Origin of the sequence: Streptococcus entericus DSM 14446 (assembly GCF_000380025.1) — a bacterium.
Classification (GTDB): domain Bacteria; phylum Bacillota; class Bacilli; order Lactobacillales; family Streptococcaceae; genus Streptococcus; species Streptococcus entericus.
Genome location: NZ_KB904156.1, coordinates 1 through 57671, shown reverse-complemented (window position 1 = coordinate 57671; position 57671 = coordinate 1). Strand labels below are relative to the sequence as shown.

The 57671-nt window shown below is 46.7% G+C and carries 42 protein-coding genes (1 of these 42 running past the window's edge); 12 read left to right on the top strand and 30 right to left on the bottom strand.

The annotated features are described in order from the left end of the window. Positions 1 to 596, top strand: partial view of a mechanosensitive ion channel family protein gene (locus tag A3GW_RS0101730; protein ID WP_018367598.1) — the 3' portion only. Its footprint begins 220 nt before the window's first position; the window shows 596 of its 816 coding nt (coding positions 221-816); its start codon lies beyond the left edge, outside the window; it ends in the stop codon at positions 594 to 596. Positions 597 to 662: 66 nt separating this feature from the next. Here the strand turns inward: A3GW_RS0101730 and A3GW_RS0101725 are convergent, their stop codons facing one another. The 16 genes from A3GW_RS0101725 to rpsL form a co-directional block, all read right to left on the bottom strand. Beyond that, the gene (locus tag A3GW_RS0101725) at positions 663 to 1475 is read right to left on the bottom strand and encodes a Cof-type HAD-IIB family hydrolase (protein WP_018367597.1); all 813 of its coding nucleotides are present in this window, start codon (positions 1473 to 1475) and stop codon (positions 663 to 665) included. A gap of 3 nt (positions 1476 to 1478) precedes the next feature. Then, positions 1479 to 2042 carry a TIGR01440 family protein gene (locus A3GW_RS0101720; RefSeq protein WP_018367596.1) on the bottom strand — a complete coding sequence of 188 codons (564 nt, stop codon included), beginning with the start codon at positions 2040 to 2042 and terminating at the stop codon, positions 1479 to 1481. Between the two features lie 873 nt (positions 2043 to 2915). Then, positions 2916 to 4337 carry a Fe-S cluster assembly protein SufB gene (gene sufB, locus A3GW_RS0101715; protein WP_018367595.1) on the bottom strand — a complete coding sequence of 474 codons (1422 nt, stop codon included), beginning with the start codon at positions 4335 to 4337 and terminating at the stop codon, positions 2916 to 2918. Positions 4338 to 4399: 62 nt separating this feature from the next. After that, complete coding sequence (locus A3GW_RS0101710; protein WP_018367594.1) at positions 4400 to 5047, bottom strand: nitroreductase; 648 nt, start codon at positions 5045 to 5047, stop codon at positions 4400 to 4402. 1 nt (position 5048) lies between these two features. Next, positions 5049 to 5480, bottom strand: coding sequence for a Fe-S cluster assembly sulfur transfer protein SufU (sufU, locus tag A3GW_RS0101705; RefSeq protein ID WP_018367593.1), 432 nt, complete (start codon positions 5478 to 5480; stop codon positions 5049 to 5051). Beyond that, positions 5467 to 6681: an aminotransferase class V-fold PLP-dependent enzyme gene (locus A3GW_RS0101700; protein WP_018367592.1), complete on the bottom strand. Its 1215-nt coding sequence runs from the start codon at positions 6679 to 6681 to the stop codon at positions 5467 to 5469. Before A3GW_RS0101700 ends, sufU begins: the two co-directional genes overlap by 14 nt. Continuing rightward, positions 6682 to 7944 carry a Fe-S cluster assembly protein SufD gene (gene sufD / locus A3GW_RS0101695; RefSeq protein ID WP_018367591.1) on the bottom strand — a complete coding sequence of 421 codons (1263 nt, stop codon included), beginning with the start codon at positions 7942 to 7944 and terminating at the stop codon, positions 6682 to 6684. After that, complete coding sequence (gene sufC, locus A3GW_RS0101690) at positions 7945 to 8715, bottom strand: Fe-S cluster assembly ATPase SufC (RefSeq protein ID WP_018367590.1); 771 nt, start codon at positions 8713 to 8715, stop codon at positions 7945 to 7947. Positions 8716 to 8817: 102 nt separating this feature from the next. Next, on the bottom strand, positions 8818 to 9753 hold the full coding sequence (locus A3GW_RS0101685) for a manganese-dependent inorganic pyrophosphatase (RefSeq protein WP_018367589.1): 936 nt from the start codon (positions 9751 to 9753) through the stop codon (positions 8818 to 8820). A gap of 148 nt (positions 9754 to 9901) precedes the next feature. After that, positions 9902 to 11227: a branched-chain amino acid transport system II carrier protein gene (gene brnQ / locus A3GW_RS0101680; RefSeq protein WP_018367588.1), complete on the bottom strand. Its 1326-nt coding sequence runs from the start codon at positions 11225 to 11227 to the stop codon at positions 9902 to 9904. Positions 11228 to 11536: 309 nt separating this feature from the next. Then, on the bottom strand, positions 11537 to 12130 hold the full coding sequence (locus A3GW_RS0101675; RefSeq protein WP_018367587.1) for a glycoside hydrolase family 73 protein: 594 nt from the start codon (positions 12128 to 12130) through the stop codon (positions 11537 to 11539). Beyond that, complete coding sequence (locus A3GW_RS0101670; protein WP_018367586.1) at positions 12127 to 12882, bottom strand: M15 family metallopeptidase; 756 nt, start codon at positions 12880 to 12882, stop codon at positions 12127 to 12129. Before A3GW_RS0101670 ends, A3GW_RS0101675 begins: the two co-directional genes overlap by 4 nt. Further along, positions 12869 to 13570, bottom strand: coding sequence for a histidine phosphatase family protein (locus tag A3GW_RS0101665; RefSeq protein ID WP_018367585.1), 702 nt, complete (start codon positions 13568 to 13570; stop codon positions 12869 to 12871). Before A3GW_RS0101665 ends, A3GW_RS0101670 begins: the two co-directional genes overlap by 14 nt. 375 nt (positions 13571 to 13945) lie before the next feature. Then, entirely contained in the window at positions 13946 to 16024 is a 2079-nt protein-coding gene (gene fusA, locus A3GW_RS0101660) for an elongation factor G (protein ID WP_018367584.1), read from the bottom strand. 352 nt (positions 16025 to 16376) lie between these two features. Further along, the gene (rpsG, locus tag A3GW_RS0101655) at positions 16377 to 16847 is read right to left on the bottom strand and encodes a 30S ribosomal protein S7 (protein ID WP_018367583.1); all 471 of its coding nucleotides are present in this window, start codon (positions 16845 to 16847) and stop codon (positions 16377 to 16379) included. 17 nt (positions 16848 to 16864) lie between these two features. Beyond that, positions 16865 to 17278 (bottom strand): 30S ribosomal protein S12, encoded by a 414-nt coding sequence (gene rpsL / locus A3GW_RS0101650; RefSeq protein WP_018367582.1) that lies wholly within the window; start codon positions 17276 to 17278, stop codon positions 16865 to 16867. 262 nt (positions 17279 to 17540) lie between these two features. On the opposite strand from rpsL, the gene A3GW_RS0101640 reads away from it, so the two are divergent. Continuing rightward, positions 17541 to 18617, top strand: a complete 1077-nt coding sequence (locus A3GW_RS0101640) for a M24 family metallopeptidase (RefSeq protein ID WP_018367580.1) — start codon at positions 17541 to 17543, stop codon at positions 18615 to 18617. A 55-nt stretch (positions 18618 to 18672) separates the two neighbouring features. Here the strand turns inward: A3GW_RS0101640 and A3GW_RS0101635 are convergent, their stop codons facing one another. The 6 genes from A3GW_RS0101635 to tmk all read right to left on the bottom strand — a co-directional run bounded on the left by A3GW_RS0101635 (position 18673) and on the right by tmk (position 23785). Further along, positions 18673 to 19692: a winged helix-turn-helix domain-containing protein gene (locus A3GW_RS0101635; protein ID WP_018367579.1), complete on the bottom strand. Its 1020-nt coding sequence runs from the start codon at positions 19690 to 19692 to the stop codon at positions 18673 to 18675. Next, positions 19689 to 20942: an MFS transporter gene (locus A3GW_RS0101630; RefSeq protein WP_018367578.1), complete on the bottom strand. Its 1254-nt coding sequence runs from the start codon at positions 20940 to 20942 to the stop codon at positions 19689 to 19691. Before A3GW_RS0101630 ends, A3GW_RS0101635 begins: the two co-directional genes overlap by 4 nt. Positions 20943 to 21064: 122 nt before the next feature. After that, entirely contained in the window at positions 21065 to 21934 is an 870-nt protein-coding gene (rsmI, locus tag A3GW_RS0101625) for a 16S rRNA (cytidine(1402)-2'-O)-methyltransferase (RefSeq protein ID WP_018367577.1), read from the bottom strand. Beyond that, positions 21931 to 22260, bottom strand: coding sequence for an initiation control protein YabA (locus tag A3GW_RS0101620; protein ID WP_018367576.1), 330 nt, complete (start codon positions 22258 to 22260; stop codon positions 21931 to 21933). The genes rsmI and A3GW_RS0101620 overlap by 4 nt, the downstream gene beginning before the upstream one ends. Next, the gene (locus A3GW_RS0101615; RefSeq protein WP_018367575.1) at positions 22257 to 23156 is read right to left on the bottom strand and encodes a DNA polymerase III subunit delta'; all 900 of its coding nucleotides are present in this window, start codon (positions 23154 to 23156) and stop codon (positions 22257 to 22259) included. Before A3GW_RS0101615 ends, A3GW_RS0101620 begins: the two co-directional genes overlap by 4 nt. Beyond that, positions 23153 to 23785: a dTMP kinase gene (tmk, locus tag A3GW_RS0101610; protein WP_018367574.1), complete on the bottom strand. Its 633-nt coding sequence runs from the start codon at positions 23783 to 23785 to the stop codon at positions 23153 to 23155. The genes A3GW_RS0101615 and tmk overlap by 4 nt, the downstream gene beginning before the upstream one ends. A gap of 292 nt (positions 23786 to 24077) precedes the next feature. Between tmk and A3GW_RS0101605 the strand changes: the two genes are divergently transcribed. After that, entirely contained in the window at positions 24078 to 24938 is an 861-nt protein-coding gene (locus A3GW_RS0101605; RefSeq protein WP_026216539.1) for a glycoside hydrolase family 25 protein, read from the top strand. Between the two features lie 97 nt (positions 24939 to 25035). On the opposite strand, the gene A3GW_RS11180 is transcribed toward A3GW_RS0101605, so the two are convergent. The 3 genes from A3GW_RS11180 to A3GW_RS0101590 all read right to left on the bottom strand — a co-directional run bounded on the left by A3GW_RS11180 (position 25036) and on the right by A3GW_RS0101590 (position 37851). Continuing rightward, complete coding sequence (locus A3GW_RS11180) at positions 25036 to 35862, bottom strand: beta-N-acetylglucosaminidase domain-containing protein (protein ID WP_018367572.1); 10827 nt, start codon at positions 35860 to 35862, stop codon at positions 25036 to 25038. A gap of 331 nt (positions 35863 to 36193) precedes the next feature. Continuing rightward, positions 36194 to 37120, bottom strand: coding sequence for a serine hydrolase domain-containing protein (locus A3GW_RS0101595; RefSeq protein WP_018367571.1), 927 nt, complete (start codon positions 37118 to 37120; stop codon positions 36194 to 36196). Continuing rightward, a complete protein-coding gene (locus A3GW_RS0101590; protein ID WP_018367570.1) occupies positions 37117 to 37851 on the bottom strand; it encodes a CppA N-terminal domain-containing protein in 735 nt (244 codons plus the stop codon). The genes A3GW_RS0101595 and A3GW_RS0101590 overlap by 4 nt, the downstream gene beginning before the upstream one ends. A 176-nt stretch (positions 37852 to 38027) precedes the next feature. On the opposite strand from A3GW_RS0101590, the gene A3GW_RS0101585 reads away from it, so the two are divergent. Beyond that, entirely contained in the window at positions 38028 to 40307 is a 2280-nt protein-coding gene (locus A3GW_RS0101585; protein ID WP_018367569.1) for a Xaa-Pro dipeptidyl-peptidase, read from the top strand. 46 nt (positions 40308 to 40353) lie between these two features. Beyond that, on the top strand, positions 40354 to 40653 hold the full coding sequence (locus tag A3GW_RS0101580; RefSeq protein ID WP_018367568.1) for a YbaB/EbfC family nucleoid-associated protein: 300 nt from the start codon (positions 40354 to 40356) through the stop codon (positions 40651 to 40653). Positions 40654 to 40742: 89 nt separating this feature from the next. On the opposite strand, the gene A3GW_RS0101575 is transcribed toward A3GW_RS0101580, so the two are convergent. Both A3GW_RS0101575 and A3GW_RS0101570 read right to left on the bottom strand, forming a co-directional pair. Then, positions 40743 to 41339 carry a 3'-5' exonuclease gene (locus A3GW_RS0101575; RefSeq protein ID WP_018367567.1) on the bottom strand — a complete coding sequence of 199 codons (597 nt, stop codon included), beginning with the start codon at positions 41337 to 41339 and terminating at the stop codon, positions 40743 to 40745. 51 nt (positions 41340 to 41390) lie between these two features. Continuing rightward, positions 41391 to 41924 carry a DUF536 domain-containing protein gene (locus A3GW_RS0101570; RefSeq protein ID WP_018367566.1) on the bottom strand — a complete coding sequence of 178 codons (534 nt, stop codon included), beginning with the start codon at positions 41922 to 41924 and terminating at the stop codon, positions 41391 to 41393. 126 nt (positions 41925 to 42050) lie between these two features. Here A3GW_RS0101570 and polA point away from each other — a divergent pair, with 126 nt between their 5' ends. From polA to A3GW_RS0101535, 7 genes are all read left to right on the top strand, one after another. After that, entirely contained in the window at positions 42051 to 44681 is a 2631-nt protein-coding gene (gene polA / locus A3GW_RS0101565; RefSeq protein ID WP_018367565.1) for a DNA polymerase I, read from the top strand. Positions 44682 to 44711: 30 nt separating this feature from the next. Further along, positions 44712 to 45131 (top strand): ASCH domain-containing protein, encoded by a 420-nt coding sequence (locus tag A3GW_RS0101560; RefSeq protein WP_018367564.1) that lies wholly within the window; start codon positions 44712 to 44714, stop codon positions 45129 to 45131. 154 nt (positions 45132 to 45285) lie between these two features. Next, positions 45286 to 47844 carry a dynamin family protein gene (locus A3GW_RS10605; protein ID WP_018367563.1) on the top strand — a complete coding sequence of 853 codons (2559 nt, stop codon included), beginning with the start codon at positions 45286 to 45288 and terminating at the stop codon, positions 47842 to 47844. Position 47845: 1 nt separating this feature from the next. Continuing rightward, positions 47846 to 51190 (top strand): ATP-binding protein, encoded by a 3345-nt coding sequence (locus tag A3GW_RS0101550; protein WP_018367562.1) that lies wholly within the window; start codon positions 47846 to 47848, stop codon positions 51188 to 51190. Between the two features lie 3 nt (positions 51191 to 51193). Next, the gene (locus A3GW_RS0101545) at positions 51194 to 51811 is read left to right on the top strand and encodes an HNH/ENDO VII family nuclease (RefSeq protein WP_018367561.1); all 618 of its coding nucleotides are present in this window, start codon (positions 51194 to 51196) and stop codon (positions 51809 to 51811) included. Then, entirely contained in the window at positions 51795 to 52205 is a 411-nt protein-coding gene (locus A3GW_RS0101540; protein WP_018367560.1) for an SMI1/KNR4 family protein, read from the top strand. Before A3GW_RS0101545 ends, A3GW_RS0101540 begins: the two co-directional genes overlap by 17 nt. A gap of 12 nt (positions 52206 to 52217) precedes the next feature. Continuing rightward, positions 52218 to 52646, top strand: a complete 429-nt coding sequence (locus A3GW_RS0101535) for a CoA-binding protein (protein ID WP_018367559.1) — start codon at positions 52218 to 52220, stop codon at positions 52644 to 52646. A gap of 333 nt (positions 52647 to 52979) precedes the next feature. Here A3GW_RS0101535 and A3GW_RS0101525 read toward each other — a convergent pair whose 3' ends face one another. The 3 genes from A3GW_RS0101525 to A3GW_RS10600 all read right to left on the bottom strand — a co-directional run bounded on the left by A3GW_RS0101525 (position 52980) and on the right by A3GW_RS10600 (position 57364). Next, positions 52980 to 54725: an ABC transporter ATP-binding protein gene (locus A3GW_RS0101525; RefSeq protein ID WP_018367557.1), complete on the bottom strand. Its 1746-nt coding sequence runs from the start codon at positions 54723 to 54725 to the stop codon at positions 52980 to 52982. Positions 54726 to 54998: 273 nt separating this feature from the next. Continuing rightward, entirely contained in the window at positions 54999 to 56729 is a 1731-nt protein-coding gene (locus tag A3GW_RS0101520) for an ABC transporter ATP-binding protein (protein WP_018367556.1), read from the bottom strand. Positions 56730 to 56959: 230 nt separating this feature from the next. Beyond that, positions 56960 to 57364: a VanZ family protein gene (locus tag A3GW_RS10600; protein WP_018367555.1), complete on the bottom strand. Its 405-nt coding sequence runs from the start codon at positions 57362 to 57364 to the stop codon at positions 56960 to 56962. Between the last annotated feature and the right edge of the window lie 307 nt (positions 57365 to 57671).

Here is a 57671-nt window from a genome sequence, read left to right as displayed (position 1 = left end):
CTGACTACACCATTTTCTTTTTAACAGGTTATGGGATTCTGGCTGTTATCGGTGTGCCTGTGTCCAGCCTTATTGCTGGCGCTGGTATCGCTGGTTTAGCCATTGGACTGGGGGCACAGGGCTTTTTAACAGATTTAATCAATGGTGCCTTTATCTTAATTGAACGCCAATACGATGTGGGCGATCAGGTGGTTATCCAAAATATCGCAGGTAAAGTCACTAACCTAGGCATCCGAACCACTCAGCTCAAAAGCAGTGACGGTACCATTCATATCATCCCAAACCGTCACATTACCTACGTTTCAAACTACTCACGGGGCAATCGCCGTGTCCAGATTGACCTGCCACTGCCTTTTGATACTAATTTTGATCACGTTAACAGCTTGTTAACAGAGGTCGGCAATCAAGCCGCTGCTGACCACCCACATGTTCTGGACAGCCCCACCTATCTAGGCGCTCGAAAAGCCCTAGACCAGTCGACCATTTACCGTGTTGAACTGCTGGTTGAAAACGGCAAGCAAGAAAGTGTCTACTACACCTTCTATCAACTATTTCAAAAAACCTTGCAGGAAGCTGGCATCACAGCAAAACGTTAGAAAACTAAAACAATCGGTAGCTCACCCAGGCTACCGATTCTTATTTTTCTGTTTTTCACTCGAGCATCACGATCTTAGCAAATGACGCTCAATAGCTTCCACACAGCCACCCTCATCGTTTGTTGCCACAACATGGTTAGCCAGAGCCTTGATACTGGGTTTGGCATTGCCCATCGCCAACCCCAGACCTGCTTCTTGCAACATGGTACGGTCATTATCACTATCGCCAACACCGATAACCTCCGCCATCCCAAGACCCAATCGCTGACAGAGCAGCTGTAAGCCTGCCCCCTTATCTGCGCCTTGGGCGGTCAACTCAAGACCTGTTCGTTCGGCTTTTACAAGGGTAATAGCCGAGCTAGCCAGCTGATCCGCATAGACTTCTCTCAACTCGGGTGTTTTAAAGTAGATGTTGATTTTCTCACAGGCTTTCTCTGCTAAGAGCTGGTTTAAATCAGATACAAAGACTGCCGTATCCAGATAGAGCTGTCTAAACTGCTCCATATAAAAGGCCTCTATCCGATTAAATTGACTGGACTGCACATAACCTTGCCCGTCAGCCATCACCACGACAAAAACATCTTCTCTATCCAATAAATCACAGACAGTCGCAACAACCTCAACTGATAAGGATTTTTTTGCCAAAACTGTCTCCGTAGAAAAATCATAAATCAAACCACCGCTAGCAAGCACACCATAACGAACCATCGGCAGAACTGGCAAATAGTCCTGTAACTCTGATGCCGACCGTCCTGTCGCAAGTACCACTGTTTTGCCAGCCTCATCCGCCCGACCAAGCGCTGCAACTGTTTCCGGATCAATCGTATGGTCACTCCGCAATAAGGTACCATCCATGTCAAAAGCAATTAGTTGATACATCACTCACGCCTTTCTCATCGCATCCGTCACATAACTAGCTCGAGCACCGCCGATTAGCTTAGGACGACTTGCAAGAGCCGTCACATGAGCACCACCTAGCTCACGCCGACTGGGGCGCAGGGGCACTTGCACGTGTTTAACATGCATCCCAATCGCCGTGTCACCGATATCCAGACCCGCAAAAGCCTTGATAAACTCAACCACAACTGGATCAGTCATGTACTTGAACGCTGCCACCTGCCCTGAGCCACCAGCCTGCAAGGTCGGCAAGACCGACACCTCATCAAGATCTAGCTTTTCGGACAACTCACGCTCAACAACCAAGGCACGGTTCAAATGCTCACAGCCCTGAACTGCCAAATAAACCCCACGACGAGTCAAGCTCTCTAACACTGTTTTGACAATAACCTCTCCAATCTCCTGACTGGAATTTTTGCCGATAACACCACCATTCACCTCGCTAGACGATAAACCAAGGACAAAAACCTGCCCTCGCTTAATGCCACTGCGCTCAATAATCTCCTCTGTAATCTCTCGCGTCTCAACCGCTAAACGTTCTAAATCCATAGTCACCTCACTTAACCTTATTATATCACAAAACCCGCTCAACTGGAGCAGGTTCGTTTTTTGGACAATAGCAGATCTTTAGAGATTATTGCCCTATTTTTTATACAAGGTTGAAAAGTTTTAGCATGAGTTATAAAACAAACCCTTCTACCGCCTCATAAACGGTCTAAAACCAACAATAAGCAATCGTAGGCTCAATTTCTTTAACAATCTATACCTAATCTCGCTTTTCCCTACCTATCACCTCAGTCGACAGAACGGTGGTGTTGAGAGTGGGACAAAAATCGGTCATTCGTCAGAATTCGATGAGTCATCCCACCTCCGCACAGCTCAAACAGCCTAAAGATGGCTGTTTGAGGTGACAGATTGAGCGAGCAAAGCTTGCTACATTCGTTAGGGCTGTGAAAGCTGATAAAATCAGCGAATTAGAGCCCACTCACCCAATGCGCCTTGCTTGAAAATTAAAAATCACTTGAGAGGTTAGGACTTTTGTCCCAGCCTCAACTGGTCACCAGTAACTACTCACTTCTGTCGGAAGACTGTCGGTGTAAACGAGCCCTATGGCTCGTGTAGCACAAGGCATCATGGTCTATTATGAGAATTTCTATGACATTCCTTATTGAAAAACCTGAAACTCTTCGAGTTTCAGCGAGTACAGTAGAAAGCCTAACGGCTTTCCTCATCTGCCACCTCGGTTGGAGTGGTCTTGGGTTGCCTGATAGCTTTTCCTATCCTCAACTTCAGTTGGCGGAATATTTGGTAACAATAGCCCGCCCCTTGAGGAGAAAATGCTATCGCATTTTTTTATCTCCAACTTCTGCCGGAAGAATGTCGGTGTAAACAAGCCTTATGGCTCGTTTGCCACTCGGCATTCTATCCGACAGAACCCTCCATCTCATATGCAATCAGTCTGTTGAGTTCAACGGCGTATTCCATCGGTAGTTCCTTGGTAAAGGGTTCGACAAAGCCCATGACAATCATCTCGGTGGCCTCTTGTTCAGACAAGCCTCGGCTCATGAGGTAGTAGAGCTGCTCTTCGGAAATCTTAGACACCTTGGCTTCGTGCTCCAGAGCAACTTGGGAGTTGTGGATTTCATTGAAGGGAATCGTATCCGACTTAGACAAATCATCCATGATAATGGTATCACATTCGATGTGGCTGACTGATTTTTTAGAATTTTTGTTAAAGGTCACCTGACCGCGGTAGTTGACTGCACCGCCGCCTTTGGCGATGGATTTGGAAACGATTGACGAGCTGGTATGAGGGGCATTGTGAATCATCTTAGCTCCTGTATCCTGCACCTGTCCCTTATTGGCAAAGGCAATGGACAGCATAGTGCCACGCGCTCCCTCACCCTCAAGGTAGACAGACGGGTACTTCATGGTCGTCTTAGCGCCCAGATTGCCATCAATCCACTCCACCGTAGCATTTTTTTCGGCACGCGCCCGCTTGGTCACCAGATTGTAGACATTGTCCGACCAGTTTTGGATGGTGGTGTAGCGCATGTAGGCCCCCTCGTGGGCAATAATTTCCACGATGGCAGCATGGAGGCTATTGGTCGAATAGGTCGGCGCCGTACAGCCCTCGACATAGTGAACACTGGCTCCCTCATCAACGATAATCAGCGTCCGCTCAAACTGCCCTGTTCCTTCATTGTTAATCCGAAAATAGGTCTGCAAGGGAATATCACACTTGACCCCTTTAGGCACATAGATAAAGGTGCCTCCTGACCAAACTGCCGCATTAAGGGCAGCTAGCTTGTTATCTGTTGGCGGAACGAGCTTGCCAAAATATCTTTTGAAAAGGTCAGGGTACTCTTTAAGAGCGGTATCGGTATCGGTGAAGACGATCCCCAGTTTTTCAAACTCTTCTTTCATGTTGTGGTAGACCACCTCGGATTCGTACTGGGCAGCCGCACCAGCCAAGTAGGCCCGCTCAGCTTCTGGAATCCCAATCCGCTCAAAGGTCTCCTTAATCTTGTCTGGCACATCGTCCCAAGAACGCGCTGGCTTGTCCGAAGCTTTCTGATAATAAATGATGTCATCAAAATCCAGCTCCGATAAATCCGCCCCCCAGTCCTGCATGGGCATCTTCTGAAAGGCTTGATAGGCTTTGAGGCGGTAGTCCAGCATCCAATCTGGCTCCCCCTTGACCTGCGACAGCTCACGAATAACCGCCTCGCTCAGTCCCTTGCCGGTCGAAGCCACCAAATCAATGCCCTCATCGTGAAAGCCAAACTTGTATTCCCCAAGGTCAATGGGCTTGGGTTCGATAATTTCAGTTGTTTCTGACATAAGTGTCCTTTCTATGTCATGTGGTGTATCAGGTTAATGTCGCTCTATTTCAAGCTAACCACTTAATCTAAAATGGTTAACAAATCGTCCAGAGATCGACGACTAGCCCTGAATTGATTGACAGGGTGGTCGTCTTCATAGCCAACGGCCATGCCAATCGCCACCTCGTAATGCGGGTCAAGAGACAGGCGGTCTGCCAAAGCTGCTGGAAATTTGGTGAACTCATAGGCCACCATGGTCGCTAAGCCTTGGTTATTGGCTGATAGACTGAGGGTCTGTAAAAATGCCCCCAAATCTAAAACCGACCACAGTGGTGATGCTTTTGGTAGGCCAATATAAACAATGGCTGGTGCGTGAAACAAGTCACGGTTGAGCTGCCAAAAGCTCTCATCATCAACCGCCGAATAGGCAGCCTGTTCCTCCGACCACTGAGCCATATTGGCTTGTTGGTCTGGCTGGAAGCCTGTCCGTGAGAGGACTGGAAAAACAGGAGAAGACTTGACCCCTTGGGCAAGCAGACGCTTGTGGTCATCTCTAATGGCCTGCAAGGTCGCTCCAGTCGCCACATAGACCTTCCAGGGTTGTGAATTGACCCAGGAAGCGGTCTGGCTGGCCTCTTTGACCATAATCTCAAGTTGTTCCGTCGTCACTTCTCGCTCTGAAAATGAGCGGGTCGAGTGGCGGTCAGCAATCAGTTGACTAAATTCCATCTTATTCTCCTTCTGCTAAGGCATCTTTCAAAGCATTCCAGGCCAGGGTGGCACACTTGATCCGCTGAGGGAACTTAGACACCCCTGAGAGGAATTGGGCGTCTCCCAGCTCTTTTTGTCTAGGGTCACTGGCTCCCTGTACCATCTGGGAGAAGAGCTCTGCCATGGCGAGGGCGTCTGTGACGCTGAGCCCCAACACACTATCCGCCATCATGGAGGCAGACGCTAATGAAATGCTACAACCATCTCCATCCCAGCCAATGGCTGCGATACGGTCATCCACCAGCTCAAGGCTGAGAGAAAGGACGTCGCCACAGGTTGGGTTATGGAGGGTGTGGGGAGCCTGTTCAGGGAGAAGCCCTCGGTGGTGAGGGGTTTTTGTGTGATCTGTGACCACCGCCTTGTAGAGGCTGTCTAGCTTAGAAAGTGCCATCAAAATACTCCTTGGTTGCTTGCAGGGCTAAGAGCAGTTTGTCGCAGTCCGCCAGCGTGTTATAGAGATAAAAACTGGCACGCACCGTTGCGCTCACACCTAGGTAACGATTGAGGGGCTGGGCACAGTGGTGACCCGCACGCACGGCTACCCCCTCATAATCCAGCGCTGTCGCAACATCATGAGGGTGAAGCCCCTCTAGGTTAAAGGATACCAGCCCAGACTGCGGCCGCCCATAGATGGTCACACCGTCCATTCTCTTTAGTCCCTCTAGCGTATAGTCGAGAAGCTCTTGGCAATGGCGGTGCACCGCATCTCGCCCTAGCTGAGTCAGATAGTCGATAGCCGCCACAAGACCGATAGCCCCAGCCACATTGGGCGTTCCTGCCTCAAACCGCCAAGGACTGTCCTTCCAGGTCGCGCTCTGCTCATAAACAAAATCAATCATCTCCCCACCGAAGGTCATGGGCTCAAATTGATTGAGCAAGTCTGCCTTACCATACAGAACTCCAATCCCCATAGGAGCCAACATCTTATGCCCCGAAAAAGCGAGGAAGTCACAGCTCAGCGCCTGCACATCCAGGGGCAGATGGGGAGCAGACTGGGCAGCATCCACCACCAAGTAAGCCCCCACATCATGCACCAGCTGGGCGATGTCTGCGATGGGATTGATCACCCCTAGCACATTTGACACATGGCAGAGACTGACAAACTTGGTCTTGGGCGATAATTTTGCCCGCAAGTCTGCCATGTCTAAGCCACCATCTGCCAGCCCCACATAAACCAGCTTTGCTCCTGTCCGTTGGCAAACCTGCTGCCATGGAATGAGGTTGGCATGGTGCTCCATAATGGAAATAATGACTTCATCACCTGCGGTCAAAACCTGACCAGCCAGCCCAGCCACTAGGTTGAGACTATCTGTCGTTCCTTTGGTAAAGATGATGTCTCGGCTAGAGGTCGCATTGAGAAAGCGCGCAACGGTCTCACGCGCCGTCTCATAGGCAGTCGTGGCGCGATTGCCCAGAGTATGCACGCCACGGTGGACATTGGCATTATCTGCTTCGTAGTAGGCTTGAATCGCCTCGACGACCTGCCGCGGTTTCTGGCTGGTCGCCGCACTGTCCAAATAGACCAGCGGCTCATCGTTGACCAGCTGGTCGAGGATGGGGAAGTCTTGGTTGAGAGTGTGATTATCCAGCATTTACCATTTCTCCAACTTGTCATCAATGGTCTGAATCATCTCATCCCGCACGTCCTTGACAGGGATTTCGGTGATGACGGCACCTAGGAAGCCTCGGATAACCAGCCGTTCAGCAGTTGCTCGGTCAAGCCCTCGGCTCATGAGGTAATACATGTCCTCTGGGTCAACCTGTCCGATAGAGGCAGCGTGCCCTGCGGTCACTTCATTTTCATCAATGAGGAGAATAGGATTGGCATCGCTCCGTGCTTGGTCACTCAGCATGAGCACGCGGCTCTCCTGCTGGGCGTCTGCCCCCTTAGCTCCCTTGATGATATGACCGATGCCGTTAAAGGTCAAAGTTCCTCGCTCCAAAATCACCCCATGCTGGAGGATATGACCAACCGAGTGTGCCCCATAATTGGTCACACTGGTATCTACCCCCTGCACCTGACGACCACTGGAAAGCGCCACGACCTTGAGATTGGCATGGCTGCCCCGACCATGGAGCCGACTATCAAAATCGCAGACCACATTGCCACCATTCATCACACCCATGGCCCAGTCAACCGTCGCATCCTCATGATGGTAAACTTGACGACTGACATAACCCGTCAAATCACTCCCAAGATGGTCAATAGCAGCATACTTGATCTGACTACCGCTACCAGCTATGATTTCCACGCTGACATTAGCAGACGCTGCCTCTGTCCCCTTGCCCAGACTTTCCAACCGCTCCAGATAGGAGAACTTGCTATTTTTACCGGCGATAACGAGGATTTTTTTGACAAATGGCTGAGCAGACGCCCGGTCTTCCAGCAGGGAGATTTCGATAGGCTGGTCAATCTCGACCCCATCTGGCACATAGAGAATCGCTCCGCTGGTAAAATAAGCCGTGTTATAAGCTGCCAGACGATGGCTGTCATCTGGACAAGCCTGCCCTAGATAGGTCTCCAGAAGCTCAGGACGCTCCTCTAAGACCGTCGCAAGGTCTGTCAACACAACTCCCTTATCGATCAGCTCCGTAGGCAGTTGTTCTAGGACGGTTTGGCTGCCGACCTGTACCAGCTTAGGATTGTCCCCGATAGCGAGAAAATCAGGCACACTCGGTAGGTCCCAGCTCTGCCCGATAGTAGACGGCGTCAACTGCCAACGGTGAAACTTAACCCGCTCAATCACAGGAAGTTCCAGCTCTGCCATGTTCTCAACAGCTGCCAACCGACGCTCCAACAACCACTGGGGCTCCGCCTGACCCTGTGAAAAGGCTAAAATCGCTTCTTTGGTCATCTACACGTCCTCACTGTACTCTAAGCCCAGCTCCTCGGCAATCTTGGCATAGCCCTCTTGCTCCAGACGAGCCGCTAACTCTGCACCGCCTGAGAGGACGACCCGACCGTCCATCATGACATGGACCACATCAGGGGTGATGTAGTTGAGCAGGCGTTGGTAGTGGGTGATAATCATAGCACCGAAGCCCTCGCCCCGCATGGCATTGACCCCTTTTGAAACGACCTTGAGGGCATCAATATCCAATCCTGAGTCAATCTCATCTAGGAGGGCAAACTTAGGCTCCAGCATGAGAAGCTGGAGGATTTCATTGCGCTTCTTCTCACCTCCTGAGAAGCCTTCATTGAGGTAGCGCTCTGCCATCTCCTCTTTCATGCCCAAAAGCTCCATCTTCTCGTCCAGCTTGGTGATAAAGTCACGGACAGAGATTTTATCCTCGTCTTCCTTACCAGCGTTCATTGCCGCACGGATAAACTCGGCATTGGTGATACCAGGGATTTCAGACGGGTACTGCATGGCTAAAAAGAGCCCCAACCGTGCCCGTTCATCCACTTCCAACTCTAAGATATTGACCCCATCAAAGAGAACCTCTCCTTGGGTCACTTCAAAGTTGGGATTGCCCATGATGGCAGCAGATAGGGTCGATTTCCCTGTGCCGTTTGGCCCCATGATGGCAGCGACCTCTCCTGTTTTCAAGATCAAGTTGACCCCTTTTAGGATTTCCTTGTCCTCGATGGACACATGCAGGTTTTTGATTTCTAAGGTTGACATAAAAGTTCCTTTCTCACGGCTAACGCCGAGGGTTGTTTATAGTTATTATAACAGAAAAATCCTCGCTTATCAGATACGAGGATTTGGTATTTTTGACAAGGATTAGGCGTTAAAACTCTCTGTCAACTGCGGCACAACTTGTTTCTTACGAGAAACAGCCCCCGGTAAGAAAGCATGGTTATTTTCCAAGGTAAAGTTGAAAGCTGCTTCAACCCTATCCATGTTGCGACCAAGCGCCAAGATTTCTGAGTTAGAGTTGACAATATCGGTAATCATGAGGACAAAGTCAGAATAGCCATTATCAGCAGACGCTTTGGTGATTGCTGCTTCAATCTCTGCCTGACGGTCAAGGACTTCGGCAATGTCAACGGTGTTAACCTGAGCGACACGAACAGGGTTACCGTTGAGTTCAAAAGTCTTGGCATCGATGTCAATCAGCTCTTCGGCTGACTTGCTGGCTAGGTTTGTACCTGCTTTCAACAGAGCCAAGCCGTACTCCTCCAAATTCACCCCTGCCAGATCTGCTAATTCCGCAGCGACCTGTGGGTCGCTCGCGTGAGTGGTCGGAGACTTGAGCAAGAGCGTGTCCGAAATCAAACCTGACAGTAACAAGCCAGCAATCTCTTTTGGCACAGCGACACCAGCCTGTTTGAACTGGCGATAAACAATGGACGACGCTGAACCAACAGGTTCAAGGAGCATATAAAGCGGATTGGCAGTTTCAAAGTTAGCCACACGGTGGTGATCCACGACACCAGCTACCTCAACCTCGCGGATGTCACTGATGGACTGCTGAAACTCGTTGTGGTCCGTCAAAACAACCTTATCCGCTCCTTCTGCTTTGGCAGAAGTCACAACGCGCGGTGCTGTAACGCCAAAATAATCCAACGCAAAAGCCGTTTCTTCGTTAGGCTCGCCCAGAAGCACCGCCTCTGCATCACGCCCCCAAGCTTCTCGCTCCAAATAAGCCCAAGCGTAGCTTGAAGCCGTAGCGTCAGTATCAGGGTTTTGGTGACCAAAAACTAAAATCTTAGACATGTGAGTAACTCTCTTTCCTTTATTCACCTTATTATAGCAGATTGGGCTTGTTTTGGCAAAAGTTCCCCATAAGGAAATCACGTTTCAATTAAAAAACACCTTGATCAACTCCCCTAACATGAGGAGCTAACCAAGGTATGGTTTTAAACTATTCCTTTGTTGACAACAATAAGCCAACAATAAAGCCGAGAATGGATGGTAGTACCCAACCCATACCAATGCTTGAGAATGGCAACAAACCATGACCAAAACTAACTAAGCCTTTAACAATTGATAATTCTGCCCACGGAGATGCTGCTAAACCGTCTAAGATAGCAGGAAAGAGAGTAAAAATGGTCGTCCAGAGGTAAACAGCCTTTTTACCTTTGAACAGCTTATCTACTAAAGCTAGCAAAACAAGGACAATCGCCAACGGATAAAGAAACATAAGAACCGGAATAGAATAGGCGATAATATTTGTTAAACCAACATTGGCAAAAATAGCTGGGAAAATGGTAGCTACGGCTAAAAACGTTTTATAAGAGACGCTAGGGAACATCTCTGAAAAAGTCTCTGAGAAAGCTGTTAAGAGCCCAACTGCTGTCTTCAAACAACCAAAGAAGACGATTAAGGCAAGTAATAGGCTACCTGCTGTTCCCAAATAATAACCAGCGATTTGTGCGAGGGCGATGCCGCCATTTTCACTGATTGGAAACTGTCCAAGGCTAGTTGCCCCTGCATAAGCTAACAGGGCATAAATCAGAGCCATAAAGCCCAGGCTGATGGCACCTGCTTTAATCATGTCCTTAGCAATTTGTTTAGGCTGGGTGACGCCCAGTCCATTTAAAGCAGAGATAACCACAATGGCAAATGCTAAGGAAGCGAGGACATCAAGGGTGTTATAGCCTTCCAGAATCCCCTTGGTCAGCGCATTAGCTTGATAAGCCTCTTGAACAGCTGCCGCTCCGCTATTGCCCATAGGATTAAAAACAGCGAAAGCAAGAAGAATGCCTAAGACAAGGAGGAAGATGGGGTTAAGCACTTTACCAACATAAGTGAGCAGCTTGCTAGCATTCTGAGAAAGAAGCCAAGCCACCAAAAAGAAAAATGCAGAATAGAAAACCAAGGCTAGGGTTTGTTGCCCTTCTGGAATAAAAGGCACAACGCCAATTTGAAAAGAAGTCGTTGCTAAACGAGGGATGGCAAAGAAAGGACCAATAACGAGATAAAGCAAAATAGTAAAGAACTTGCCATAACCTTTACCAACTTTTGAAGCCAGTTCAAAGACACTCTTGCTCTCGGTTAAACCCATGGCAACGATGGCTAAAAACGGTAGTCCAATGGCTGAAACCAAAAAACCGATGGTCGCTGGCCAGAGGTTAGCCCCTGCTTCTTGCCCCATGTGAACAGGGAAAATCAAATTACCTGCACCGAAGATGATGCCAAACAGCATCGACCCGATATAAATATAATCTTTTTTCTGTAACGTTTTCATAGAAACTCCTTTATAATAATAACGTGATGATACAGCCTGCTAACGACAGATAGCTTTCCCTCCTTACCATCAAAAAACAGCTACCCGTAAGAATGGGTAGCTGCTTTTTTGTCGCCCCATTCTCACTCAACACGAATAGGACAGTGACAAAAATTGTACCGTCCTATCTTCTGACAACGACTACCAAAAGTTGTGTTGTTTGTGTCATGGGAAACTCCTTGATGTTTAGTAAGGTTATTTTACCTTAGTCAGATAAGTTTGTCAAGTTTTATTTTTCAGAAAATTTCTGTATATTAACTAATCCGCTTATTATTTTTGCTTGTCATATTGTTCCAGCTGGTGCTTTTCAATTAGAGCAATTAAACGTCCTGCATAATCACTACTTGTTGTATAACCTTCTTGATAAAAGATGGCACTGGCCTCTTTGTAGGTTTTTGCTGTGGCTAGCCTTGTGTATAGCATCTCATCGCCCAATTTGTTAGCCTTTAGCCGAGTCATGTAATCAGCCATGCTTTCAGACCATGTTGAATAAACCTGATAACTCCGCTCGACGTTCTGCTCTTTACCATCTTTGACCTCTGTTGTCCATAAAACAACACGGCGATTGCCTTCTGAGGCTGGTAAATGATAGAGATTATGGTACTTTACCCCTAGTAACGTACGACCAGAGTCTGTTTCTAAAAGGGCCTGAGCAATTAAAACCGACGGCATAACCCCATAGCTTTTTCCTAGTTTCTGGGCTTCAGGTGCTATTTTTTTGATAAAGATAGCAGAGCTATCTGAGGTTTTGACCAGCTGATTAGCTGATTTAGGAGCACCATTTAGCAAGAGTGGGATCAGGAGGCTGATGATCACACAGACCGTGATAAGCAGAGTGCCAAGAAAACTTAATCGTCGTTTCATCGATTTTTGCTCCTTAATAAATCAAGATATTCCTCCAGAGTCAGCTGATGCTCAGTCATGTATTTGGCGGAAGCGACACCCACATAGCGGTAATGCCAATTTTCCTCAGACACTCCAGTGATATGCTCCGCACCCTTTGTATATCTAAGAATAAAACCGTGTTCAGGAGCCATCGCTGCAATCTCCTTCGCCACATCAGAATAACGCATAATATCAATCGCTAAGCCCGTGTGATGTTCACTGTGACCTGCTGGCAAGACCGTTTGTGAAACAATTGTTGTCGCTTCCTCCTCACTTGTTCCCCCAGCTACCAGCTCAGCTACTCGTGTTTGAAAAAGCGCAGCTTGTTCTTCTACACTCCGATAACCAGAGTAAAGTCTCTGCAAGGGATCAGCATCTAGTGCATGGACAGCTGCCATAAACTGAGTCGTCGCCTCCACAATTCGCTGATCAACAGGAATTCCCTCAACATAACCAAGTTCTGGGACAACATTGTTAAAAGCATAATCCCGATTAACCAGGACTAATTCCCAATCATTAGGGCTAACGTCAGGTAAGGCATCGGTTTCTTCTTTATTACTGGATGAGGATGAGCTTGTTACTGCCATGGACGACGATGATGTTGACAATCGAGGAGATTCATCAGTTGTCACGCGAAAATCACGTGGCGACAGGAAAATGTAAAATCCTACCAAGGCGATCACAATAGCCAGCAACTGCAAGACGACTAGTATTCCCTTATTTCTTCTCATTTGCGAGTGCCTCTCTTCCCTTATAGCGATAAGATAAATCAGCGACTTGTTCAATGCTAAACTGTCCCTTTTCATAGCTTAAAACAGTCACACTGCCGTTATCAATCATCGTCTTTTCCCACCAAGGGTCAATCAGCCACAGGAGCGTGGCGATGGTCATCCCATGACAAACCACAAGCCCGTTGCCACCACCTTTTGTCTCCAAGCGCTCTGCGATGCTCACAAATCCCTGCCAAATACGGTCACGCAATACCTCCCAAGGCTCCGCCCAGCCAGCTGTATCAGCCTCCACCAAAGCCTCTGCAATTTCTTGATAGGTTAAATCTGTCAATTTCTTGTCAAGACCAACGACACTTGTTCTAGGCAGCACACCGTGGAAGAGCTCCTCATCGTACAGACCTTCCAAGCTACCAAAGCACCACTCACGTATACGACGATCTGCCGTATGCGGTAAGCTCTCCTGACCAAGCTCTTTTAAAACAATCGCTAAGGTCTCAAGAGTTCGACCGCTATCACTTGAAAAAGCTTCATCAAATGTCAACCCATCTACTGCGAATCCTTGACCCAGCTCTCGAATGCCTTCACGACCTAACGTTGTCAGAGGACTATCGCACCAACCTTGGGCACGCCCCAAGGTATTGAACATCGTCTTGCCATGACGAACAATATATAACCGTGTTTCTGTCATTGTTAACTCCTTTATGATATTATAACATAAAACCTAGCCAGACGTCACAACAAGATTCATTCAAAACAAGCACTCTCTTCTCATATTCTGACTAAAGTCTGCATTGACACCATCCAAGGTCAACATGAGAATCACTTATATTATCTTCCTCTGAATCCTCTTAATGACGTCGATTGAAAATCATGCTACTTCCTTACTTATTTTTCCTTGCCTATTATCATGTTGCACTGCCGTAACTTCTCAAGCACCCTGATTTTCAGCTGAGTGACTTTCTGAAATGTTTCGGTCATTACCCTGAGTTCAGGAATATTCACATAACACAAAAAGCACCAACCATGAGGTCGGTGCTATTATTTGATGTCTAATCTTTACTTATTATTCACCGCGGTGTTTTTTGATGATTTCTTCTTGTACAGACTTAGGCACATCTTCGTAGTGGTCAAAGACCATCATGAAGGTACCACGACCTTGAGTTGCTGAACGAAGAACTGTTGCATAACCAAACATTTCAGCCAATGGCACATAAGCACGAACGACTTGAACGTTACCACGAGCTTCCATACCATCAACGCGTCCGCGACGAGCTGTCACGTGACCCATAACATCACCAAGGTTGTCTTCTGGTGCGGTGATGGTGACGAGCATCATTGGCTCAAGGATAGCTGGTTGAGCTGATTTAGCTGCTTCTTTAAGGGCAAGAGATGCCGCAATCTTGAAGGCTGTTTCAGATGAGTCGACATCGTGGTATGACCCATCGTAAAGTTTAGCTTTCACGTCAACCATTGGGTAGCCGGCAAGGACACCATTAGCCATAGACTCGATGAGCCCTTTTTCAACGGCTGGGATAAATTCACGAGGAACCACACCACCGACGATAGCGTTCTCGAACTCGAAACCTTTACCTTCTTCGTTTGGTGTAAATTCGATCCAAACGTCACCGAACTGACCTTTACCACCAGACTGACGTTTGAAGAATCCACGTGCTTGAGTAGAAGCGCGGAAAGTTTCACGGTAAGATACCTGAGGCGCACCAACGTTTGCTTCTACTTTGAACTCACGACGCATACGGTCAACAAGGACGTCAAGGTGAAGCTCACCCATACCAGAGATAACGGTCTCACCAGTTTCTGGGTTAGTTTCAACGCGGAAGGTTGGGTCTTCTTCAGCCAATTTAGACAAAGCAACACCCATCTTATCTTGGTCAGCTTTAGACTTAGGCTCAACCATGAGTTGGATAACTGGTTCTGGAACATCGATTGACTCAAGAATGATTTTCGCTTTCTCGTCAGTCAATGAGTCACCAGTAGTGGTGTCTTTCAAACCAACGGCAGCAGCGATGTCACCAGAGTAAACTGTTTCAATTTCTTGACGGCTGTTAGCGTGCATCTGAAGGATACGTCCGATACGCTCACGCTTACCTTTAGATGTGTTCATCACGTATGAACCTGAGTTAAGAACACCAGAGTAGACACGGAAGAAGGTCAAACGACCTACGAATGGGTCTGTCATGATCTTGAAGGCAAGGGCCGCAAATGGCTCTTCATCAGATGATGGACGCTCTTCTTCAGCATCTGTATCTGGGTTGATCCCTTTAATCGCTGGGATGTCGATTGGGCTTGGCAGGTAGTCAAGTACCGCATCAAGCATCAACTGAACACCCTTGTTTTTGAATGCAGAACCACAAAGAACAGGGAAGAATTCAACGTTGATGGTTGCCTTACGGATACCAGCTTTCAATTCCTCTTCAGTGATTTCTTCACCTTCAAGGTACTTCATCATGAGCTCTTCGTCAGTTTCAGCAACAGCTTCAACCAACTTCTCACGCCACTCTTGCGCTTGCTCAAGGTATTCAGCTGGAATCTCTTCTTCACGAATATCTGTACCAAGGTCGTTGGTGTAGATTTCAGCTTTCATCTTGATCAAGTCGATGATGCCAGTGAAGTCATCTTCTGCACCGATTGGGAGTTGGATTGGGTGAGCATTTGCTTGCAAACGATCATGAAGGGTAGACACAGAGTAAAGGAAGTCCGCACCGATTTTGTCCATTTTGTTGGCAAATACGATACGAGGAACGCGGTACTCAGTCGCCTGACGCCATACGGTTTCAGTTTGTGGCTCAACACCTGATTGTGAGTCAAGAACGGTAACCGCACCGTCAAGTACGCGCAGGGAACGTTGTACTTCGATGGTGAAGTCAACGTGTCCTGGGGTGTCGATGATGTTAACACGAGTGTCTTTCCATTGAGCAGTTGTTGCCGCAGAGGTGATAGTGATACCACGCTCTTGCTCTTGCTCCATCCAGTCCATTTGTGACGCACCTTCGTGGGTCTCACCAAGCTTATGGATTTTACCAGTATAGTAAAGGATACGCTCAGTTGTTGTTGTCTTACCGGCATCGACGTGCGCCATGATACCGATGTTACGAGTTTTTGCTAACGAAAATTCGCGTGCCATGAGGTTATTTCTCCTATAAATTTTGATTTCGGTACTATTATACCATATTTTATAAAGAACGGATAGGCAGAGGCCTACCCGTTCGAGTTTTCTCTTTTTAGTTGGGCGTTGGTTCTGTCCAATGCAGATTGCTTTGGCAAACAAGTCACTGACAAAAAGATAAAATCTCCTAGAAGCCTAAGCTTCGTCGTCGCTTTTCCTAGTTTGTCTAAGGCTTGTTTAACGCTCTCACATCTTAGAGTTGAATACGGTCGGCATACTGTCAGTGAAAAATGATAATCTTCCTAGATTGCAAGCAATCATCGTCAGATTCCTATTTTTCACTTGTATGCTCGCCTTTAATATCCTAAGATTACCAACGGAAGTGTGCGAAGGCACGGTTGGCTTCAGCCATTTTGTGAGTGTCTTCACGTTTCTTCACAGATGCACCTGTGTTGTTTGCGGCGTCCATGATTTCTTTTGCCAAACGGTCGATCATGGTGTGTTCACCACGAGCGCGTGAAGCGTTAACCAACCAACGAAGACCAAGTGTTATACGACGCTCTGGACGCACTTCAACTGGAACTTGGTAGTTAGAACCACCGACACGACGAGCACGAACTTCAAGAACAGGCATGATGTTCTCCATCGCTGCCTCAAATACTTCGTTAGCGTCGTTGCCAGTTACTTCTTTGATTTGCTCGAAAGCACCGTAAACGATGCTAGCAGCCGTACCACGCTTACCGTCAAGCATCACGCGGTTGATCAAGCGAGTAACTAATGTTGAATTGTACAATGGATCTGCCAAAACTTCACGTTTTGGGGCACGGTTTTTACGACTCATTCTTAGATTCTCCCTTCTTAGCCTTTAGGACGTTTTGCACCGTATTTAGAACGGCCTTGTTTACGGTTAGCAACACCTGCTGTATCAAGTGCACCACGAACGATATGGTAACGCACACCCGGAAGGTCTTTTACACGTCCACCGCGGATAAGTACAACGCTGTGCTCTTGCAAGTTGTGGCCGATACCTGGGATGTAGGCAGTAACTTCGATGAGGTTGCTCAAACGTACACGAGCGAACTTACGAAGGGCTGAGTTAGGTTTTTTAGGTGTCATTGTTCCAACACGTGTTGCAACACCACGTTTTTGTGGAGAAGACACGTTAGTTGTCACTTTGCGGTGGCTGTTGTAACCAACGTTAAGCGCTGGTGATTTAGATTTTTCTACTTTAGATTGACGTGGTTTACGAACCAACTGGTTAATTGTAGGCATCTACATTCTCCTGTAAAATTTTTAGTTTTGGTTGGACAAAGCGATCGGTGACATCCTCTATCCTGCGTGTACTTTTGCAACATTTGTCAGCACGTCTCTGTACACTTTTGAGAGACCAAAAGTAAAAAGTACCGTCTAGTATCATACCACAAGTTTAGTCTCCTCGTCAAGTGATTTGAGATTTTATTTTCTAAATCTAGTTCGACTTGCTTTTTTGGCATTTTTTTGAAAAAATGGAAGAAAATAAACTAAAGGAGTGCCTATGACTAAAATTACTCAATTGCTTAAAAAACTTAACGAGGAACAGGTCTACGCTGCAGTCGTGTCTGATCCTGTCTCTATCAACTACCTCACCGGTTATTACAGCGACCCACATGAACGCTACATGTTCCTCTTTCTCTTTGCAGAAAAAGAGCCCGTGCTCTTTCTACCTGCTCTTGATGCCGCACGAGCAGAGGCGACAGTTTCTTTCCCAGTTGTTGGTTATGTTGACTCAGAAAATCCTTGGGAAAAAATCAAGGCTATTCTGCCAAAGACTGACTATCCTCAGGTAGCCATCGAGTTTGATAACCTCAATGTGACCAAACTGCGAGGCTTGGAGACTGTGTTTTCTAGCCAATTTGTCAATCTGACCCCGACCATCAACCGCCTGCGTTTGATCAAATCAGCTGATGAGATTGAAAAAATGCACGCTGCTGGGCTATTGGCCGATAAGGCCGTCCAAATCGGGTTTGACAATATCAGCCTGGACAAAACAGAGACCGATATCATCGCCACCATCGAGTATGAGATGAGGCGACTGGGCTATGGCATGAGTTTTGAGACCATGGTGTTGACAGGCGATAACGCGGCCAATCCGCACGGTATTCCTGCTGATAATCGGATCGAAAACAACGCCCTCCTGCTCTTTGACTTGGGCATCGCTGCCAACGGCTATATGAGTGACATGACACGGACAGTGGCTGTTGGTCAGCCTGACCAGTTCAAAAAGGACATTTACCAACTCTGTCTGGAGGCCCAGTTAGCCGCTCAAGACTTCATTAAGCCTGGTGTGACCGCTAGCGAAGTAGATGCAGCTGCTCGCTCTGTCATTGAAAAAGCAGGTTACGGTGAGTATTTCAACCACCGTCTGGGGCATGGCATTGGGATGGATGTGCACGAATTCCCATCCATCATGGCAGGTAATGACTTGGTCATTGAAGAAGGCATGTGTTTCTCGGTCGAGCCTGGTATCTATATTCCTGGTCAAGTCGGTGTCCGTATCGAGGACTGCGGTGTCGTGACCAAAACTGGATTTGAGGTCTTCACCCATACAAGCAAAGACTTGCTCTACTACTAATTAAACTAGATAAAAAACGATTGACGGCATTGGACTGGGTCAATCGTTTTTTTATCTAGTTTAGGTCAAAGTCCAATTTGACCCGTTCGAGCACTTCTTGTAGGAGAGGGCGATTGAAGGTATAGTGTCCTTTAGTCTGTCCTGAAATCAGCAAGAGGTTGGCATTGACCAGTTTTTGGACATGGAAGGTAACCGTGGCTGGACTGATGCCAAGACTGTCTGAGATGGCCTTACTCTTCTCGCCGTGTAGGCCGATTCTCTGTAAAATCTCATAGCGGACAGGGTCACTGAGGCTTTTGACTACCACATCAAGGATTTCCTTGTCCACTACTTGACGGTTACCGATAAAGGCAGCCACACGGGGAAAGAGCTGGAAATAGGCAGGACTATCTGGTCGGTGTTTATCATAGCCAATCATTTGCATAAACTGCAAAGGCGATGTCACAAAAACCTCACAGCTACTGCGTCCTGTTTCAGCTAGGACTCCCAGCACATCGTGTGATGTGTTCGCAAACAAGTCTGAGATGTCCAGCTGTTCAGAAAAAGAGCGAATCTCCTCCTCAAATTGGGCATAAAAGGGCTCATAGAGGGGACAAAGTTCCTGATAAAGAGCACTCATGCCCTGAACACATTCCTCTAGGTGCTGATAGGACTCGAGCAACTGCCAGCGATAAGCAGGATCATCTGAGAAATCCTCCAAGACAAGCAGTAACTCCTCCAAACTGAGGCTGTCTTGTTCCTCATCGGTTAAGAAAAGGGCGAACTCCTGCTCCAGCACTGCCTCTGGTATAGCCTCAATCAAACGGAGCAGCTCTGCCATGTCCAAGGGATCCTGTCCCTGTGCCAAGAGATAACGGTAGAGCCGCAGGAAAAAGTGCCGATGAAAATAACGGTCAATCCGCTCCTTGTAAGGGGCAAGGACTGCCTTTACCTCCTCCAAGGTGGCAAGGGCATCCGCCATGACTGCACGCTCCTGACTGGTCATGTCCACATGGCTATAATCCACATAAACGAGATTGGGTAGCCAGAGAAAATCAACCAGACGGCTGCGATGAAGATGCGTCAAAAACTTCATGATAACTCCTTTGTATTTAAGCGAAAACTAAAAATGATGTAACCAACAGACAGGACTAACATGACCAGCATCAGGTGCTGAGCCGGGAAGATGACCATAAGTCCAGCTAGAAGGACTTTCATCAGGATAACACCCAGCTGAAAATAGGTCGCCATACCTGAGAAAATCATCCCCATCTTGTCCTCAGGGAGACTGTTTTTTACCAAGGCTCCCATCTTAGGGTTGACAATCCCGATACCGAAGTTGGTCAAAAGCAACACAGCCAAAAACAAGTAGGTCTGGTGCCAGTAGAGGGTCAGAAAGATAGGCAGTAAAACAATGGTCCCATACCGTAAAAAACGGATTAAATCAATCGTCATACGACCTGACATGACCGCGATATTGCCCAGCAAACCACCGACCATCATCACCACACCAATAACAGACAGAGTCAGCGCAGGAGAGCCAAAACCGAAGGTCTTGTCCTCTGTCATCACCAAGAGAACAAAGGTTTCGATACTGGCAAAAACAGCATTAAATAAAGGAACAACAAGCATGGCAAATCGCACAGCAGGAATGCGATTCATCTCTGTCAAGGCCAGCTTTAAGCTAGACCTTAAATCTGCAACAAAGGACTCTTCCGACGGACGGTCAACAACAGTGATTGGGTCTTTGAGCAGAAGAGCATTTAGTGACTTACTCAAGAACAGCATGCCCACTGCACAGACGAGAAAGGTGACCGCATTGAGGTAGGCCAGGTTTTGGTAGGTCATGATAGCAACCAGAGCCGCGCCGCTAAATTTGAAAAGAATGGCCATGGTTTGAAAAACACTGGATGAAAAAGCCATGCCTTGCTCTCGCTCCTCAGGCGCCAGCACCCGCAAGCTGATGGGCTGATAGAGCCCGCCCTCAAACTGCCCTGACATGTCAGACAGAAAATTCAGCAAAGAGACAGCCACAACCACCCATAGGTTTGGCGAAAACCCCATGACAAGCCCGACCACCAGGTAAATGGCAAAGCGGAAAAACTGTGTTGTAATGATTAAGGGCACTTTTCTGGTCTGCTTATCCGCCAGGTAGCCCATGATAAAGGCAGATAAAATAGGCAAGGTCTCAGACATGGTCACGATAGCAATCGCCGTCTTAGGTTCTGGCAATAGCAAGACATAGTTCATTAGAGCCAGATAATAGACGCTGTCTCCAAAATTGGACAACAAGTCCAAGCCCAAAACGGATAGGTACAATTTATTGGATAGGATTTTTTTCGTCACACCCTCCTTTCAATTGTCGCTAAAAACTTTTTTTGCGATTATCTAAATTATAGCAGAAACGAAATTTTAGTCAATACTAAATTTTAATTTTGATAAAAACAAAAAACGAGGTTAACCTCGTTTTAGTTAGTAGCGTGGTAGAGTTTATAAACAGCCTGCCGATTGAGCTTGTGCCGCTTGGCCACATCCTTGATGGCAGCATTGGGTTTCTGACCTTGGGCAATAGATTGCGCAACCAAGTCTATAATGGTCTGATCTGTCAACTCATCGGGCTCATGCTGGCTTTCCTCGTAGCCAGCGACCAGTATCAGGCACTCCCCCTTGGCTGGATGTTCTGTCAGATAAGCGATCGCTTCAGACACCGTGCCCCGCTGGTACTCCTCATAAAGTTTGGTCAGTTCACGCACCACCACCACCTGCCGGTCACCGTAAACCGACAGCAAATTAGTCAAGGTAGCGACTAAACGGTGAGGAGACTCGTAAAAAATCTGGGTCTCTGGATAATGTTTCTTTTCCTCGAAAAAAGCAAGCTGCTGGCCTGATTTTCTCGGTAAAAACCCATAAAACACATGCGGTTGTGGCATCAGTCCACTGGCGATTAGGGCTGTCAAGCCCGCACTCGCGCCTGGTAAAGCAACAACTGGTACCTCCTGTGCCAGTGCTGCCTGCACCAAATCATGCCCTGGATCTGAAATGCTGGGCATCCCTGCATCTGATACCTGAGCAAGGGATTGACCTGACACCAAGAGGTCAATCAGAACAGGAACCTTCTCTACAGCATTGTGCTCATGAAAACTGGTCTGACGCGTTGTAATGCCAAAGTGCTTGAGCAAGAGACCTGTATTTCGCGTGTCCTCTGCCGCAATCAAATCAACATTCTTAAGCACCTCGACCGCCCGAAAGGTCATGTCCTCCAGATTGCCGATCGGGGTCGGCACCAAATACAAGGTGCCTGCTCCGCTATTATCCTTAAAACTTCGCTGTATTCTCATCGATCATCCCTGTACAATAATTCCATACAAATCAAGCAATCTTCTCTACTTCCACGGCTTTGTCCATAAAAGTCATTGCAGACATGGAAACCTTCATTGTAGAGTTGCTCCAGATGCTCCTTGCCTGTGTTATGGGTGTTTTTCTCAACAACTGGTGCTTGTCGCTGAGCGAGCAACTCCTGCAACTGCCGATTTTCCAGACGCAATCGGGCATTCTCCTCCAATACGGTCTGGACCTGTTTTTTTAGGCGCTCGCTAGTCCCTAAAACTGTCAGCAGTTCTTCTGAAAAGCCATCAAAAGCCTGCAAAAGTTCCTTGTTTGTCATTCTTCCTCCTCTAACGTCAACACCAGATAGTCCAAGGCGTTTTGGAAACTGACATTGGCCTGCCACATCCGCCTGACTTGGTAGAGTTTCTCCACAATCGCCGCTCCTTTGTTGGCTTGTTCGGACTGAGCGGCTTGGCTGGTCAGTAACCGAAAGCACCAATCCTGTTCGGTCTTATCACTCGCCTTATTAACCAAGCGACTGACCTGCAAGTAAGCCTCTTCTTTGCCTGCTAACAGCTGGTCTATCAAGCGTTGGCAAAGCCCTATCAAATCCAGCAGGCGTTTATTTGCTGCTAAGTCTGCGAGTTGATGCGGTGAGTTGGTTAGCTCCGCTAAAAGGCTTGCTTGGCTTTTTAACAGACCAGTCGCCTCAAACTGCCGCAACAGATAAGCTCTGTCTGTCGGGCAACGAAACAGTTGACAGCGACTTTTTATCGTTGGTAAAACCTTTTCTTCATCACTCGTCAACAGAAAAATATAGTAGTTGCTGGTTGGTTCTTCAATCTGTTTGAGGAGACTGTTGGCAGCGTTGGTGTGCATCTTATCAGCATCCTTGATGATGAAGACTTGGCAGTCACCTTCGTAACCTGATTGTGCAAAATCTCTTGCCAGCTCACGGATTTGTTCCGTTTTAATCAGCTGTCCCATCGGTTCAACCACCGTCACGTCCGTAAATTCGCCTGAGGCAATCAAGCGACAGGAACGGCATTTCCCACAGGGCAAGTTTTTAGCAGATAAGTCCTCACAAAAACGACTCTGTGCCAGATAAAGGGCCAGCTCAAAACTCCCAAATTCTCCTGAGAATAAATAGGCATGGCTCAGTCTACCCCTTGCTAAGAGCCCGTCAAACGAGGCTAGTAAGTTAGGTTGCAGTTCTGTTAAGACCTCTCTCATCTCTCTAAGAGCTCCTTAATGTGCCGATAAGTCTCTTCAATGACTTCTGGCAAGGGTTGACTAGCATCAATGGTTACGATGCGCTTTTCTTGCTCTGCTATGGTCTGGTAGCCCGCACGAACCCGCTGGTGCATGTCTAATCGCTCCAAGTCAAGGCGATTAACTTCTCGGTCACTATTTTGTTCGATACGTGCCAGACCAAGCTCAGAAGGCACATCAAAATAGAGGGTCAAATCAGGTACTAGACCATCTGTCGCAAAGTTGTTTAACCACCTCACAGCGTCAACTCCGAGTCCTCTCCCATAGCCTTGATAAGCGACTGAACTATCGATAAATCGATCCATCAATACCAGCTCCCCCTTATCTAGAGCGGGCAGAACCTTCTCCACCAGATGCTGTCGCCTAGCAGCGATATAAAGCAATAACTCAGTCTTGTCATCCATAGCTGTATGCTCAACATCCAGAATTAACTCTCGAATTTTCTCTGAAATCGCTACGCCTCCAGGTTCGCGTGTGACGGTGAGACCATCTGGACACAAATCTACCAACCGCGGCACTAGTGCGTTCAGAACGCTGGTTTTCCCTGCGCCATCTGGTCCTTCAAAACTAATCAACAACCCTCTTGTCATGACTATCCTCTTTTCTATAGTTTTATTTTATCATTTTTTAGTTAGAAAATATAGCCTAAGTATACGAGAAGAGGACAGCAGGTATTGTCACTGCTTTAACCTTTCTTTGCGAGCGTCTCACAGTACAGCATCGCCCAAATCTAAACCGAGAGTATCCGCTTTGTACTTATTAGCAAGAAAAATGTCAAAATCATGTTCTTAAAATAGCTATTTCGCTATGGATTGGTCACGGTAGCGCAAAAAAGCGAGATATTTTGATTTTTCAATGAAACTATGTTATAATTTGCTTTAAATGAGAAGAAAATTAAAACCCATCGTTGTGCTAATCTTTTTTAGCCTGATTACCCTAGTGATGGGAGTTGCCTACCTCAAAGAAAGACAGCTGGATAAACAGGTGCTTCAACAAGCTAGCCAAACCATTCCAACCGCTAGCCTACCTTCTATCAATCCTGCTCCTTCATCATCTGCTGAAGAAGACATCGTTGAATTAAAACCCATTATTGATGTTTCCGGCTGGCAACTACCCTCTGATATGGATTACGATACCGTTTCACAGCATGTTTCTGGTGTTATCGTCCGCGTTTATGGCGGGTCAAAAATTACCAAAAACAACAACGCATCACACACCACAGGTATTGATAAATCTTACAAAACCCATATCACTGAGTTTCAAAAACGTGGTATCCCTGTGGCTGTCTATGCCTACGCTCTAGGTACTAGCGAAAAGGAGATGCGTGAGGAAGCTCGCGAATTTTACAAAGCCGCTTCGCCTTATAAACCAACATTTTATTGGGTTGATATAGAGGAAGAAACCATGTCAAACATGGATCAAGGGGTCAAAGCATTTCGCGATGAACTTAAAAAACTTGGTGCTGAAAACGTTGGACTCTATATCGGTACTTATTTTATGACTGAGCAACAGATTTCAATTGACGGATTTGACGCTATCTGGATTCCAACATACGGCAGCAATACCGGTTATTACGACGCTGCCCCGCAAACGGATATTGATTACCATCTCCACCAGTATACCGACCGAGGTTGGATTGCTGGTTTCAATCATGATGTCGATATGAATCAAATTGCCCCTACCCAAGAGAACAAACTAGCTATTTTTAAAAAATTATTCGGCTCATTGCCGTCAACCAATTAAATAACCTGTAAAACTCCTGAATCAAGTCATTGATTTAGGTTTTTTATTAGCAACCAAAAAACTAGACTGGCTCATGGCCAATCTAGTTTTTATTAGCTTATCTAGCTCGTCTTCTTAGTCCAGCCAAGCCTAAGGCTGATAGGAGGGCTGTTGCGCCGACAGCGGCTAGAGCTGTGTGGGCATCTCCTGTTGCAGGGAGTCCCTTCTTACCTGCTATCACTGAGGCTGGTGCTGAAGCTGCAGGAGCTGTAGCTGAACGCCTTGTCGCTTTAATAAGCTTAGCAACTTCTGCCTTGATGGCTTCGAGTTCAGCTGCGGTTTCTGCGAATGCTACCTTGACAGCCAATTCGCCTTTTTGCTCGTCAGTCAAGTTAGATGCATCAATTGCTTTAAGCAAATCGGTCGCCAACTTAGCCTTGTCCACAGGTTTATTTGGTGTATTACCAGTGGTGTCTGGTGTGTTGCCACCTTGGTCAATGCCTGGGTTACCAGGATTTGGTGTGTCCCCACCTTGACCAGGGATTCCTGGAGTCGGAACATGGTCTGGATTTGGCGTTGGTGCTGGATCCGGATTTGGTGTCGGTTCTGGAATCGGTGTTGGTTCTGGATCTGGAACCGGTGTTGATTGTGGCTCATAAACAATACCATACTCACTGAAGTGCTCTGCGGTGAATTTGGCATAGCGCTTGCCATCACGAGTCACTGTTGTGAATGACAGGCTTTGGCTCTGGTCACTATTTGGTAGGTAAACCACTTGAGCGACGACTTTGCCGTCATCAATCGGCAAGTAAACGTCAACCGGAGCAGTTGGCTTGATGACATTACCATCCTTGTCAACCAGCTCGATGTCAAAGAGGTCGTAGTCGGTGCCCTTGAGGATGGCTGGGGTTTCAGGGTTATTGGTTTCTTTGTGGAAGACCACTCTCAAGCCTGCCACCTTGTCATCCGCTGATTGAACCTCTGCGATGATACCGGAGTCAGTATCCTGAATTTGACGAGATGGTTGCGTGGTGTCAGGTTTGGTTGTGTTGTCACCTGCATCGGCACCGGTGTTACCACCTGCGTTAGTATCGGTGCTACCGTCTTCGTTGGTACCAGCGTTGTCGCCTTGGCTGCCACCATTATTCTGGTCATCGCCTGGTGTTGTGTTTGAATTAGTTGAATCGCCTGATGTGCCTGGATTTTGACCTGTTTCGCCTGATTGATTGCCAGAGTCTGAATCGCCTAGGTCTGAGCTGGTGTTACCTTCTTGGTCTGCGCCAGTATCGGTGTTACCACCTTGATCAGCGCCGGTGTTGCCGCCTGCGTTGGTATCGGTGCTACCGTCTTCGTTGGTACCAGCGTTGTCGCCTTGGCTGCTACCATTATTCTGGTCATCGCCTGGTGTTGTGTTTGAATCAGTTGAATCGCCTGGTGTGCCTGGATTTTGACCTGTTTCGCCTGACGGATTGCCAGAGTCTGAATCATCATGGTCTGAGTTGGTGTTACCTTCTTGGTCTGCACCAGTATCCCCACCTTGCCCGGAGCTTGAATCATCGGACTGGTCATCTGAATCTGAGCCAACTTGGCTACCACCATTATCTTGGTCACCACCTGGGGTTGTGTTTGAATCAGTTGAATCGCCTGGTGTGCCTGAATCTTGGTCTGTATCGCCTGTCTGATTACCAGAGTCTGAACTGCCTTCGTTGGTATCGGTGTGGCTACCTTCATCAGTACCAGCATCGCCTGAAGGACTATCAGAATCTGAGCTGTCTTGGCTATCACCATTAGCCTGATCACCACTTGGGGTTTGGTTTGAATCAGTTGAATCACTTGGTGTGCCTGAATCTTGACCTGCATCACCTGACGGATTGCCTGAATCTGAGTTGCCTTGGTCCTTGTCTGTTTCTGGTGTTTCATCAGCTGGGTCTTGGGTGGACTGATCAATTTCTTGATAGTAGGTTGCCAATTCATAAACTTCAAGGGCTTGGTCGCCATGTTCTAGTTTGATGTCCAGCAGATGTTTGACACCTTCTGGGACAATCAGCGTTTTGAAGCTGCTGTCCAGCTGTCCAAGGACAATCCACTTGCTTGCCACATCACGGTCATGCTGCTCTGCTATTTCCTCAACCACGCGAGCCTTAACGGTAACCACCTGACCATCAGCGAGTGTTGACAAGATTGTCACATGGTTATGATGGGTGTTTTCAGACAAGTGATAAGTGAGTTCCCCAGCTTGACCTTGGGTGCGATAGCTGGTCAGGAGGCGTCCGTCAACAACATGCGTTGCCAAGGAGTCTTGAGTTTCTGCGCCACTTGTGACAACGGTTGGGTCATTAACAGTCTTGACAAATTCGCCGTCGTTAATCACCAGTTCAGTAAAGCCAACAAAGCGGTGGGTGTAATCTGCAGTGAAGAGAACCCGCAAGTACTTGGCAGTAACTGGAGTCGTCAGACTACCCTCGATATAGCGGTTACCTGGTTGTGTGCTATCGTGAGTCCAACCATCGGTCAGAGAATCATCCCGACGTGGGTTTTCCTGACCGTCACCAATAGTCACGACATCTGTCCAGGTTTGACCATCTGGGCTAATCTGAATCTTACCGTCGCGCAAGTAATTCTGAGTGCCATCTTGGATATAGGCACGAATTTTACGTACCGGACGCTCACTACCTAGGGTCAGAACGATATTGCCACCTGAACGTGGGTAGTCAGAAAACTCTACAAAATTATTGAGTTTGCCATCAAAGAGCTCCGCAAGATTGTTGCGGTTACGCACATCAGAGGAACCGTAGGTAGAGTGAATGCCCATGGTGGTTGACGTCAAGCTGTCTGGCAAGATTTCCTTGGTCTTAACCACCAAAGCTTGTGCAGTGACTGTTTGGTTACTACTTGTTTCGTTGACCAGACGAACATATCGGACCAAATCTTGTCTGTTAACCTGGTCATCTCGATACCATTCGACACCATTTGGTGAATAGAGGAGACTGAGTTGAGTATTACTTGCTCCTGTCAGAGCGATACTTTCCAGCTGATGCAATCTAGCCAACTTCAAGCCGATATAATCAGACGGTTTCAGTGTAGCGTCAGCCGGCAGAGCCAGGCGATAGCTGTCCTGACCAAGAACTGTTCGTGCGTCTGCAAGTTCAGCAACAGAGGTCTCTGTGTAATCGGCTACACCTTGGTTACTCTCCAGTTTGAACTCGGCAATCCGCCACCATTTATTCATGGCTTGAGCATTCTTAATCCGAACGGCCTTGGCAGTGACAGCTGTCGGAATGGTAATGGTCGTATCACCAGTAACATCCGCCAATTTATGCCAAGCTTGACCGTCTGGGCTATATTCCACGACACCCCGACTAATCTTATCACCTGTGCCTTGGACAATGATCACCTTAGATAGCGGTGTGGCTTGTTCGAGATTAAGCTGTACCCAGCTATCAGCAGGGGTATTGTCCTGACCGTTGCTGTTTGCAAACATGGCTTCTGTGGCAGGGTTGTTGTCTAGTGCTTGAGCTTGACTGGTGCTGTATTTGTAAATGAGGTTACTGCTGGTGGTAATGGTACCTGTCAGCTGATTGCTACGTTGCCCTTGTTCCAATGGACGGTTGACAGCAATCTCACGTACACCCAGCCAAGTGTTTTCTTTCGGTGCTGTTGCAATGATACGGACAGCCTTAGCCTTAATCGCCAAATCTGTAAAGGTCAGTTGGTTTTCATTGCCAACATAGGCAGGGCTATCCAGTTTCACCCAGGCATCTTGCTCGTTGAGGTATTGAACATCAGCTGCCGCAAAGGTATCTCGTGGATTGCTGGTTGCCCCCATAGCAAAGCCAAGACTGGTCAGCTCAATCGGACGATTGAAGGCTAATCCAACATAATCACCAACAGCAATGCTGTTTGGACTCTGACTGAGCACTTGAGTGGTCAAGTCACCGTCTGTCAACTTGCTCAAATCACCTTGAGCGAGGTGACGGTTGGTGATGAGGCTGGTCTGAATGACACTAGGGTCCAAGGCCTGTTCAATCTGACCTGCCACATGTTCAAGGAGATTGAGGATAAATGGACGGATGTGTTGGACACCCAGCTCAGCTGCCTCATAGTGGTTCACATACCAGAACGTATGGGTCTTAGACTGATTGTAGCGATCCAGACCTGCCTTGTAATTATCCCACAAGATCGCTTTGTCACCATTCAGGTGCTCGGTAGCAGTCAGCAGGCTATCCAGAGCAGTCATCTGATCAATGGTGTTATCCAACCAATGACTGATTTGGTCTTTCATCCGCTCATGACCAGATGCCTTGTAGGTCTCAGCGGCAGCTTTCAACTTGGCAAATTCCTGACGCAATTCGTCTCGGCTGGCTGTCAAATCCTGACCAGCTTTAAGCTGGGTAATGAAGTTAGCCAATTTCGGCGCCAATTCAATGGATTCTTCCAATTTGACCACACGACTGTCCATGTTTTGGTTGATCATATGCTTACCAAGTTCGCGGAAGGCACGAGAAGCCTCACTGTCTTTGAAGGTGCCAGTTTCAGCAAAGTTAAAGGCAATGTCATTAACCCGCTGAGCCTCAGCCTCAGATTTCCAGACCTTCCAAGTGTACTCAGCTGCGCTGAAGAGGGCAATCTTAGACGGCTCTGACTGTTGCATTGGGTTGAGCATGATGCCAGCAATTAGACTAGGTTCAACAGATGGGTGCAGGAATTTCTCACCACCACCCAAAATCAAGTGTTGCTTAGAATTATCCGTACATGGCCAGTTAATCCAGAGCTGGATTGGGCGGTAGGTGCCACCGTTAGCAGACAGGTTGGTCTTGAGGGTGTTGAGGAAATTACTAGATACCTCACCCCAAATCCGTCCACCGGTCAATACCATGTCACTGGTGGCTGGCAGACCAGCATTCAAGCCACGCAATTCAGCAGAAGTCCCATTGCCCCAGTAGTCCGCAGGAACAAAAATCATGTCCTTACGAAGACCAGTGTAAGTGGCTTGCTTCTCACCCAGCCAGTTGGTCAAATCATTCATGAGGCGGTTGTAGTTGTCCGCACTGGTTGCGCTAGCATCATCCGCCAGAATACCGAACTCGCGGACACCAACGTCCAAGAGCTGGGTGAACTTGGCTTTGATCACGTCAAAATCAGCCTGATAGTTGCTGTCAAAGCGAACCGCACGGTGCATGAATGGGTGAAGGGTCCAAACATAGCGGGTCTTGCTTTGGTTACCAGCCTTAGCCAATTCGCGAATTTCTTCCAATTTCTCTGCTGGATAGAGCTCACGCCAACGGCTGTTGTGGTAAGGGTCGTCCTTAGGTGCAAAGAAGTACTGGGTCATCTTGAGGTCGCCACCGTAGCGCATCAGTTCGGCACGGTCAGCATTTGACCATGGATTACCATAATAACCCTCGATGAAGCCACGGTTCTTAATGTCTGCATAATCCTGAACTGTCACATGGCGCAGAACAGGCTTCTCACTATCTTTGAGCATGTGCTTGAGTGTCGTCAAACCGTAGAAGACAGCATCTGTGTCCTTACCAACAACGGAGATACTATTACCCTTAATCACCAGACTGTGGGCGTCAATCTTGCCGTAAAGATCGGTCGCAATGCCTGCTGTCGCCTGGTGTTGACTAGCTAAGGTGTCTTGACCATGAATGCCCAAGAAGATGTTGGTGGCACTATCCACCGCTGCTTGGCTGGTGCTGTAAGAGATGTTATTGGCTTGCAGGGTCTCTTTGAGACGGTTGCGGGTGTAGATATCAACACCACTGCCAATGACCAGATTAACGGTGCCATCCAGACGCACTAAGCCATCACCATAAGTCACCTGTTGCGGTGTTGGGAAGACCGTATAGGTCTTGCTCAAGTAAGCAGGGTCTGTCAGTGCTTCTGTTGCATCGACAGCAGTTGGTGCTGTCCAGCTATCTGGCAATTCTTCTGTGCCATCGGTCACCACCTCAGTCACTTGACTTGGCAAGATGGTGAAGGACTTGGTCACGATACCCTCATAGCGCCCGAGACCAGTGACAGTTACGGTACCCTGCGTTGGGCGATCAGCCTGACCGATATTGTCAGCATATGCCAGAGTATAGTCGGTATTTTCCACCAAGACTTGACCAGCCACTGTTACTATCGGTTTAGGTGTCAAGGCTTGTCCAGTATGGGTGAGCGGCTGACTAGGCAAGGTCACATGACTATCTGCCAAGGCAATCTTGGCTGTAGGATCTACTACTTCGCGAGCACGCAACTCACTTGCTGACATGAAAACATTTGGACGATCACCTAGTGTGCTTGTCGCTTTTAGCTTCAAATAGCGCCCTTGAGTTGGTGTGAAGCTAGCTTCCTGCCAGTCATTAGTGTTGGCAAACCTTCCTACTGCAACACGACTCCAGTTTTGATTATCTGAACTGATATAAACTTCATAACCGTCTACTTTACCATTATTAGAGCTGTCCTGACGTTGCATATACGCAAGACCGTCTAATTGGCGTAAGCGACCAGTATCAAGCGTTACCCAAAGGTTATCGATAGTCGTTCCTGCCCATGCTGAATGCCAATGCGTGTTAAAGTTAAAATCATTAGCATTTGTTACGGCCTCAGATGGCTGGTTTTCAACAGATCCAGCTGTCAGAGTGACCTCACTACGAGGCACATAGCGCTTATCGTCAGGTGTCCGCGGGTTTTCAGGCACCAGCTGAATGCTATAAACAGCTGAGCGCGTCTTATCTTCTGACTCGGTAAAGATCTTCACCACACCATCTTGTTCAGGCAAAATGGTGATGCCGACATTGCGGTTGTTGTTCGTTGCAGTGACTGCACCTGTTGCAGGTACTCGCATGCTTGTGCTGATTTGATTGCCAGTGTAACGACGGTCACCCACACGAATGTCGGTCAGTCCTGCTTCACTGTGCTGGTTAAAGCTCTCTAAGGCGGTCATCAGCTGAACTTCTGCGATGCCGACAGACGATTTCTGCGCGCTTGGCATGGCTTCATCTGAGTTTTCGACAGTCATCTTGAACTCAACAGCAGAGACTGGCTGCGCGAGACGATAAGTCACCTTGGTCAAGCTAGTGCCTGCGACAGCTTCAGCGGTCTGACTAGCGATGGCAATCGTTTCATCTTCTGCACCAGAACCACGGTTCCATGCGAAGGTCGCTGATTTTGGCGTGCGCAGTGATAGGCGGTCTCTATGGTAATAGGCCACGACTTCTGCGATGGTTTGAGCCGTGTCATAAGTGAAACTCAAGGTTGCAGTCTTTTGACCGTTTTGAGCAGCTTGCCAGTTTGACCAAATCGTCGGGTTAGGGCCGCCTTGGTTGTTGGCTGACACATTGAGGTTGCCATCGTTGATGGCTGTTAGAGTGTCTGACCCCACAATGTTTTGGGTCAAGGTACGTGCACTAGGTGCAACGTTTTGGTCAATGGTAAGCGTTTTTTCTCCGACACGAACACTGGCAGTGATCGGCAATTTTTGCCCGAGCACATCTGCGGTACCGTTAATCATGACTGTGCCAGTCTGCGCAAACTGCGCTTCCTCTGGCATTTGCCAAGAAACTGGGAAAGTCGCTGACAAGAGGCTACCATCTGCCAAATAGGCTTGCGCAGTTTCCGGTAGTTTAGGACGTGCCCCTACCTCAGTAGCAGTACTGATGTTCTTGATGGCTGCGACTTGGTCGATAACCGCAACAACAAGCTCTGCCCTTGTTCCCAAATCGTTGATACGACCTGTTGCAGTAAAGGTTTCGCCTGCGGCGAGTTTTGGTGCAATAGCCGAGCGGTCAAAATGAAGATCTTTCTCAACTTCTCGACCGTCTTCGTAGCGGACAGTGGTTTTCTCTGGCAGCTTAAGCTCCGCGCCTTTTTTGATGTAGATGGTTTTTGTGAGCTTGTAACTGTCGACCTTATCTGCTTGCGACTGGCGTTTAGCAGCCACCTCAAAGGTCTGGGTGCTTGAGGCTAACCCGTCAGCTGTTGCAGTGACCTGTACCTGACCTGCCTTACCTGTCATTTTGAGGATAGCAACAACTTTACCACCGAAGGCTTGACGGTTATCATCTTGGTAGGACTGGTGATCAACAGGATTACCGTTATCCATAGCGACTAGCTCTGCCTCACCCGTCACTGTCACTTTGATGCGATTGCTTGCATTAACAACCAGATTGCCCTTGGCATCTTGCACATCAATGGTCACATAGGCCAGATTGTGATCATCAACAGTATCTTTCTTGTGGGTCACTGTTGCTTGTAGCTTGTGGGCCGCTCCAAAAGTGCTAACCTGACTGGTTCCTACTGTTTGCTCAATCACACGATCCTGCTCATCTAGCGCGATCGCTTTAATCGTTCCTGCTTCATATGGCACATGCCAAGTTAGGTAGAGGTTTTTATGCTCAACCTGCTGCTTATCTGATCCCTTATAAACCTGGTAGGTATGACCCGCAGATGTTGTTTCTTTACTAAATGCTTTTGTCCCAATAACACGCTCTACGCCCTCAGGACTGATGTGAACTAACTTCACTTTAGCAGCGTTGGAATAGACAACCACTTCAACACGATTCTGATTGTCCTTAGCGACAACTGACTCCTCCCAAGCCGGCAAGACATGCAAAGTCGTGTCCCCTTTTTGCCACTGGCTACGGTAGAAATAATAGGAGTCTTTCGGAAGACCGGCTGTATCAACGATACCAAAGTAGGAACTCTTTGGCGAGCCCCATGTGCCTTGAGCACCTGGGTTAGTCTTGTTCCAAGGGGTTGGCTCACCCAGATAGTCAAACCCTGTCCAAACAAACTCACCTGCCACAAAATCACGTGTGAGGACATCATACCAGGCCTCACTGGCGACATGCCCCCAGTTAACTTTGCTTTGATCATAAGAGGTTAGTTGCCGGTCCTGACGCTGGGTGTTGCCTTTAACATTATAGACCCCACGGCTGTTGACAGCCGAAGCTGTCTCTGACCCATAAATAATCCAGTCAGGATGGTCACGATGACCTTGGTCATACTGAGCACCGTTAGCATAGTTATAGCCGACAATGCCTTTCTTTTCAGTTAAAACATTGGCCATGCCAATAGCATTCTGATGACGATTTTTTAGCATGTTATCGCCAAAGGTAGCAGGACGAGTTGGGTCAATCTCAGCAACCCAGTCGCTCAGTCGTGCAATCACCTGTGGATAATTAGAGGTATTGGCAGAAAAACCCTCCATGACCTCGTTACCCGTTGACCACATGATGATGGATGGGTCGTTAATCCCGCTCTTAACCATCTGTTTGATGTGGTACTCCGCCCAAGTCTGGTCTGCACGAGCCCCGTTGAGGTCACGCACGCTGTCACCAATCACACGGTTAAAGTAACGGGCATAGTCATTGGTGTTCCCGTTTTTGGCATGTTCCCAAGTGTCAAACGCCTCATCAATCAAGAGCATACCCTTGCGGTTCGCGATGTCTTTCATGGCACGAGAAGCAGGGTTGTGGGTCACACGAACCGCATTAACGCCCATATCCTTGAGAATAGTGAACTGGCGTTCGATGGCATCGTAATAAGCACGCGCCCCTAGACCACCCTGGTCATGGTGCATGGATACCCCTTGCAATTTCAGGTTTTGCCCATTGAGTTTGAAGCCCGTATCCTTATCAAAAGCGGTATAACGGAAACCTGTCTCTTGCTCCCTCGACTGAATCACCTGACCGTCCTTTAGCACCTCCGTCCGAAGCACATAGAGATGAGGATTGTCCACCGACCAGAGTTTAGGCTTGACGATGGTTAGGCTGGTGTCGATAGCAGAGCTGCTACCAGCAGTAACAGACTTGGCAGGAACATCTGTGGAAACGGCCACTTGACGACCTCGACCACCATTGCTGTCGCGTTCAAAGAGGGTGCTTCGAACGGTCACCTGTGCCGCATCCTCACCCTGGTTAACAACAGTCGTACTGATATTAATACGGCTACCACTGTCCAAGTTGTGAGTGTCTTTCAAGTCTGGCGTGGTCACAACTACCCCATACTCCGCTAAGTGAACTGACGGAGCAAATTCTAAATGAACAGACCGATAAATCCCTGAACCTGAATACCAACGAGAACTTGGAATTGGGTTGGTCACTTTGACTGCCAGAACATTTTCCTCATCTTTTTTCAAATGTTCCGTCAAATCAAAACTAAATGGGCTATAGCCGTAAGTGTGCGTTCCTAGTGACGTGCCGTTGATGAAAACTTCCGTCTCCATGTAAGCCCCGTCAAATTGCAGGTTAACACGACCCTTAGCCGCCTCTTCTCCAATGGTAAAGGACTTGCGGTACCAGCCGATACCGCCAGGTTTATAACCACTTTCAGCCTCCCCAGATGGGGTGTAGTCCTGGATTAAGCTAAAGTCATGTGGCAAATCTAGCTTTTTCCAGCTCGAATCGTCAAAGCTCTTGCTAGAAGCTGCTGCACTATCTCCCAGATTGAATTTCCAATCCTTATCAAAATTCACCACTTTATCCGTGTCGTTGTAATGATTAACCTTATGCCATTCCTCAGGTGATTCTGTTTGCGTAATCGTTTCGGATGGCTTGTCGCTAGATGGTTCAGCAGAGCGAGTGGCCACATTAGCAACAGCAGGGCTTGAGGAAACTGTAGCACGAGACAAGTCCTCAGCAGGTGCTTTGTCAGTAGGTGCTTCAGCCACTTTTTCTGCATCTGACAAGCTCGACAAGCCTTGTTCTGCTACTTCGGACGGTTTACCTTCCTCGACAAGCGGTTTAACGGACTCTTCATTTACTACAGATTGTTCGTCCTCTTGCTTATCCGTCTGACCAGCGACTGGTGAAGCTGGTGTTTCCGCTAAAACTGTTTCTTGTGGCAACACCCCAGACAAAAATAGACCAACCACAACAGAGCCAACACCCAGGCTCGTCTTGCGGATGGAATAATGATAAAGCCGATTCAGATAATCTTTTCTATCTCGTTTCATACGTGATAGCAACCTCCTTTGATAAAATAATTTGCCTAAAAACACGACGTAAGTCGCAAACGTTTACAAATACAATATTAACAGAAACTAATTTTAAAATCAAGCGTTTACACAAAAAATAATAAAATCTTATCATGATAAAATTAGGATGTTTTCTTGTAAATGCCCCTAGCTAACACTCTCAACAATCAATCCTTATCTTTTCAATCCGCTCTAAACTTATCCACGTCTATAATGATAACAGCTAAAAAGACCAAGATTCCAGATGGATTCTTGGTCTTTGCCTTACTTTTCTTGTAAATCAGAGTATTCCCTGCTCATCTAACTGCTATCAACTGAGCGTTTGCTTGATAACATCACGCAGTTCTCGGCGTTTGGCAATCCATAACGGACGATCATCGTAGGCATAAGTTCGATTGGTCAGAAAAATCACCGCTTGCTGACGTCGTCGATTGATCATGATAAAGGGACCAGTGTAGCCCGTATGGTCGAGCCAGTCCCCATCAAGATTCCAGCCCAGAGAGCGCGGTTTATCTGGACTGCCATAGTTGGTTAATAAGTCCACTCCAAAATCTGCCATCAAATAATGCTCGCAAAAGCGCTCTAAATCAGCCACTGTCGAAAAAAGACCAGCTGATCCTGCATGAACACCCAAAACCTGAGCTTTAGGGTCATGAACCAGCCCATCTGCTCTGCCATTGACCGTCAAAACAGCCCCTAAACGAGGGCCAAAGCTGGTTTCTGCCATCCCAAGAGGTCGAAACACCCGCTCCTGAAACAACTCATCCAAACTTTTTCCAAACAAGTCTTCTAGCATAAAACCTAACAACAAGAAGTTGATGTCCGTGTACAAGAAACGCTTATCCGTGGTGACAGTAATGTGGTTGATGGCTGCCCGTAACTCCCTTGCGCTCAGTCGGTCGCGGTTTGGGATATAAGGGTCAATACCTGAGGTGTGAGTCAGGAGCTGCCTGATCGTAACCGTCTCGTCTGCTACTCCAGGGTAGTAACTTTTAAGTGGTTGGTCAAGCTCTAGTGTCCCATCTGCCAACAGCTGGATAAGAACCGTCCCCACACCGATTACCTTGGACACGCTAGCGAGATCATAGACTAAGCCAGCCTCAACAGGAGCCTCAGGGGCTACCTCACCGATGTACCACTCCTGCCATCGCCCTTTTTGGAAAATAGCCAAGCTAGCCCCCAGATAGAGATGTTCTGACCGCTGTTGGTTGATTTTATCAATAATCGCCTGCATCATTTGACAAACCACCAGTCCAGCCGACTTGGATCCGTCACGATGAGCACGGTTTCCTTTTTATTGAGCATCGTCTCTAGTCCCAAGTCTTTGCAAATGACTGCAAAAGAAGCAAGGTCGACAGTCTTATCAACGGAACATTCTACCATGCTGATGTCCCAGGTCTGGTCGTTATCAGCCTGCAAGTCAGCCCCCTGTGCTTCGTTCAGCTCGACAGACAAGGGCAGACGGTCGTAAAAAGGAAGGCTGACCGACCTGTCAGGAACATTCAATACCAGACGGTCTACGATGACATCCGATAAACCGTTGAAGCCAGAGTCCGCCAAAAGGTCTGGGTAAGGAACTGGATCAAGGGTTGTGACATCATCTTCCCCATGCAATAGCAGGCGGTCCCCTTCTGGGGACAGGGCAGAGAAGGCATAGCCTGTTTGACCTTTATACACCCTCTCCACAGGAATTTTTCGTGCTAATAGCTCTGCTATTTCTGCCGTATCAGCCTTAAGCACCAAGGTGTGCAGCTTTTTAGGGCCATTGACTGCTCGCGTCCGATAAGATGGCGATTCTTCCAAAGTCAGTCGTGTCTCTTTCGCCACATGTCCGCCTAAAAAAGCAAAGGCATTTTCCTCATGAAGCACTCGCAAACCAAGAATGTGCTCATAAAAATCCAGATTCCGCTGGCGATTGTTAACCCGAATATAGGGGGCAAGTAAAGCCATGTTTTCATTTTTTTTCATAGACTTATTTTAGACTAATTAGGCGATTTTGACAACTATTTCGACAGATGAGGCAAGTTGCGGTATAATAGAGGTATTTCAACTGCAATCACCTCATTAGAAAGGGCAAGCCTGCTGATGTTGGCTCAACATGCCGCTCATTAACAAGAGGTGATTAGAAAACAAAAGGAGTTTCCATGCGTTACAATCAATTTAGCTACATCCCTGTCAATGAAAATAACCAGCTGGCGGATTTTACCCAGCTCGGCTTTCCCCTATCTGCAACAAAAACAGGCAAGGACAACCTAGACACCTTTGTCCGCGCGACATTCTTTCACTACCCGGATACCGATTACCCTGTCAGCCTCTTAGCGGCCAATCAGGAGGCCGACCTCTTGACCTTCTTTCAGTCGGAACGCCCCTTGACCGAAGAGGTCTTCTACACGGTCGCTCTCCAGCTCTTAGGATTTGTGCCTGGAGTGGATTTTACCGATTGGACAGCATTTATTGACAAACTCGCCTTTCCGATTGCCTTTTCTGAGGGCAATTTGCTGGCGCAACTCCACCAGTTGTTGGCCACACGGATGAAGACTGGTTTGACCTTGATTGACCATTTGGTTAGCCAGGGCTTACTGCCACTGGATAATGACTACCATTTCTTCAACGGCAAAAGCCTTGCGACCTTTGATACCAATCATTTGGTGCGTGAGGTGGTCTATGTGGATAGCCAGCTGGACACTGACGGCGATGGGCAAACTGATCTCATCAAGGTCAACATCATCCGTCCCAAAACATCTCACCAACTGCCAACCATGATGACCGCCAGCCCCTATCACCAAGGCATCAACGGTCCAGCCAGCGACAAGAAACTCTACAAGATGACAGGCAATCTGACGGTCAAAGAAGCAGGTACGATTACCGTTGATCCACATGAACCGACTTTCCCATCTGAACAAACCAGCACCCTGCCTGAAAGTCCAGCGACAGAGACCTTTGCTCACATCGGCAGCTACACCCTCAACGACTACATGCTGGCTCGAGGCTTTGCCAACATCTACGTGTCAGGTATCGGCACAGCAGGTTCGACAGGCTTTATGACCTCTGGCGACTACCAGCTCATCAGCTCCTACAAGAGTGTTATTGACTGGCTAAATGGTCGCGCCGTCGCCTACACCAGCCACAAGCGTGAACAGCAGGTGCTAGCGACTTGGGCGACAGGTGAGGTCACAACGACGGGAATTTCCTATCTGGGCACCATGTCTACAGGACTTGCCACGACTGGCGTTGATGGGCTCAAGGTCATCATCGCTGAAGCCGGCATCAGCTCTTGGTACGAGTATTACCGTGAAAACGGCTTGGTGTGCAGCCCAGGCGGTTATCCGGGCGAAGACTTAGACAGCTTAACCGCCTTAACTCACTCCCGAAGCCTCTTGGCAGGAGATTTTGTTCATAGCCGAGCGGTATATGACAAACATCTCGAAGAGCAAGCTCAAGCGCTTGACCGCGAGACAGGCAACTACAACCAGTTCTGGGAAAATCGCAACTACCTCCCTCATGCTCACAAGGTCAAGGCGACAGTGGTCTACACCCACGGCCTCCAAGACTGGAATGTCAAACCGCGTCAGGTCTATAACATTCTAAATGCCCTACCAGATACTGTGGACAAGCACGTCGTCCTGCATCAAGGACAACACGTCTACCTCAACAACTGGCAGTCCATCGATTTTCGTGAGAGCATCAATGCCCTCCTGACCCAAAAACTGCTCAAACAGGATAACGGTTATCATCTCCCAGCCGTCATCTGGCAGGACAACGTCGCAGAGCAGACTTGGCAGGCCCTTGACCATTTTGGTCAAGACAAGACCATCCGTTTTGATCTTGGTCAAGGTGAGCAAGTCATCCAGAACCAGTATGAGCAAGAGACCTTTGAGCGCTACGACAAGGACTTCAAGACCTTCAAGGCCGATCTTTTTGCAGACAAGGCCAACGCCATCTGCATCGACTTGCCAGTCACTCAAGCTGTGCTCATCAACGGTCAAGCCCAGCTTCATCTGACCCTCAAATCGTCAGAAAACCGTGGGCTCCTGTCTGCTCAGCTATTGCACCAAGGAAAAGCCAAACGCCACACGGATACGCCTGTGCCACTGGGTGCTGCGACTATCGACAATGGACAGAACTTTCAGCGCGAGCCTGTTCGTGAGTTGCCGTGGGTGGAGACGGAACAGCGGGTAATCACTAAGGGCGTGCTCAACCTGCAGAACCGAGATGGGATTCTGACCGTGAGCGACCTGCCTGCGGACGAGTGGATTAGCCTGACCTTTGATTTACAACCGACCATCTTCCGTTTAACTGAGGGCGATACGCTTCGGCTCCTACTCTATACGACCGACTTTGAGCACACCGTTCGAGACAACAGCAACTATCAGTTAACGGTCGATTTGAGTCAGTCTAAACTTTATCTGCCTATTGACGCTTAATGTGGTATAATTTTTAAAACAGTGATATAGAAAGAGGACACTTAACATGATGAATATGCAAAATATCATGAAACAAGCACAAAAGATGCAAAAACAAATGGAAGCTAAACAGGCTGAGCTGGCTGGTACAACCTTTATTGGTAAGTCTGCTCAGGACTTAGTAACAGCGACCTTTACAGGGGATAAACAGTTGGTTAATTTGGAATTCAGCCCTGCTATTGTTGACCCAGAGGATATCGAGACCCTGTCCGACATGACTGCTCAGGCCATCAACGATGCACTTAACCAGATTGATGAAGCCACTAAGAAAACACTCGGTGCCTTTGCTGGTAAATTGCCGTTTTAGTTCAAACAAGACAACGCAAAAACGCCTAACATCTTGGGTTTATAACCCGATGTTAGGCGTTTTTTGAAAATTTTCGCTAAATATACTATCTATTCATCTAAAAATCCTGAAAAATCAAGACCCGAAAAGGGGTTATTGTTGATTGTTTCTTGCTTGTCTAGCAAAAGGCGATTATCGTCGAACTCTTTGAACTGCTCATAGATTTTGGCTGTCATGCGGGCATCCTCTAGACTATTATGACCACGCCCCTTGATGCCTAAAAAAGTCGCCACACTCTGCAAACTCAACCGAGAAATGCCGTTCAAATCTGTACTCCGCCGGTCAAAAGCCTCGTCATAGACGTCGACCACATACTGTCCTGTCACATCTAAACCATAAGCCTGCAAAATCGGCAGGTCACTTTTGTGAGCATTGTAGCCAATAAGTGCAGTGTCGCTAACAAAGGCAGCAAAGTCAGCCACCACCTGTTCAGCAGGCGGTGCTGTCTGAATCTTATCACTGGTGATGCCTGTCAATCCATTGATAAAGCTCTTGAGGGGCTGGTCAGTGTGCACATAGCTATCAAAATGAGCCTGTTCCTGCCCATCAACAAATTTCACTGCTGACACTTGCAAGAGATCGTAGTGACCGTCCTTACGCTCGATAAATTCCAAATCAAAAGCAATGTAAGTCTCTAACTGTTCCATGATTACCCTTTCTAATGGTGAGAAAAGAGCGGGTTGCCCTGCTCTTCTTTTTTATTTCCCAAATAAACGAGCGAAAAATCCTTTATTGACAGGTTCAACAAGAACGTCCTCTGCCTCAATGACCTCATCTTTTTTCTCCGCTTCAGTCTTGACCTGATCAAGTTCCAATTTTAGCGTATCACGCTCCTTGAGAGCCGTCAGGGTCAGCTGTTGTTGCTGGTCAATCTGCTTGTCTTTTTCTGCGATCTGCACATCTTTGACCTTGAGTTGCTCACTCAAAGCCGCCATCTGGGCATCCTTGGCCTTGAGTTGCTCGTAGAGCCGCGTAATTTCCGTGTTTTTCTCATCTACCAAAATCTCAAAAAACTCACGATGCTTGGCTTCTTCACTAATCGGCTCATCCTCAAAAATGGTCTTTTTGTAAATTTCCTCCAGCTTAATCAAGCCTGACCGTTTCACGACCGTCACGCCCTTATCGTTTTTCTCGATGTCCTCTTCCGCCAAGGTCTTAATCCGATTGTTGATGGCTTGGCGGCTAACACCCAAAATCTCTGCCAGCTCACTGACGGTTTTTTCTACTGTCATAAGTCCTATTTTCCTCGTCTTTTCTTAACAAAATCATAACACACCCCCTATCATTTGTCAACTTTTCCTATGGTTTTGGGCGATTGCCCAATAGCAGAGCTGACCAGTTTGTGGTACAATAGCAGTATGAACAAACTACTTTTAATCGACGGCTCTTCCGTCGCTTTCAGGGCCTTTTTTGCCCTCTACAACCAGATTGACCGCTTCAAAAATGCCAACGGTCTTCATACCAATGCCATCTACGGTTTCCACCTCATGCTGGACAGCCTGCTAGCTCGCCTCCAGCCGACCCATGTCTTGGTAGCTTTTGATGCTGGCAAAACCACCTTTCGGACAACACTCTACGCCGACTACAAGGCGGGTCGTGCCAAGACCCCAGACGAGTTCCGCGAGCAGTTTCCTTACCTGCGGGAGCTCCTGACGGCGCGCGGCATCGCCTACTACGAGCTGGCAGATTATGAGGCGGATGATATTATCGGGACTTTGGCGACAATGGCAGAGCAGGACAGTCTGGACTTTACCATCACCATTGTCAGCGGGGATAAGGATTTGATTCAGCTGACAGATGCCAATACCACCGTTGAAATCTCTAAAAAAGGGGTCGCCGAATTTGAAGCCTTCACCCCAGCCTACCTGTTGGAAAAGTTGGGGCTAACGCCTGAGCAGTTCGTCGACCTCAAAGCCCTCATGGGGGACAAATCCGATAACATCCCTGGAGTGACTAAAATCGGTGAAAAAACAGGCATCAAACTCCTCCTCGAACACGGCAGCCTGGAAGGGATTTATGCCAATATCGACCAGATGAAGGCCAGCAAGATGAAGGACAACCTCATCAACGACCGCGACCAGGCCTTTCTCTCTAAACGGCTAGCCACCATCAACACCAACGCTCCTCTGACCATCGGACTTTCGGACATTGAATTGAAACAGCCTGACATTGACCACCTCAGCCGTTTCTACGATGAGATGGATTTTCGCCAGTTCAAAGCTAGTTTAGCTGGCAAGAACAGTCCTCGCGAGGCGGTTGAGGTGACCTACACCGAGGTGACTGAACTATCAGAGGAGATGCTGACAGAGGATATGTTTGTCCATCTGGAGATTTTAGGGGATAACTACCATGTCGAGCCCATTGTCGGACTGGCTTTTGGCAATCAAGACCAGCTCTATGTCTCCACAGATACTAGCCTCTTGCAGTCAGATCTGTTTAGGGACTTCCTCAGCCGACCCGTCAAGACCTATGATGCCAAACGGGTCAAGGTGCTGCTGGCTGGTCTAGGCGTGGACATGGCAGCAGCTCGTTTTGACAGCCGTTTAGCCAGCTACCTGCTGTCAACCGTTGAGAACAATGACATCTCAACCATTGCTAAGCTCTACGGTGACTTTCCACTGGCGGACGACCTCGAGGTCTATGGCAAGGGGGTCAAGCGTGCCCTGCCTGAACGCCCTGTCCTGCTCAGCCATTTAGCCAAAAAACTCCAAGTGTTAGTTAGCACCGAAGAAGTGCTACGCACCAAGCTAGAGGAGCAGGGACAGACCGCCCTCTACATGGACATGGAGCTACCGCTAGCGGATGTGCTAGCTAAAATGGAAATCGCCGGTATCCATGTGGAGCGTGAGGTGCTGGAGGCCATGCAAGTGGACAACCAAGTGGTGATCGACCAGCTGACGCAGGAGATTTACGACCTAGCAGGGCAGGAGTTTAACATCAACTCACCAAAGCAGCTGGGGACGCTCCTCTTTGAGACCTTGGGCTTGCCGACTTGGGCGACTAAGAAGACCAAGACCGGCTATTCCACTGCCGTTGATGTTTTGGAAAAGCTGGCGCCTGAGGCACCAATTGTGGCAAAAATCCTCGAGTACCGCCAGATTAGCAAGCTCCAGTCAACCTACGTTATCGGGCTTCAAGACTACATCATGCCAGATGGCAAGATTCACACCCGTTATGTGCAGGACTTGACCCAGACAGGGCGCTTGTCGTCAACCGACCCCAACCTGCAAAATATCCCTGTTCGTCTGGAACAGGGCAGGTTGATTCGTAAGGCCTTCAAGCCAAGTGAGGGGCAGGTGCTCTTGGCCTCTGACTATTCTCAGATTGAGTTGCGCGTGCTGGCTCATATTTCTCAAGACGAGCACCTGATTGAGGCCTTCAAGCAAGGCGCAGACATTCATACCTCAACGGCCATGCGGGTCTTTGGCATTGACAAGCCTGAAAACGTGACGGCAAACCATCGTCGCGATGCCAAGGCCGTCAACTTCGGCGTGGTCTATGGGATTTCGGATTTTGGCTTGGCTAATAACTTAGGTATCACCAGAAAGGCCGCCAAGGACTACATTGATACCTATTTTGAGCGTTTCCCTGGTATCAAGCGCTACATGGACGAGATGGTTGCTCAAGCCAAGGAACAGGGCTATGTGGAGACTCTCTTTCACCGCCGCCGTGAGCTGCCAGACATTCACTCGCGCAACTTCAACGTCCGGAGTTTCGCCGAGCGCACAGCCATCAACTCACCGATTCAGGGGTCTGCCGCAGACATTCTCAAGGTTGCCATGATTAACCTAGATAAGGCCCTGACCGCTGGTGGCTATCAGGCACGCATGCTCCTTCAGGTGCACGACGAGATTGTCCTTGAGGTGCCAATAGCAGAGCTGGAGGCTGTTAGCCAACTGGTCACCGAGACCATGCAGTCTGCCATCGAGTTGTCTGTACCCCTCATTGCCGATAGCAGTTCAGGAGAAAACTGGTACGAGGCGAAGTAACACAGCCATAGAAACTAAAGGAGCACAAACATGGCCAAATATGGTGATTTACAGGCTAAATACCCAGACCTAGAGGTCTGGGCACACCCTGCTGACTATAAAGAATTATACGATTTAACTGTCAAAGGCACAAAAACTGCCACCAGCTCCTGGTATGCGGAATACGCCTCACCAGATGAGCTGGATCAACCAGGTGACCGATCCATTATGTTAGACAATCCTGAACACCCCACTCAGGAAGTCCTGCTTGAAACTGTAAAGGTCATCATCGAACCGTTTAATGCGATTTCAGAAGAGACAGCGCGGTGCAATGCAGAGGGTGACACCACAGTTGCTGACTGGCAACGGATTTTCGGTGACTTCTGGCAGCGGCATCTGCCAACTGTCGGACTGGACTTTTCAGAGACAGGTTTAGTTGTCACAGAATTTTTTAAAGTTGTTGAACAATAGAGGCTCTCTAATGGGATAGATTGTAAAAAATAATAAAATTAGTCTACTGGTTTATTGAAGTGAGAAAGAGATATTTTCTCACTTCAATTTTTATTATCTTGGTACAGCTTACATGTGATATAATAAAGTATAAAACTAAAGGAGAACTTGGCGAATGGTGCAGCTCAAGATTATTAGTCACCCTTATGAAAAACAAATTACTTTTCAAAAGTGGGAAGAAGAGCAACAAGTTTGGGAAAATATCACCTATCAACAAAATAGTAATAGTCAACTAATTTCTGAACAAATTAAAACAGCCTTTTTCCCTTTCAAGGTTAGGGAAATCGTGGATATCTTAATTACAGAGTACGATGATGGACAAGAGATCGAACTAATTTTTGAAGGAACCGCAGAAGAATTTGAGGAGTTACACACCCTTATCAAGCATCATTCCCATGAAGCGTCATTAAATTTAACAAAATCATCTCTCCGTTTACAAAATGCTCGTACAATTTTGCCAAGAGTAATCACGATTTTTGAGGGGGTTAAACAATTAATTACAACTGATGAAGTTGTTAATCGTGATATAATGCAGTTTAAAGAGGCAGCTAGTGATGTGATCCCTGTGGTTGTTTTGGGAAATTATAGTGTTGGAAAATCCAGTCTTATCAATGCCTTGATTGGGGAAGATTTATTGCCTAGCAGTGATAGTCCTGCAACTGCAAAAATTATCGATATTCGTCCATCGGATAAAGAAGACGTCTGGGAATTGGCTTTTGAACTCAATCAAGAACCAATTAAACTGAGTTATAAGCGAGACCAGTTTATTTTTACTGAAGGAAGTGAGAGAATCGAAGCAGACTTTCCTGAACTGAAAGAGATGGTATTTTCTACTCATTCAAATAGTCCGAAACAGGTGTTTCAACGTTTCTTAAGCTATCTAAATGAGGCTCCTCAAACAGACGAACGACACATCTCAGAATTGGTTCAAGTTAGAATTCCAATTACTCAAGGTGTCCTGGGGCAGCCTGATCATCGTTTTGCCATCTTTGATACACCAGGCTCCAACTCTTCATCAAATCAAAACCACCTAGAGGTGCTTAAACAAGCCATGTCTAATATGAGTAACGGTGTTATTCTCTTCGTAACAGATTACACTTCTTTAGATGCACTGGATAACATGGCACTTTACCGTGAGCTGAGCCAGCAAGTGGATATTGATACTCGTTTTACTATCTTGGTTGTCAATAAAGCTGATCAGATTGATTTTTCTGATTTTGATGAAACTAAAGTTCTTAGTCAGGCACTACCAAAGCAGCTTTATTCACAAGGACTATATTTTGTATCACCAGTAATGGGGCTTGGACATAAAACGGCAGGACAATTCACAGATTATACCTATGATCGAATCTTCAAAAAATCTTTAGATGAATTTACCAATCCAACTTCCCCTTACTACCAAGAGCTTTATCGCTATATGATCGTTCCAGAACAGTTGAAAAAAGCAAAAATTGAACAGGCAAAACAGGTGACAACAGATGCTTTGTTATTTGCTAACAGTGGTTTGCTCAGTCTGGAGCAAGAGTTGGATACTTTTGCTCGTTATTATTCTCCTTATAATAAATGCCAGCAAGCCAAGCTTTATTTGGAAAAGACTATTTTAACAACTGAGCAAAATATTACCCACCTAACAGAAGAGCTAGAGGAAGAAGCTAATCGCTTAGCAGATAAACTAGAAAGTGAAAAGAATGATTTAATCAATCGAACAACTAGAAAAGGCAAACAGCAGCTGATGGATTTACTTGATGTTCATCACTCCTCTCTTCAAGCCTTGCTATCATCTCCCAATATCACGTTGACTGCTGAAAAATTAGCTGATTTGTGTGAACAAGAATATCAGAATAAGAAAAAATCTGCTGGTCTTGAACAATTTAGAAAGGATAAAGATCAGAACTGGAAAAATCTACAACATCATTTTTCTAACCTTGGTTCGCATATCAAATCTGCTCTTGACGAGCGTGACATTACAATTCTCAAACAAACTTTTGACCAAATCCAAGAAGATACTAAAGAAAGTTTCAAAGGTTCAGAAGCCTATGGGAAGAAAAAACGCCAAATCTTCGAGGAAGTCTCTCAATCCTTACTTAATGATGCTCAAGCGATTTTTGATAAGGATTGGCAAGAGACACGGCAGCTCCTTTTTTCTAAGTCTGCCCAAGAACTGGAACAAGCTTGTCTAAATTTGAAACAACGGCTGGCATTTGAGATTGGTTTAACAGACACATTGCCGTTTGATAAGCGCGAGGAAATAAAAGAGCTCATTTTATCTCATGAAACCCTCCAGCTAAAGCATCATATTCGCTTTGATAAAGAAAAAGTCGTACAGGGGTTTAAATTAGGTGATGTACATTTATTTGGAAATCCCTATAAGCTTGACCTTGATAAATTAGTGAAATTATACCATCATACGTTATTAAAAGAAACTAGGCTATTTTTTGATACTTTGGTAAGGGACCACCAGCAAACTATCCAGCATTGGTTAGAACAACTATTGACCCTAATCAATAGCCATATTACTGAATTTAATCCTAAGTTACGCGAAACACATCAATTATTGATTGACAAACAAGAATGTATAGCACATTACGAAGCAGTATTAAGGCAGTTAAAAAACTATTCAGAAGAGCTGATAAGCCTAATGAGTTTTGAAAATAGGAGACAAGGGGAAATTTAAGATGGGAATTAAGAGAATAATCCAGAATACAGCTGGTAAGGCTGCGGATGCCATCAGTCATTTATCTGCTTTAAGCCCTGAGCAACTGCAACAATTACAGGAGAAGCAAGACACTTACCTAGCAGAGAAACCAGAACTTGATAGTCAAGACAGCAAAGAGCAAATCAGTCGTCTTCTGGCTAAACATGCAACAGATATTTACCATGCATACCTTTCTCAATTAAAAGAACTCTACCTACCACTAGAAAGACAAGCTGAATATGACAAAGACTTTCGTCCAAGTACAAATATTCGCTACATCAATATTACCAAATGGGTAACAGATAAAACTGAAAATAGTCTAGAGAAACTGGTCAACGTTTACGATGTTCTATCTAATGAAGCTTGTAACATCTCACTCGTTTTTCACCGACAAAAAAATCAGACCAAAGTCTACCTGGCAGTGACCAACACAGCGAATGCAAACAACAATGTTGATGTGGATAGCTATCGAAGACGCCTAGAGTCTGCCATCAAAGGGAATTTTCCTGGTTCAACGTGGGCAAAAGAGATTGGTCGTGGTCAATTGCCTTGTTTCAGCGAACATACTTCCTACTCTGTTGCAACAGCTTCAAATATTCCAACGGAGAAATCTCAACAGTTTATCAGCCAAACTATCGAAAAACTCTTAGATGGCTTTGTACCTGAAACCTTTGAACAAGAATATGTGCTAGTCCTTCTAGCAACGCCGATTCGTGACCTTGCGGAACGAAAATTGATGTTATCCCAGATTTATTCAGACCTTGCTCCCTATGCATCTTGGCAAACAAACTTTACTCTCAATGAATCACAAGCACTCGGTTCATCTGCAACAGTCGGTCTCAATCTTGGTGGCAGTGCTGGAAGACAGACAGGCAATAACACAGCAAACACAGTTAGTGAGGGACTGACTGACACAGAAGGGAAGACCGAATCACTAACCAATACTAAGGGAAAAAGTAACTCGAAGGGCGGCTCTTTGGGCGGTTCTTTGGGCGGTTCTTTGGGCAGTGCTTTGGGCGTTTCTTTGGGGGGAAGTCTTAATTGGTCAGAAACAAGTTCGACAGCAAAATCCTTGGCCAAGGGAGTGACAAAAACAGTTGCAAAGACAGCTTCCAACGCCGTGACAACAGGTGCTTCCAACGCTCTAAATTTTGGGATTAATTTCGGTGCCAACTTTGCCAGAAGTTCTAATGTCACAGCAACAATTGGAAAAAACGAAGGAATTATTCAAACCTTTACCAATCATACCGTTAAGCATACCCTAGAACTTTTAGATAAAGAAGCCAAACGCTTGGAACAAAGTACAGCGTTAGGAATGTGGGAGTTTGCTGCCTATGTCCTCAGCGAAGACCCAACCATGGCCAACAATGTTGCCCATTCGTATCTAGCCTTAACACAGGGAGAAGAGTCTCATCTCTCACAAACAGTTGTAAACCTTTGGAGAGGCGATGTGAGCGAGGAACGAGCTCAAGCTCAAGAAATAGTTGCTTACTTAAAAGATTTGCGACACCCTATTTTTGCCCTTAATCCAGAATTAATTGAGGAAGATGAAACTTTTTTGGTTTATCCTCCTCTTGTCACAGCGACAACGGCTTTGTCTGGAAAAGAGTTAGCTTATTCGCTTAATTTTCCAAAAACCTCCATCGCGGGCTTGCCTGTTTTATCCTGTACCGCTTTTGGTAGGAATATCAGCTCCTATGAAGAAGCTATTGGTGAGAGTATTAACTTAGGTAGGATTTTCCATATGACCCATGCTGAACATCTGCGAGTACCGCTTGGATTAAATTCCTTGGCCTCTCATACCTTGATTACAGGAAGCACAGGAACTGGTAAGAGCAACACAATTTACACCATTCTTGAAAATAGTCGTCGTCAAGGCATTAAGTTTTTAGTCATCGAACCTGCCAAAGGGGAGTACAAGCAGGTTTTCGGAAATGATGACGATGTCTTTGTCTATGGAACCAATCCGACTATTAGTCCGCTCTTACAAATTAACCCATTTGCCTTCCCAGAAGGTATCCATATTTTGGAACATTTGGATCGTTTAATTGAACTTTTTAATGTTTGTTGGCCAATGTATGCTGCAATGCCTGCGGTACTTAAAAATGCTGTCGAGCAAGCCTATCAAGACTGTGGGTGGAATCTATTGACTTCAGTAAATCAGTATAGAATCTATCCAACCTTTGATGATATTATTCGAAATATCAAGACTATCATTAATAGCAGTGAGTACGATAACGAGAGCAAAGGAGCTTATAAAGGAGCCTTGTTAACACGCTTGACTTCTTTAACAACGGGTCTGAACGGCCTTATCTTTACAGATAAAGGGTTATCAGACCAAGCTCTATTTGATGAAAATGTTATCGTTGATCTCAGTCGGGTCGGCTCAACAGAGACAAAGTCACTCATTATGGGGATACTTATCTTAAAATTGCAAGAATACCGCTTGACCAATGCAACTGACCTAAATAGACCCTTGCAACACCTTACTGTTTTGGAAGAAGCCCATCACTTGTTGAAGAAAACATCATCAGAGCAGATGATGGAAAGTGCTAACCTAGTCGGAAAAAGCGTTGAGATGCTGGCAACGAGTATTGCTGAGATGAGAACCTATGGCGAGGGGGTTATCATTGCTGATCAAGCACCAGGCCTATTAGATAGGTCAGTTATCCGTAATACCAATACAAAAATTATCTTGCGGTTGCCAGATTTTTCAGATCGTCAGTTAGTTGGAAAATCAGCTAATCTAACGGACGATCAGATTATTGAACTAGCAAAACTTCCTAAAGGAGTGGCAGCTGTTTATCAAAATGACTGGCTGGAACCCGTCTTATGCCAAATTGATAAGACGACGCTCAAAGAAAAAATCTACCAGCATACCCCACAACCCGTAGTACTAGATGATGAAAAAGGAAAAGTTCTTTTATTGTCCTATCTGAGTGCAGAACCTGATGAACGCGCCATGATAGACAAGACAGATATAAACATTTTAGTTTCCAATCTATCTATTGACGGATTGACTAAACGGAGAATTCTGAACTGGTCCTTAGAGCAATCACTTGATGGCAACATGATAGAGTATGCCGCAATCGTTGGGCAGCTTTACCCAGAGCTTATTTCGCTGATTCGTCAGTTAGATGAAAAAAGTACGGAAGCAGAACAGATAACAGTTATACTTCGTCAAACCATTGATGAGTTGCTACTGGATGTTGTTGCAGAGCAGACGAGACGAGATGTATTGCAGGCAGCAGTAACGCATTATTATTTGCATGAGTTAAAGGATGAGCAAGCTCTTCAACGATGGGCTCACAAAGGAGGATTCTAAGCAATGGTACTTGAACAGCTAGCCAAAACCCTAGTAGCAGAAGCAAGGGAAAGTATTGGTGAAGTTGCTCGCAAGGTTGGTGATGCAACAGATAACTTTTTTGACCAAGAAAAGCGCCTCAATCCTGTGGAGAAGAGTCCTTCACATCATTATGATGGTTTGACTCCTCTAGAGAAAGTAATTGGTTGGTCGAAAGATTATCCCTTATCCGTATTAGATGCTATGTATAGTGGTCAGGAATTAAAGCATTATATGGATTTGAATCTTGTTCCAAAACTATTTGCTAAAACAGAAATGGGACAAGAGCGGTACGTGTTAGTGCCCCAACAGTTGGAGATGACAACTAAAGTTGATTCGTTTGGTCGGACCAATCAAGAAAGATTGGATAACGGTCTTTTGCCGATAAAAGATGGAAAAATCCTCGAATGTCATCATATTGGTCAAGAAAACGGAGGGCACTACGCCTTACTGACTAAGGAAGAGCATCGTGAAAATACATTTAAATCTCTTTTGCACAACCCAGCAAAAGAAGGCGTTGACCATGGCCTCGCGTTTATAACAGATAAAAAGTTAATATCCAGAGCCATTAGTGAAGGAGATAAACATGTCACAAATTATTGAAGAATTAAAAAAAATACACCCTCTTTACCACAGTTCTCCTGCTAGTTCAGAACAGATTAAGCAGGCGGAGAGTGAATTGCAACTGACGTTCTCAGATGACTTTAAAACTTACTTGAGCCATTTTGGGGCAGTTAGCTTTGAAGCAACTGAATGGATGGGGTTGAATGTTGATGACTATTGCCATGTGGTAGTTGCAACACTAGAAGCCCGAAAATATAACGAACACTTCCCAAAAGATAAATTTATCGTTGAAGATTGGCATATGGACAACTATTTTATCTTATCGGATAAATCTGGTAACATTTATTCATGGGACAATAGTGCTGAGGCTATGGCATATGAGTCATTACTAGATTATCTCAAGAGTTGCCTTAACAGAGCATCTAGCAAATAAAGGAGAACACACATGACTTACACCTTCCAAAACCCACCTCAAGAGGTGATATTCGATTATATCAAGCAAACCAAGACCATCGCGGTGGTTGGCTTATCTGACCGTACAGAGACAGCTGCTTACCGCGTTAGTCAGCTCATGCAGGAGGCTGGTTTTACCATCATTCCAGTCAATCCGAAGCTTGCTGGGGAAAAAATCCTCGGTGAGAGAGTCTATGCTAGACTGCAAGACGTGCCTGTCCATATCGACATGGTCAATGTCTTTCGTCGCAGTGAATTTCTGGCAGATGTTGCCAGAGATTTTCTCGAAACTGACGCTGACATCTACTGGGCACAACTGGGTCTCGAGAGTGAAGACGCAGAAAAACTCCTGCGTCAGGCTGGTCGCGATGCCATTGTCATGAACAGGTGCTTAAAAATCGAGTACCTTAAGATGGTATAAGGGCATCAAAATAAAGCGTTCCTTTGGACATTTCAACTGAAAGACAATCCTCAAACAGTGGATTGTCTTTTTCTATATCTGCGAAATTTATAGCGTCCTGATGATTGATAAGCAGGCATTTTGACGGTTTAAGACAAATCAGAAATCTTTTACGGCTGTCGTTTCTATCGGTTTTGAGCATTTTATACACTTAAACTAGCTCAAGCCCTTAGAAATGAGATTCTAAGAGCTTGAGCTATCGTCTGAACCTGCTCTAAGCAGGTTATTTTCAGTCTTTTCGGTAAATGTTTAACTCGACAATAACAGGGATAGTTAAGAATAACTTGCTCCTTGCTATTTTTCCATCATGCCAGCTTGGAGTTGATACATCTTATGGTAGGTTCCCCTTAGAGCTAGCAAGGTCTCATGGTCCCCACTCTCGATGATTCGACCTTTATCCAAGACATAGATGCAATTAGCGTCTTGAATCGTTGATAGACGATGGGCAATAGCGATTGTTGTCCGTCCTTGACGCATCTTAGCAAGAGAATTTTGAACGATTTGCTCCGTCTCGGAGTCAATATTGGCAGTTGCCTCATCGAGAATTAAAATCTTAGGTTGACTGGCAACAGTCCTAGCAAAAGCTAACAGTTGGCGTTGACCTGTTGAAAAGGTTGCTCCACGCTCAGTGACAGGTTCGCTATAGCCTGCTGGCAATTTACTGATAAACTGGTCAGCATCGACAAACTCCGCCGCAGCCCGAACCTCATCGTCGCTGATTTCCTGATACATCCTGATATTAGACGAAATTGTCCCATGATAGAGAAAAGGGTCTTGGAGAACCAAACCGATGTTTCGGCGTAAAGCTTCCTGACTGTACTGCCGAATATCTGTGCCATCAATCAACACACGCCCTGATTGAAACTCATAAAAACGCATAAGAACATTGATGATAGAGGACTTGCCAGAGCCTGTCGCCCCAACAAATGCAATCGTTTCACCCTTATTGACCCGAAAGGATACCTTATCCAAAATCTGGTTCTTTCCATCATAGCTAAAAGAAACGTCTTCAAATACAATATCGCCTGACTGGATGTCCTCAACTTCCCCCAGCTGAGCAGGCTCAAACACCTCCTGATCAATGAGGCTGAAGACACGACCAGCAGAAACCATAGAGGTTTGCAGGGTTGAAAAGTTCTGCGTTACTTCGATTAACGGATCAAAGAGACGGTTAATGTACTGGATGAAGGCATACATGAAACCTGCAGAAATCCCAAGTTTTTGCCACTTAAAGCCAAAATAGGCCATCAACACCGCATAAGCAAGGAGTTTTAAGAGGGACATGGCAGGGCGTAAAAACAAACTATCCAAGGCTAATGACCGATTGACGTAGGTGAGATGTTCCTGATTGATCGCATCAAACTCATTCTGAAGACGTGCTTCCTGACTAAAGGCTTGAATAATGCGGATACCCTCAATACTTTCTGCCAGTTTGCTATTGATATCACTGAGTAAACTCCGCGTTTTAGCAATCACTGCAGTCGACTTCTTGCGGTAAAGATTAACCAAGATAAAAATCAAGGGCAAAAAGAGGGCAACCAGTCCAGTGAGCTTGACGTCCAAGGTCAACATGGTGTACAAGGTCACGGTAAAAATAAACACCGCCGAGACAAAACTTACCAAAATGCCTGAAAACATCTCGCTGATGCTCTCCGTATCGTTGGTAATTCGCGACACGATAGACCCAGCCGGGGTTTTATCAAAATACGACATTCCCAGTTTTTCCATGGTCGCAAACGCATCTCGTCGAATATCACGCACCACACTATAAGACACCTTGGCAAAGAAAAAATTACCAAAATACTGCAGCAAGCTCTGCGCCATATAAAGGCCATAATAGCCAATCAAAAGGCTCAGCCCGTCTGTCGTCTGACCAGCGATATAGCCATCAATAAATCGACTAGCCACAAGGGGGATAAGACTTTTTACCACCGTTGTGGCCAATAGCAGAGCTAGGGAAAAAGTGGTCAGTAGACCATAAGGGGTCAAGTAGGTCATCAGCCGACGAAAGGTCGACCATAATTGAGCTTGTTTGGGCATTGACTACTCCTTTCAAAACATCATAACAAGCAAGAGACGAGCAAGGTCAAGGCAACCCAAAACCAAATGAGTGCCGTCTCTAAAAAATACTCGGTTCGGTCTATAGGTTACTAACGAGCTGACTTACCATAGGGCACAGCAAACGAGCGCTCCCATCACGGCTAAACTAGGGCAGCCAGAACCGTATAGCCAGTCTATAACGTTTACAGGTGATCCTCGTTATGCCAGTGAGTCAGATCCTATAAAAGCGAAGCTGCTGCTCATCCGATGAGCTTAATCTCCCATCTCCAGCTGTTGGCTAGCATAAGTTGTCGCATACCAACCTCCTGCTGCAACCAGCTCATCGTGACGACCCCGCTCAATGATACGACCATCTTGCATCACTAAAATCAGATCCGCGTGAACAACTGCTGACAAGCGATGAGCAGTGATGATCGTCGTCTGCCCTTGACGCGTTTGCTTAAGGTTATCAATAATGGCATGCTCCGTCTTAGCGTCAACAGCCGATAGAGAATCATCTAAAATCAAAATATCAGGCGTCAAAATCATGGCACGACTCATGGCTAAACGTTGCTTTTGACCACCAGATAAGGACACGCCACGTTCTCCAATGATGGTTTGGAACCCATCAGGCATACCCATCACATCATCATAAACATGGGACATTTTAGTTGCCTGTTCCACCTGTTCTTGGGATAGGCTCGGATTGCCAAAACGGACATTGTCCTCAATAGACATCGCAAAGAGCACTTGGTCTTGCGGCACATAACCCATCAGAGAGCGCAAATCAGACAAGCGGTAAGCCTTGATGTTATGACCGTTTAGACGAATCTCACCGTCTGTGACATCATACTCTCGTAATAGCAATTTTATTAAACTGGTCTTACCTGAGCCAGTTTGACCAACCAATCCCAGCGTCTGCCCTTTTTCTAAACTAAAGTGGATATCACGCAACGTCTCCTCGTTATCATAAGCAAAATAATCCACCGCATAGTCCAGACGACCATTTTCAATAGCAGGTAAAGGATCAGTCGCTTCTACAACTGCTGAACGCTCGGATAGTAGGCTATTGATACGGTCATAAGAAACTGACCCACGCTGAATCATGTTAAACAGGAAACCAACAGCCATCAGTGGCCAGACCAGCATATCTAGATAAGTGATAAAGGCCACCAACTGACCGACACTCACCTGCCCAGAACGGACAAAGATTGAACCAACAAGGAGGGTCAAAACATAGGAACTCCCCACAAAAAGCAAAACAACCGGATCCCACATGGCATCATAGAACATGGTTTTCATGTTTTTTTGGTAGGTCATCTGGTTGGTCTCTTGAAAGCTAGCCAGCTCTTGAGCCTGATAACCAAATGATTTGGTCACCTTGATCCCTGATACGCTTTCTTGAACCTTGTTATTTAGGTCAGAAAAAGCAGCTTGAGAGGCTTGGAAACTGGTATGGGTACGTCGTCCGAGGAAACTGGTCGTCATCGCCATAAAAGGTAACGGAATGATAGCGACAAGCGTCATCTGCCAGGAAATGGTCACAAACATGGTCAACAGGGTCACCAAGGCTGTTATCGAGGCATCCACTGCCGACATGACCCCACCACCAGCCAAACGTGTCAAGGCGTTGATATCATTGGTCGCGTGAGCCATCAAATCACCTGTCCGATAGGTCTGGTAAAAGGATGGCGACATTTTGGTAAAGTGCTCAAACAGGCGCGACCTAATCAGTTGCCCTAAACGGCTAGAAGTCCCTAGAATATACATCCGCCAAATATAGCGAAGCACATACATCCCAAGTGCCGCTAAAAGGAGCCACAACAGGCTCCATAGCAGTTGCTGAGGGGTCAGTTGTTTGTTAGCAATACCATCAATCACGCGCCCCATCATCATAGGAGGCACTAGGTTTAGGACAGATACCAGACTAAGCGCCACAATCCCTGTCAAGTAACGGCGTTTTTCTAACTTAAAAAACCACCATAAATCACGTACAATTTTCATGAATTCTCCTTTCTTTCTCCTAAAGGCCATCGCAGAGCTAAACAGTCTGCTCTCCTGTCATGAGTTAGCCCAAAAGAAGAGCAGTAACAAACAAATCAGCACCATAGCGGTGCTGAGGATGATAGGCTATTATACCACGTTTTCTGCACTAGGTCTAGCTGACAAGGACTAAGGAAAACGTTTTTTCTGTTGAACATGACCTGTTTGTCTGAAAAAGAGCAAACAAGTGGTTAGTCTATGTTAATGTGTTTGCTAGTGACATGGCGATAGGTCAGGTAGGCAAGCAAACCACCCAACGTATTTGTCCAAAGGTCATCAAGCTCAAACACCCGATTGGCATCAATGAGAAGGTCCAAAACAATCTGTGTCAGCTCAATGCTCAAACTCAGGTAAAAAGCTAGTTTAATAGCGCGAGCCATTGAGCGCAAGCTCGGAAAAAGATGAAGCAAACCAAGAACCAGCGGATAGAGGAGAAAAATATTCATCACGTTTTGGCAGATAACCCAGACCAGCTGCCAAAAACTGTTTATCTCTTGCCAACCCCAAAGGGTGTTGAAGGGGCGAAGTAAAACAACAACGCGGCCAAAGTGCTGAATCCCTGGGGTCTCCTCCAAGCCAAAGTTAGGTTGGGGCATGAAACAAATCACCGCAACAAAAACATACTAAGATTAGTAGTGAGGAAATCTCCGACGGGAGAGAGTACTCACTACTTTTTTCATTCTCAAGATGATAAAGTAGAGGTGTCTTGTTAAGTCGTGGGGCTTTTTGACGCTAGACGTCGCAACAAAAACTGGCAAGACACCTGTTTTAGAAAGAATGTTATCAAAGTATGTGGGACGCTAGACGTCGAGTATTGAAAATGACATCTCTAAAACAAGGAATCATTCAAGACAAAGAGGTAGTATCATGCGTGCAGTTTTCGGGATTGATGTGAGTAAGGCA

Bases quoted from the DNA above. Each gene is read 5' to 3' on its own strand.
- A3GW_RS0101685 (WP_018367589.1), bottom strand. From the start codon at position 9,753: ATGTCTAAGATTTTAGTTTTTGGTCACCAAAACCCTGATACTGACGCT.
- A3GW_RS0101605 (WP_026216539.1), top strand. From the start codon at position 24,078: ATGAGAAGAAAATTAAAACCCATCGTTGTGCTAATCTTTTTTAGCCTG.
- A3GW_RS0101560 (WP_018367564.1), top strand. From the start codon at position 44,712: ATGGCCAAATATGGTGATTTACAGGCTAAATACCCAGACCTAGAGGTC.
- A3GW_RS0101520 (WP_018367556.1), bottom strand. From the start codon at position 56,729: ATGAAAATTGTACGTGATTTATGGTGGTTTTTTAAGTTAGAAAAACGC.
- A3GW_RS0101700 (WP_018367592.1), bottom strand. From the start codon at position 6,681: ATGCTGGATAATCACACTCTCAACCAAGACTTCCCCATCCTCGACCAG.
- rpsG (WP_018367583.1), bottom strand. From the start codon at position 16,847: ATGAGTCGTAAAAACCGTGCCCCAAAACGTGAAGTTTTGGCAGATCCA.
- A3GW_RS0101595 (WP_018367571.1), bottom strand. From the start codon at position 37,120: ATGATGCAGGCGATTATTGATAAAATCAACCAACAGCGGTCAGAACAT.
- fusA (WP_018367584.1), bottom strand. From the start codon at position 16,024: ATGGCACGCGAATTTTCGTTAGCAAAAACTCGTAACATCGGTATCATG.
- A3GW_RS0101675 (WP_018367587.1), bottom strand. From the start codon at position 12,130: ATGAAACGACGATTAAGTTTTCTTGGCACTCTGCTTATCACGGTCTGT.
- A3GW_RS0101725 (WP_018367597.1), bottom strand. From the start codon at position 1,475: ATGTATCAACTAATTGCTTTTGACATGGATGGTACCTTATTGCGGAGT.
- sufB (WP_018367595.1), bottom strand. From the start codon at position 4,337: ATGTCAGAAACAACTGAAATTATCGAACCCAAGCCCATTGACCTTGGG.
- A3GW_RS0101545 (WP_018367561.1), top strand. From the start codon at position 51,194: ATGGTACTTGAACAGCTAGCCAAAACCCTAGTAGCAGAAGCAAGGGAA.
- A3GW_RS0101665 (WP_018367585.1), bottom strand. From the start codon at position 13,570: ATGACAGAAACACGGTTATATATTGTTCGTCATGGCAAGACGATGTTC.
- A3GW_RS0101720 (WP_018367596.1), bottom strand. From the start codon at position 2,042: ATGGATTTAGAACGTTTAGCGGTTGAGACGCGAGAGATTACAGAGGAG.
- tmk (WP_018367574.1), bottom strand. From the start codon at position 23,785: ATGACAAGAGGGTTGTTGATTAGTTTTGAAGGACCAGATGGCGCAGGG.
- A3GW_RS0101575 (WP_018367567.1), bottom strand. From the start codon at position 41,339: ATGGAACAGTTAGAGACTTACATTGCTTTTGATTTGGAATTTATCGAG.
- A3GW_RS0101640 (WP_018367580.1), top strand. From the start codon at position 17,541: ATGACTAAAATTACTCAATTGCTTAAAAAACTTAACGAGGAACAGGTC.
- rsmI (WP_018367577.1), bottom strand. From the start codon at position 21,934: ATGAGAATACAGCGAAGTTTTAAGGATAATAGCGGAGCAGGCACCTTG.
- A3GW_RS0101615 (WP_018367575.1), bottom strand. From the start codon at position 23,156: ATGAGAGAGGTCTTAACAGAACTGCAACCTAACTTACTAGCCTCGTTT.
- A3GW_RS0101550 (WP_018367562.1), top strand. From the start codon at position 47,846: ATGGGAATTAAGAGAATAATCCAGAATACAGCTGGTAAGGCTGCGGAT.
- rpsL (WP_018367582.1), bottom strand. From the start codon at position 17,278: ATGCCTACAATTAACCAGTTGGTTCGTAAACCACGTCAATCTAAAGTA.
- brnQ (WP_018367588.1), bottom strand. From the start codon at position 11,227: ATGAAAACGTTACAGAAAAAAGATTATATTTATATCGGGTCGATGCTG.
- A3GW_RS0101525 (WP_018367557.1), bottom strand. From the start codon at position 54,725: ATGCCCAAACAAGCTCAATTATGGTCGACCTTTCGTCGGCTGATGACC.
- A3GW_RS10600 (WP_018367555.1), bottom strand. From the start codon at position 57,364: ATGCCCCAACCTAACTTTGGCTTGGAGGAGACCCCAGGGATTCAGCAC.
- sufC (WP_018367590.1), bottom strand. From the start codon at position 8,715: ATGTCAACCTTAGAAATCAAAAACCTGCATGTGTCCATCGAGGACAAG.
- A3GW_RS0101590 (WP_018367570.1), bottom strand. From the start codon at position 37,851: ATGAAAAAAAATGAAAACATGGCTTTACTTGCCCCCTATATTCGGGTT.
- A3GW_RS11180 (WP_018367572.1), bottom strand. From the start codon at position 35,862: ATGAAACGAGATAGAAAAGATTATCTGAATCGGCTTTATCATTATTCC.
- A3GW_RS0101580 (WP_018367568.1), top strand. From the start codon at position 40,354: ATGATGAATATGCAAAATATCATGAAACAAGCACAAAAGATGCAAAAA.
- sufD (WP_018367591.1), bottom strand. From the start codon at position 7,944: ATGACCAAAGAAGCGATTTTAGCCTTTTCACAGGGTCAGGCGGAGCCC.
- A3GW_RS0101585 (WP_018367569.1), top strand. From the start codon at position 38,028: ATGCGTTACAATCAATTTAGCTACATCCCTGTCAATGAAAATAACCAG.
- A3GW_RS0101540 (WP_018367560.1), top strand. From the start codon at position 51,795: ATGTCACAAATTATTGAAGAATTAAAAAAAATACACCCTCTTTACCAC.
- polA (WP_018367565.1), top strand. From the start codon at position 42,051: ATGAACAAACTACTTTTAATCGACGGCTCTTCCGTCGCTTTCAGGGCC.
- A3GW_RS0101620 (WP_018367576.1), bottom strand. From the start codon at position 22,260: ATGACAAACAAGGAACTTTTGCAGGCTTTTGATGGCTTTTCAGAAGAA.
- A3GW_RS0101635 (WP_018367579.1), bottom strand. From the start codon at position 19,692: ATGAAGTTTTTGACGCATCTTCATCGCAGCCGTCTGGTTGATTTTCTC.
- sufU (WP_018367593.1), bottom strand. From the start codon at position 5,480: ATGGCACTTTCTAAGCTAGACAGCCTCTACAAGGCGGTGGTCACAGAT.
- A3GW_RS0101535 (WP_018367559.1), top strand. From the start codon at position 52,218: ATGACTTACACCTTCCAAAACCCACCTCAAGAGGTGATATTCGATTAT.
- A3GW_RS0101570 (WP_018367566.1), bottom strand. From the start codon at position 41,924: ATGACAGTAGAAAAAACCGTCAGTGAGCTGGCAGAGATTTTGGGTGTT.
- A3GW_RS10605 (WP_018367563.1), top strand. From the start codon at position 45,286: ATGGTGCAGCTCAAGATTATTAGTCACCCTTATGAAAAACAAATTACT.
- A3GW_RS0101710 (WP_018367594.1), bottom strand. From the start codon at position 5,047: ATGGAATTTAGTCAACTGATTGCTGACCGCCACTCGACCCGCTCATTT.
- A3GW_RS0101670 (WP_018367586.1), bottom strand. From the start codon at position 12,882: ATGAGAAGAAATAAGGGAATACTAGTCGTCTTGCAGTTGCTGGCTATT.